This window comes from Flavobacterium plantiphilum, from assembly GCF_046000495.1.
GTDB classification, from domain to species: domain Bacteria; phylum Bacteroidota; class Bacteroidia; order Flavobacteriales; family Flavobacteriaceae; genus Flavobacterium; species Flavobacterium plantiphilum.
Genome location: NZ_JBELQA010000002.1, coordinates 403,699 through 461,369 on the forward strand (window position 1 = coordinate 403,699; position 57,671 = coordinate 461,369).

Annotated in this window: 44 protein-coding genes (2 of these 44 only partly in view); 30 read left to right on the forward strand and 14 right to left on the reverse strand. The window is 35.6% G+C overall.

What is annotated here, in order from left to right:
* The 6 genes from ABS764_RS04545 to ABS764_RS04570 all read left to right on the forward strand — a co-directional run.
* Nucleotides 1-1,012: the 3' portion of an MATE family efflux transporter gene (locus tag ABS764_RS04545; protein WP_408080421.1), read on the forward strand. Its footprint begins 344 nt before the window's first position; the window shows 1,012 of its 1,356 coding nt (coding positions 345-1,356); the start codon falls outside the window, past its left edge; the stop codon is at nt 1,010-1,012.
* Nucleotides 999-1,547 carry a CopD family protein gene (locus ABS764_RS04550; RefSeq protein WP_408080748.1) on the forward strand — a complete coding sequence of 183 codons (549 nt, stop codon included), beginning with the start codon at nt 999-1,001 and terminating at the stop codon, nt 1,545-1,547. Before ABS764_RS04545 ends, ABS764_RS04550 begins: the two co-directional genes overlap by 14 nt.
* A 123-nt stretch (nt 1,548-1,670) precedes the next feature.
* Nucleotides 1,671-3,086, forward strand: coding sequence for a sensor histidine kinase (locus tag ABS764_RS04555; RefSeq protein ID WP_408080750.1), 1,416 nt, complete (start codon nt 1,671-1,673; stop codon nt 3,084-3,086).
* 10 nt (nt 3,087-3,096) lie between these two features.
* A complete protein-coding gene (locus ABS764_RS04560) occupies nt 3,097-3,879 on the forward strand; it encodes an enoyl-CoA hydratase/isomerase family protein (protein ID WP_408080423.1) in 783 nt (260 codons plus the stop codon).
* 177 nt (nt 3,880-4,056) lie between these two features.
* Entirely contained in the window at nt 4,057-5,184 is a 1,128-nt protein-coding gene (locus ABS764_RS04565) for an ATP-binding protein (protein ID WP_408080425.1), read from the forward strand.
* Between the two features lie 49 nt (nt 5,185-5,233).
* Nucleotides 5,234-5,632 (forward strand): hypothetical protein, encoded by a 399-nt coding sequence (locus tag ABS764_RS04570; protein ID WP_408080427.1) that lies wholly within the window; start codon nt 5,234-5,236, stop codon nt 5,630-5,632.
* Nucleotides 5,633-5,726: 94 nt separating this feature from the next.
* On the opposite strand, the gene ABS764_RS04575 is transcribed toward ABS764_RS04570, so the two are convergent.
* The 7 genes from ABS764_RS04575 to ABS764_RS04605 form a co-directional block, all read right to left on the reverse strand.
* On the reverse strand, nt 5,727-7,178 hold the full coding sequence (locus tag ABS764_RS04575; protein WP_408080429.1) for a TolC family protein: 1,452 nt from the start codon (nt 7,176-7,178) through the stop codon (nt 5,727-5,729).
* The gene (locus ABS764_RS04580) at nt 7,171-10,419 is read right to left on the reverse strand and encodes an efflux RND transporter permease subunit (protein ID WP_408080431.1); all 3,249 of its coding nucleotides are present in this window, start codon (nt 10,417-10,419) and stop codon (nt 7,171-7,173) included. The genes ABS764_RS04575 and ABS764_RS04580 overlap by 8 nt, the downstream gene beginning before the upstream one ends.
* A 23-nt stretch (nt 10,420-10,442) precedes the next feature.
* Entirely contained in the window at nt 10,443-11,525 is a 1,083-nt protein-coding gene (locus tag ABS764_RS04585; protein ID WP_408080433.1) for an efflux RND transporter periplasmic adaptor subunit, read from the reverse strand.
* A 139-nt stretch (nt 11,526-11,664) separates the two neighbouring features.
* Nucleotides 11,665-12,090, reverse strand: a complete 426-nt coding sequence (locus tag ABS764_RS04590; RefSeq protein ID WP_408080435.1) for a hypothetical protein — start codon at nt 12,088-12,090, stop codon at nt 11,665-11,667.
* A 158-nt stretch (nt 12,091-12,248) separates the two neighbouring features.
* Nucleotides 12,249-12,902, reverse strand: coding sequence for an HD domain-containing protein (locus ABS764_RS04595; protein WP_408080437.1), 654 nt, complete (start codon nt 12,900-12,902; stop codon nt 12,249-12,251).
* Nucleotides 12,903-13,036: 134 nt separating this feature from the next.
* Nucleotides 13,037-14,023, reverse strand: coding sequence for an acyl-ACP desaturase (locus ABS764_RS04600; RefSeq protein ID WP_408080439.1), 987 nt, complete (start codon nt 14,021-14,023; stop codon nt 13,037-13,039).
* A gap of 3 nt (nt 14,024-14,026) precedes the next feature.
* The gene (locus ABS764_RS04605) at nt 14,027-14,770 is read right to left on the reverse strand and encodes a lysophospholipid acyltransferase family protein (RefSeq protein WP_408080441.1); all 744 of its coding nucleotides are present in this window, start codon (nt 14,768-14,770) and stop codon (nt 14,027-14,029) included.
* A 126-nt stretch (nt 14,771-14,896) separates the two neighbouring features.
* Here ABS764_RS04605 and rnpA point away from each other — a divergent pair, with 126 nt between their 5' ends.
* The 3 genes from rnpA to ABS764_RS04620 all read left to right on the forward strand — a co-directional run bounded on the left by rnpA (nt 14,897) and on the right by ABS764_RS04620 (nt 17,828).
* On the forward strand, nt 14,897-15,307 hold the full coding sequence (rnpA, locus tag ABS764_RS04610; protein WP_408080443.1) for a ribonuclease P protein component: 411 nt from the start codon (nt 14,897-14,899) through the stop codon (nt 15,305-15,307).
* A 77-nt stretch (nt 15,308-15,384) separates the two neighbouring features.
* Complete coding sequence (locus tag ABS764_RS04615; protein WP_408080445.1) at nt 15,385-17,022, forward strand: S41 family peptidase; 1,638 nt, start codon at nt 15,385-15,387, stop codon at nt 17,020-17,022.
* Complete coding sequence (locus tag ABS764_RS04620; protein ID WP_408080447.1) at nt 17,022-17,828, forward strand: OmpA family protein; 807 nt, start codon at nt 17,022-17,024, stop codon at nt 17,826-17,828. Before ABS764_RS04615 ends, ABS764_RS04620 begins: the two co-directional genes overlap by 1 nt.
* 3 nt (nt 17,829-17,831) lie before the next feature.
* Here ABS764_RS04620 and ABS764_RS04625 read toward each other — a convergent pair whose 3' ends face one another.
* The 4 genes from ABS764_RS04625 to ABS764_RS04640 all read right to left on the reverse strand — a co-directional run bounded on the left by ABS764_RS04625 (nt 17,832) and on the right by ABS764_RS04640 (nt 23,446).
* Nucleotides 17,832-18,848, reverse strand: a complete 1,017-nt coding sequence (locus ABS764_RS04625) for a DUF4837 family protein (RefSeq protein ID WP_408080449.1) — start codon at nt 18,846-18,848, stop codon at nt 17,832-17,834.
* 187 nt (nt 18,849-19,035) lie between these two features.
* Nucleotides 19,036-21,021 carry a LysM peptidoglycan-binding domain-containing protein gene (locus ABS764_RS04630; RefSeq protein WP_408080451.1) on the reverse strand — a complete coding sequence of 662 codons (1,986 nt, stop codon included), beginning with the start codon at nt 21,019-21,021 and terminating at the stop codon, nt 19,036-19,038.
* Between the two features lie 105 nt (nt 21,022-21,126).
* Nucleotides 21,127-22,314, reverse strand: a complete 1,188-nt coding sequence (locus ABS764_RS04635; RefSeq protein ID WP_408080453.1) for a phosphoglycerate kinase — start codon at nt 22,312-22,314, stop codon at nt 21,127-21,129.
* A gap of 247 nt (nt 22,315-22,561) precedes the next feature.
* Complete coding sequence (locus ABS764_RS04640; RefSeq protein ID WP_408080455.1) at nt 22,562-23,446, reverse strand: helix-turn-helix domain-containing protein; 885 nt, start codon at nt 23,444-23,446, stop codon at nt 22,562-22,564.
* 250 nt (nt 23,447-23,696) lie between these two features.
* Here ABS764_RS04640 and ABS764_RS04645 point away from each other — a divergent pair, with 250 nt between their 5' ends.
* From ABS764_RS04645 to ABS764_RS04675, 7 genes are all read left to right on the forward strand, one after another.
* Nucleotides 23,697-25,340, forward strand: a complete 1,644-nt coding sequence (locus tag ABS764_RS04645) for an alpha-L-fucosidase (RefSeq protein WP_408080457.1) — start codon at nt 23,697-23,699, stop codon at nt 25,338-25,340.
* A gap of 25 nt (nt 25,341-25,365) precedes the next feature.
* Nucleotides 25,366-25,710, forward strand: a complete 345-nt coding sequence (locus tag ABS764_RS04650) for an L-rhamnose mutarotase (protein ID WP_408080459.1) — start codon at nt 25,366-25,368, stop codon at nt 25,708-25,710.
* A gap of 110 nt (nt 25,711-25,820) precedes the next feature.
* Nucleotides 25,821-26,969, forward strand: coding sequence for a DNA polymerase III subunit (locus ABS764_RS04655; protein WP_408080461.1), 1,149 nt, complete (start codon nt 25,821-25,823; stop codon nt 26,967-26,969).
* A 5-nt stretch (nt 26,970-26,974) separates the two neighbouring features.
* A complete protein-coding gene (locus tag ABS764_RS04660; RefSeq protein ID WP_408080463.1) occupies nt 26,975-27,358 on the forward strand; it encodes a DoxX family protein in 384 nt (127 codons plus the stop codon).
* A gap of 121 nt (nt 27,359-27,479) precedes the next feature.
* Complete coding sequence (locus ABS764_RS04665) at nt 27,480-27,995, forward strand: acyl-CoA thioesterase (RefSeq protein WP_408080465.1); 516 nt, start codon at nt 27,480-27,482, stop codon at nt 27,993-27,995.
* 180 nt (nt 27,996-28,175) lie between these two features.
* The gene (recA, locus tag ABS764_RS04670) at nt 28,176-29,183 is read left to right on the forward strand and encodes a recombinase RecA (protein ID WP_408080752.1); all 1,008 of its coding nucleotides are present in this window, start codon (nt 28,176-28,178) and stop codon (nt 29,181-29,183) included.
* Nucleotides 29,184-29,363: 180 nt separating this feature from the next.
* Nucleotides 29,364-29,771, forward strand: a complete 408-nt coding sequence (locus tag ABS764_RS04675) for a hypothetical protein (RefSeq protein ID WP_408080467.1) — start codon at nt 29,364-29,366, stop codon at nt 29,769-29,771.
* Between the two features lie 43 nt (nt 29,772-29,814).
* Here ABS764_RS04675 and ABS764_RS04680 read toward each other — a convergent pair whose 3' ends face one another.
* Nucleotides 29,815-30,576 (reverse strand): lysophospholipid acyltransferase family protein, encoded by a 762-nt coding sequence (locus ABS764_RS04680; protein WP_408080469.1) that lies wholly within the window; start codon nt 30,574-30,576, stop codon nt 29,815-29,817.
* A gap of 291 nt (nt 30,577-30,867) precedes the next feature.
* On the opposite strand from ABS764_RS04680, the gene trpS reads away from it, so the two are divergent.
* Both trpS and ABS764_RS04690 read left to right on the forward strand, forming a co-directional pair.
* On the forward strand, nt 30,868-31,839 hold the full coding sequence (gene trpS, locus ABS764_RS04685) for a tryptophan--tRNA ligase (RefSeq protein WP_408080471.1): 972 nt from the start codon (nt 30,868-30,870) through the stop codon (nt 31,837-31,839).
* Nucleotides 31,840-31,965: 126 nt separating this feature from the next.
* Nucleotides 31,966-32,778 (forward strand): hypothetical protein, encoded by an 813-nt coding sequence (locus ABS764_RS04690; RefSeq protein WP_408080473.1) that lies wholly within the window; start codon nt 31,966-31,968, stop codon nt 32,776-32,778.
* A gap of 59 nt (nt 32,779-32,837) precedes the next feature.
* Here ABS764_RS04690 and dprA read toward each other — a convergent pair whose 3' ends face one another.
* A complete protein-coding gene (gene dprA / locus ABS764_RS04695) occupies nt 32,838-33,938 on the reverse strand; it encodes a DNA-processing protein DprA (protein WP_408080475.1) in 1,101 nt (366 codons plus the stop codon).
* A gap of 103 nt (nt 33,939-34,041) precedes the next feature.
* Between dprA and ABS764_RS04700 the strand changes: the two genes are divergently transcribed.
* Nucleotides 34,042-34,983 carry an HU domain-containing protein gene (locus tag ABS764_RS04700; RefSeq protein ID WP_408080477.1) on the forward strand — a complete coding sequence of 314 codons (942 nt, stop codon included), beginning with the start codon at nt 34,042-34,044 and terminating at the stop codon, nt 34,981-34,983.
* Nucleotides 34,984-35,015: 32 nt separating this feature from the next.
* Here the strand turns inward: ABS764_RS04700 and ABS764_RS04705 are convergent, their stop codons facing one another.
* Nucleotides 35,016-35,966, reverse strand: a complete 951-nt coding sequence (locus ABS764_RS04705) for a helix-turn-helix domain-containing protein (protein WP_408080479.1) — start codon at nt 35,964-35,966, stop codon at nt 35,016-35,018.
* Between the two features lie 278 nt (nt 35,967-36,244).
* Between ABS764_RS04705 and ABS764_RS04710 the strand changes: the two genes are divergently transcribed.
* The 11 genes from ABS764_RS04710 to ABS764_RS04760 all read left to right on the forward strand — a co-directional run.
* Complete coding sequence (locus tag ABS764_RS04710; protein WP_408080481.1) at nt 36,245-38,761, forward strand: L-rhamnose mutarotase; 2,517 nt, start codon at nt 36,245-36,247, stop codon at nt 38,759-38,761.
* Nucleotides 38,762-38,846: 85 nt separating this feature from the next.
* A complete protein-coding gene (locus tag ABS764_RS04715) occupies nt 38,847-39,917 on the forward strand; it encodes a Gfo/Idh/MocA family protein (protein ID WP_408080483.1) in 1,071 nt (356 codons plus the stop codon).
* Between the two features lie 12 nt (nt 39,918-39,929).
* The gene (locus ABS764_RS04720; protein ID WP_408080485.1) at nt 39,930-41,519 is read left to right on the forward strand and encodes a sodium:solute symporter family transporter; all 1,590 of its coding nucleotides are present in this window, start codon (nt 39,930-39,932) and stop codon (nt 41,517-41,519) included.
* Nucleotides 41,520-41,533: 14 nt separating this feature from the next.
* Nucleotides 41,534-42,235, forward strand: coding sequence for a hypothetical protein (locus tag ABS764_RS04725; RefSeq protein WP_408080487.1), 702 nt, complete (start codon nt 41,534-41,536; stop codon nt 42,233-42,235).
* A gap of 28 nt (nt 42,236-42,263) precedes the next feature.
* The gene (locus ABS764_RS04730) at nt 42,264-44,453 is read left to right on the forward strand and encodes an alpha-L-rhamnosidase-related protein (protein ID WP_408080489.1); all 2,190 of its coding nucleotides are present in this window, start codon (nt 42,264-42,266) and stop codon (nt 44,451-44,453) included.
* 109 nt (nt 44,454-44,562) lie between these two features.
* The gene (locus tag ABS764_RS04735) at nt 44,563-46,182 is read left to right on the forward strand and encodes a hypothetical protein (RefSeq protein WP_408080491.1); all 1,620 of its coding nucleotides are present in this window, start codon (nt 44,563-44,565) and stop codon (nt 46,180-46,182) included.
* Between the two features lie 58 nt (nt 46,183-46,240).
* A complete protein-coding gene (locus tag ABS764_RS04740; RefSeq protein WP_408080493.1) occupies nt 46,241-47,368 on the forward strand; it encodes a glycoside hydrolase family protein in 1,128 nt (375 codons plus the stop codon).
* 234 nt (nt 47,369-47,602) lie between these two features.
* The gene (locus tag ABS764_RS04745) at nt 47,603-50,881 is read left to right on the forward strand and encodes a glycoside hydrolase family 2 TIM barrel-domain containing protein (protein WP_408080495.1); all 3,279 of its coding nucleotides are present in this window, start codon (nt 47,603-47,605) and stop codon (nt 50,879-50,881) included.
* 101 nt (nt 50,882-50,982) lie between these two features.
* The gene (locus ABS764_RS04750; protein WP_408080497.1) at nt 50,983-54,396 is read left to right on the forward strand and encodes a glycosyl hydrolase; all 3,414 of its coding nucleotides are present in this window, start codon (nt 50,983-50,985) and stop codon (nt 54,394-54,396) included.
* A gap of 56 nt (nt 54,397-54,452) precedes the next feature.
* Nucleotides 54,453-55,886: a sialate O-acetylesterase gene (locus ABS764_RS04755; RefSeq protein ID WP_408080499.1), complete on the forward strand. Its 1,434-nt coding sequence runs from the start codon at nt 54,453-54,455 to the stop codon at nt 55,884-55,886.
* Between the two features lie 147 nt (nt 55,887-56,033).
* Nucleotides 56,034-57,671, forward strand: partial view of a DUF5703 domain-containing protein gene (locus tag ABS764_RS04760; RefSeq protein ID WP_408080501.1) — the 5' portion only. 681 nt of this gene lie beyond the right edge of the window; 1,638 of the gene's 2,319 nt are visible here — the first part of the coding sequence; it begins with the start codon at nt 56,034-56,036; its stop codon lies off the right edge, out of view.

Sequence of the window (57,671 nt, forward strand, 5' to 3'; positions counted from 1 at the left end):
TTTCAGTAGAGATATCTTATTTATTTTTGGTGCTAAAGGTTCCATCATGGAACTGGCAACGGCATTTTTTGCTCCGCTTATTTTTTCGGTTCCTTTTCTGGCTTTGTGCATGATGGGCAATAACATCATCAGAGCCGAAGGTAAGGCCAAGTTTGCGATGGTGGCTATGATTATTCCCGCATTTGTTAATATTGCTCTGGATATTCTTTTTATAAAAATATTAGGATTAGGAATGTTTGGTGCTGCAATGGCGACCACTATTTCTTATGTGATGTGTTTTCTGTTTGTGCTTTGGTTTTTTGTTTTTAAAAGCGAATTGACGTTGAAACCTCACCATTTTAAATGGAATCTCCCTATTGTAAAAGAAATTACTGGATTAAGTTTTGTTACTTTTGCCCGGCAGAGTGTTATTAGTATTCTTGCTATTATTGTCAATCATACTCTATATTCTTACGGAGGTGAAAGTGCTATTACGGTTTACGGAATTGTAAGCAGAATGCTGATGTTTGCTTTATTTCCCATTTTAGGTATCACTCAGGGATTTATTCCTATTGCCGGATATAATTATGGCGCTGATAATTTTAAAAGAGTTAATGAGAGTATTCGGGTTTCCATTCAATATGCGGCTTTATTAGCTACGGTTATATATCTTTTTATTTTGTTTTTTGCCTCTGAAATAGTAAGTGTTTTTACGCATGATATTCAGGTAAATGCGGATACTACGGTTGCCTTAAGATGGGTTTTTGCAGCTTCTCCGGTTATTGCCATTCAGTTGATTGGTGCGGCTTATTTTCAGGCGGCAGGAAAAGCCAGAAAAGCGTTGCTGCTAACCTTGAGCAAACAGGGTTTTTTCCTGATTCCATTAGTTATTATTCTACCAAATTTTTTCGGTATTTTTGGAGTCTGGGTTGCTTTTCCAATAGCAGATGTTTGTTCGACTTTATTGACAGCCTATTTTCTTAAAAAAGAAATGAATACCAAATTGATTCAGACTAATGATGGAATACTATAATTATTTAAAATCACTGCATTTAATTTTTGTAATTACCTGGTTTGCAGGATTGTTTTATATTGTGCGTTTGTTTGTATACCAGATTGAAGCTGCAGATAAACCTTCTCCGGAAAAAGAAATTTTGCAAAAACAATTTAAAATCATGAGTTACAGACTGTGGTATATTATCACCTGGCCATCGGCTGTTCTGGCCAGTTTTTTTGCTTTTTGGATGTTGTTTTTTACAGAACTTGGAAATTCCTGGTTGCAAATGTCGTGGATGCATGTTAAACTTGGCTTTGTTTTTGCATTGTATTTGTACCATTTAAAATGCCATCAGATATTTAAACAATTGCAAAATAACGAGGTAAAATACACGACTAACTTTATGCGTTTGTGGAATGAAGGAGCCACCATTATTCTTTTTGCGGTTGTTTTTTTAGTAGTTTTAAAAAATGCCGTTAACTGGATTTATGGGGTAATCGGAATTGTTTTGTTTTCGGTTTTAATTATGCTGGGGTTTAAATTTTATAAAAGAATAAGAGAAAAGCAGTAATTAGTAACTGGTGAGGAGTAATTAGCATTTACTAATCACTAATTACAATTCACGAATCACTAAATTATGCCAAAAAGCTTTAAATTATCCATGCTTTCGTTGCGAATCCGAATTTTTCTTTCGATGATCGTAGTGATAATTGTTGCTTCAATTTTATTGGCTTCTATTTCGATAATCCAATTTAAAAATGAGGCTAAAGAATACCATAAAGAACGTTTAGAGCGCAAGGAAAATGCCGTTCGGGAACATATTAATTATGTGCTTTCTACCACTACTTATCCGCTGACGACCGAAAACTTAGATTTAATTTTTAAGGACAGAATTCACGAAATTGCACATATTCACAATAGTGAAATTAATATTTATGACCTAAATGGAAAGTTATTAAAGTCCTCAAAGGAATCTTTTTCAGTAGATAAAGTCGCACCGCCTATTCCTAAATATATTTTAAAACTGGTGCGTTCTTCGATTGAAAAACGCTATGTAGATATAAAAACCATTAACGGAATTAAAAACCGCTCCTCTTTTACACAAATTAAGGATGATAAATTCAAACCGCTGGGAGTTTTAAATTTGCCTTATCAGGAAGACGATGGTTTTTATCAAAAAGAACTCAATAATTTTCTTATCCGTTTAGGGCAGGTTTATTCTTTTATGCTGATAGTGGCTTTTGCTTTGGCCTATTTTCTTTCTTCGTATATAACGAAATCTTTAAAAACCATTTCTGATAAGTTAAATGAAACCCGACTGAATCAGAAAAACGAAAAAATCCTTCTTTCGGCCAGCAGTAAAGAAATCAATTTACTAATTCGCGGTTACAATCAAATGGTTGATGAATTAGAAAAAAGTGCTATTAAACTGGCGCAAAGCGAAAGGGAAGAAGCCTGGCGCGAGATGGCCAAACAAGTGGCGCACGAGATTAAAAATCCATTAACGCCCATGCGATTAACGGTGCAAAGTTTTCAAAGAAGATTTAATCCGGATGATCCGGATATCAAACAGAAAATGCATGATTATTCAGAAACATTAATTCAGCAAATTGATACGATGAATTCAGTAGCTTCGGCATTTTCTAATTTTGCTTCCATGCCGGCACAGCAAAATGAAACTTTAAATGTGGTAGAAGTAGTCGAATTAGCCTTAGATATCTTTAATGAAAATCATATTGTTTTTGAAAGTGATGCTCCCGAAATAATTTCGAAGATAGACAGGACGCAATTGATACGAATTATTACTAACTTAGTAAAAAATGCCATTCAGTCCATTCCGGAGCAACAAGAACATAAAACGGTATCTGTTTCAGTAAAAAAAGAAGAAGAAAATGTCCTGATTATTGTTCAGGATAATGGAATAGGAATTAAAACTGAAGATGTCAATCGTATATTTGAACCTAAGTTTACCACTAAAAGCAGTGGAATGGGACTGGGATTAGGAATTATAAAGAATATTATCGAAAATTATAAAGGCAGCATCAGCTTTGATACTGAATACGGAAACGGAACCCGTTTTACCGTTTCACTTCCCATTATTAACTCTTAAAATCAATACAATGAGCTACAAAAATATTTTGATTACAAAAGAGCAGACTATTGCAACGGTTACTATTAATCGTCCGCAAAAATTAAATGCCTTAAATAAAAGTACCATTCAGGAACTGCATCAGGCTTTTTCTGCTTTGGAACAAAATCCTGATATAAAGGCTGTGATTTTAACAGGTAGTGGAGAAAAAGCCTTTGTTGCCGGAGCAGATATTGCTGAATTTGCTGATTTTTCAATCGAGGAAGGCATACAATTATCGGCTCAGGGTCAGGATATCTTATTCAATTTCGTTGAAAATTTACGAGTACCGGTAATTGCAGCTCTTAATGGTTTTGCCCTTGGCGGCGGATTAGAACTGGCGATGGCCTGCCATATTCGCGTAGCCGCTGATACTGCTAAAATGGGACTTCCGGAAGTTTCGTTAGGCGTAATTCCAGGTTATGGAGGAACACAGCGTTTGCCACAATTAATAGGCAAAGGACGCGCCATGGAAATGATTCTTACCGCAGCTATGATTTCAGCAGAGGAAGCTTACAGAATGGGTTTAGTGAATCATGTAGTTGCACAGCAGGAATTATTAGCATATTGTCATGAGATTGCTCAAAAGATTATTAAAAACTCCCCATCGGCAATTAGTATGGCGATGACTGCTATAAATGCCAGTTACAAAGAAGGAGAAAATGGTTTTGAAACCGAAATAAAATCCTTTGGACGGTGTTTTGGAACCGTCGATTTTAAAGAAGGTACTCAGGCCTTTATTGAAAAAAGAAAAGCCGTTTTTACGGGAGAATAAAAAAGTATTCAGCATTCAGTATTCAATCCCAAAGTTTCAGTCTTAGTCTGTAGTTGTCTGCCAACTTGAATTTTATTTGAATATTATATTATTATATTTTTTTGACATTCTAATATCAAAATATTATATTTTTTTGATATTCTAATATCAAAATATTATATTTGTATTCTAATATTAATGCGAAAGATGATAATCAGAAGCCCGCAAACTGAAATTGACAGTTATCTTTTTAAAGGAAAAGCGATATTGGTATTTGGCGCAAGACAAGTAGGTAAGACCTCTTTGATAAAAAAGACAATCAAAGGACAATCGTTTTTGTGGTTTAATGGAGACGAACCCGACGTCCAGATTTTGTTAGAAAATATTACTACCGACAGATTGAAAGCCTTAATTGGCGAAAAAAAAATCATAGTAATTGACGAAGCTCAGATGATTCACAATATTGGTTTACTTATCAAGCGAATGGTAGATAATTATCCTGAAATACAAGTCATTGCCTCTGGAAGCAGTGCTTTTGAATTGGCTGACAGAACTAAGGAATCGATGGTGGGAAGAAAAGAAGAATTGCAACTTTTTCCTTTGAGTTATGGCGAAATGGTTAAGCATTCTAATTTTGTTGAGGAAACACGCTTAGTTCCGCACCGTTTAGTCTTTGGTTATTATCCTGAAGTGGTTACCAGTGTTGGTAAAGAAGAAAAAATTCTGAATGATCTGGTTGAAGGTTTTCTTTATAAAGATATTCTGAACCTGGAGGGTATAAAAAAATCGGCAACTTTACAAAGATTAGTTCAGATGTTAGCCTATCGCATTGGTAGCGAAGTCAATTCGAATGCACTTTCTAATGATTTGGGGGTAAATCGATTAACTGTTGAGAAATACATTGATATTCTGGAGAAAAATTTTATAGTTTTTAGTTTAACTGCTTTTAGTAGAAATCAGGATAATGAACTTAAAAAAGGTAGAAAAGTATATTTTTGGGATAACGGTTTGCGTAATCGAATTATCAAAAATTTTAATCCTATAGAACTTCGTGATGATGTTGGTGCGTTATGGGAAAACTTTGTTATTAGCGAGAGGAAGAAAAAATTGGCTTATGAAAATCAATTTAAAGACACTTATTTCTGGAGAAATACACAACAGGCAGAAATCGATTATTTAGAAGTAAAAAATACTGAAATTGAAGCTTTTGAAATCAAATACAACCCCAATCAAAAAGTGCGATTTACAAAGTCATTTACAGAAAAGTACCATCCCAAAACTACTCAGGTAATTCACAAAGAAAATTTTTGGGATTATTTATTGTAAACTAAAAGCATATTTAACTTAGAACTTTATTTTAAACAAAAGATAAAACATGTCATACGAGCCTATATTTGCCCTTTTTTGGGAAAGAGTGAAACAAAGTATTCAGGATAAAACTTTTGCCAAATTAACCCTTGCAAAAACTATTGGAGATACCGAATTAAAAAACATCTATGTTCGTCCTGTTCTACTGGAGAATGATGTGTTTAGTCTTTCCGTTATTGCCCGATACAAAACCGAAGAAATAGAAAGTTTCCACAGTTTAGACGAAGCTTATCCAATATTGGTCTCTTACATGAATAAACCCTTTTTAACTGCTCTTTTGTTCACTACTGAAAATGATGTAAATTTTAAGTTGAATAAAAAAAGAGTAGGTACGATCACTGAGCAAGCCCCAACTTTTAAAAGTGCTTCGGATGTGATTCTGGAAATGAAAGAAAAAGGGATTTGAGTTTAATTATAAAATAGCAAAGCCACTCAGAAAATGAGAGGCTTTGCTGCTTATCATGGATGGTTAAAGACTATTAAACTTTAACCTAAAGGAATTAGTTCCACCCACCACCTAATGATTTGTACATATTAACCTTGGCGGTTAATTGCTCTTTTTTGGTTTCAACCAATTGTAATTTGGATTCTAAAGCATCTCTTTGCGTTAATAAAACTTCCATATAATCAGCTCTGGCCGCACTGAAAAGTTTATTGGTGATTTCGATAGAATTAGTCAAAGCTTCCACCTGATGCTCTTTTTGTTCGTAGCTTTTCTTTAAATTTTCAATTTTAGATAAACCATTTAGTACTTCGATATGTGCATTCAAAATGGTTTTTTCATAATCAAAAACGGCTTGTAATTGCTTGTCGTTAGCATTATAATAAGCTGCTTTGATAGCATTTCTGTTAATTAAAGGCGCTACCATATCTCCGGCTAAACCATACAATAAAGATTCAGGAGTTGTTGTAATATATTTTGTTTTGAAAGATTCTAAACCTACACCAGCTCTTAACGTAAAAGACGGATAAAAATTTGCTTTAGCAACCTGTGTATCCAGTTTGGCTGCTTGCAATTCATATTCTGCCTGTCTGATATCAGGACGATTAGTTAAGAGCTGTGAAGGTATACCTACGTACATGGTATCTATTTTTTGATCAATAAAAGTATCAGAATCACGGTTGATATGTTGGGGTGAACGCCCTGTTAAGAAATTCAATTTATTCTCCGTTTCAACAATATCTTGTTTTACATTGTACAATTCACTGGTGTTTTTATACACTTCAGCTTCCAGTCTTTGTACTCCAAGTGCTGTTGCTTTAGCTGCCTGCATTTGTAAACGAATGGTTTTTAAACCGTGATTTTGCAATTCTAAATTTTGGGAAAGAATGGTCAGTTTATTGTCTAATGCCTGTAATTCATAATACGAATCAGCAATTTCAGCAATTAAATTAGTGACCATGAAATTTTTGCCTTCTACAGTAGAAAGGTATTCCATTGCTGCCGCTTTTTTAGAATTGCGGAGTTTTTTCCACACATCCAGTTCCCAGGTGGCATAGGCACCTACCTTATAATTTTGTAAAGGTTCCGGAAACTCTTCTCCGGGTTTAATATCCGTATTAGCATCATTAGCACCCTGACTGGTATAACGTCCCACTTTTTCTACTTCTGCAGCTGCCTGAATCCCTAAAAAGGGTAAGTATTCTCCTTTTCTGGCCTGTATTTCGTTTTTAGCCATATCTACCTGTTGCAGCATAATATTCAACTCCTGATTGTTCACTAAAGCGGTATCAATCAATGCTGTTAAATTAGGGTCATTAAAGAACTCCTTCCATTTCATTTGAGCTGAATTGGTCGTATCATTTGAAACCGTGTTTTGAAATTGCTCCGGCAAATCCTTTTTTTCGTTACGAACAGTTTTTGTTGGCACACAGCTTTGAAAAACGAGGGTGGATAAGGTCAGTGTTAGTACTGACCTTATATTTATGTATTTGAAAATTTGTTTATTCATTTTCTTCATCTCTTTTCATTAGTTTTTTCAATTGTTTGTTCATTGCTTTAAGCTTCAATTTGAGACCGCTTTCGTTTTCACTGGCTCTCATGAGCTCTTCTGATACGGGTTCGAAAGTTTCGTCTTGTATCAGACTGCGACCGTCACTCATTTTAGCAAATGTGTAATACAATCCCGGAATAATAAATACGCCAAAGAGCGTTCCGATGATCATTCCTCCCATGGCAGAACCACCAATAGTGCGGTTACCAATAGCTCCGGCACCAGTAGCAATAACTAATGGAATTAGTCCCGCAATAAAGGCAAAGGATGTCATCAGAATAGGTCTGAAACGTAATTTAGCTCCTTCCATAGCGGCATCTACAACACTCATGCCTTGTGCCCGCTTCTGGACGGCAACTTCTACAATCAGTACGGCATTTTTACCCAGAAGTCCAATAAGCATGATGACACCAATTTGAGCATAAACATCATTAGATAATCCCATTAGCTGCAATAATGCAAAAGATCCAAAGAAACCAACAGGTAACGATAGTAATACGGCCAAAGGCAATACAAAACTTTCGTATTGAGCGGCTAAAACGAGGTAAACGAATATTAATACAATTCCGAATACGTACAAAGCATCATTTCCTCTGTTGGCCTCATCATAAGACAATCCTTCCCAGGCAATATCATAACCGCGTGGAAGCTTGTATTGTGCCACTTCTTTAATCGCATTAATCGCATCAGCACTGGTGTAACCTTTAGCAGGTAATCCACGAATTGCTGCCGAATTGTACAGGTTGTAGCGTGTTATTTCATTAGGGCCTAAGTGCTTTTCCACTTTCATAAAAGCAGAATAAGGAACCATTTCGCCCGCTTCATTTTTTACATATAATTTCTCTAAATCAGAAGGGATTTTTCGATATTCAGGAGAAGCTTGTGTATATACTTTAAAGAACTGACCAAATTTGATAAATCCTTGTTCGTAAGTACTTCCGATAAGGATATTCAGGTTGTCCATAGCTTTACCTATAGATACGCCTTTTTGCATCGCTGCTTTATTGTCAATATTTAATTTAAGCTGCGGATAATTGGCAGAATAAAAAGTAAATACTCCTGTTAGCTCTTTTCGTTTTTCTAATTCAGCCAGGAAATCGTTGTTTACTCTTTGGAATTCCTGATAATCGGTTCCGTTTGTTTTGTCCAGTAACCGCAAAGAGAAACCTCCTGAAGAACCAAATCCAGGTACTGCCGGTGGCTCAAAATATTCGATAACAGCTCCTAGATCTTTGGATTTTTCTTCTAATTCTTCCATGATTTCATGTACGGAATGTTCTCTTTCCTCCCAGGGTTTCAGGTTGATTAAACAGGTTCCGGCATTCGATCCACGACCTTCAGTCATAATTTCGTAACCTGCTAAAGAAGATACAGATGATACGCCATCAATTTTTTCACAAATGCCTTGCAGTTTTTTTGCAACATCATTAGTGCGTTCTAATGTTGTGCCTGGCGGTGTCTGAATGATAGCATATATCATTCCCTGATCTTCACTGGGAATAAAACCGGCAGGAAGTGCCTGATTAGTAAAATAGGTAGCAAAGCAAAATCCAATTAGAATCCCGAAAGTAATGACTCTTCGGTTAACAATATGTTTTAAAACACCCACATAATGTCCTGTCAATTTTTCAAATCCTTTGTTAAACCAGTCGATAAAACGATCGATAGGAGATTTTTTCTTAGCATGCCCATGATTGTGCTTAAGCAACATCGCACAAAGAACAGGAGTCAATGTCAGTGCAACTACAGCTGAAATAATAATCGAACCCGCCATAGTGATAGAAAACTGACGGTAGAATACTCCTACCGGTCCTGTCATAAAGGAGATAGGAATAAATACAGAAACCATTACTAACGTGATTGCAATAATAGCTCCTCCAATTTCACCTAATACTGCCTTCGAAGCTTTGAATGGTGTGAGATGTTCTTCCTCCATTTTTACATGGACTGCTTCTACCACTACAATCGCATCATCGACAACAATACCAATGGCCAGTACCAAGGCAAATAAAGTAATCAGGTTGATGGATAAACCAAATAGTTGCATCACAAAAAAAGCTCCGATTAAGGATACAGGTACTGCGATTACCGGAATAAGTGTGGAGCGCCAGTCACCTAAAAACAAAAAGACAACAATAGACACTAAAACAAAAGCATCCCTCAGTGTATCTATTACCTGTTCAATAGAAGCATCTAAGAAACTTGATACGTCATAACTGATTTTATAACCCACTCCGGGAGGAAGGTCTTTCTCTAATTCTTTTAATTTGCTTTTTACGTCTCTGATTACATCGCTACCATTGGTTCCAAGTGTTTGTTTTAATACAATCGAAGCCGATGGTTTACCATCCAGATTGTCGTAAATATCATAAAATTCGCTTCCTAATTCTACATTAGCAATATCACCTAGTTTTATTTCTTCACCATTCGCATTTGCCCGTATTATTACGTCTTTATATTCCTGAGGCTCACTAAATCGGTCTCTGTAAGTTAATACATATTCAAGCGATTGTGATTTTACTCCTGAACTTTGTCCTATTCTTCCTGGTCTTGCTAAGATGCTTTGTTCCTGCATTGCTTCCATTACTTCTTCTGCAGAGATATTATAAGCACGCATTCTGTCTGGCTTTAACCAAATACGCATTGCATATTTACGGCTGCCCAGAATTTGTGCACTCGCAATTCCGTTGATGCGTTGTATTTCACGAAGCATGTTTGTATAAGCATAATTGTATAGGAATTTTTCATCCACATCATGTCCTTTTTTACTATACAAATCAACATACATCAACATACTTGGTTGTACTGGGGTAATAATAACACCCTCACGTTGTACTAAATCAGGTAACAAAGGCATTACCTGATCGACTCTGGTTTTTACCCTGATTACCGCGACGTTGGGATCGGTTCCTGGTTCAAAAATTACACGAATGGTTCCTTCTCCGGCACTGGTTGCATCGGAAGCAATATAGCGCATTCCGGGTACACCATTAATGGCTGTTTCCAGTGGGATTAAAGTTGATTTTACCAATACATCTGAACTTGAGCCCGGATAAGCTATAAAAATATTAACGGTAGTTGGAGCAATTTCAGGAAACTGTGAAATGGGTAATTGTTTGATAGCAAGCAACCCCATAAATACAATAATAACCGAAATAACAATTGCTAAAACGGGTCTTTGAATAAATTTTTTAAACATTTTGTTGTTTTTTAAGGGGGTTTTTACTCGGCGTAAACATCAAGGTTTGCTAGTACCTTTTTAGGATTTTCAATGTTAAATTTGACTTTTTCATTATTTTTAACCAATCGTAAACCATCCAGTAAAATATGGTCATTTACATTAAGTCCTTTCTTCACTACAAACAAATTTTCTAAAGTGGCGCCAATAGTAATTTCTCTTTGTCGGACTACACCATTTTTATCAATTACAAAAACATAGCGTTTGTCTAATACTTCAAAAGTTGTTTTTTGCGGAATGATAAGTACCTTTTTTAAAGGAACAGTCATCAGTATCGTTCCTGTTTCTCCGTGTCTTAAAATACTTTGCGGATTAGGAAATGCAGCTCTGAAAGCAATATTACCCGTTTCATTATTGAATTCTCCTTCAATGGTTTCTACAATACCGGATTGATTGAATTGCATGTTATTAGCCATGCGTAAATTCACTTTTTCTTTCTTGTTTTTATCAGCACTTACAATATAATTCAGGTATTCTGCTTCAGGAACGTTAAAGTAAACCCACATTTTACTGTTGTCAGAAAGAGTAGTAAGCAATTCTCCTTCATCGAGCATACTTCCTTCTCTTACATGAAAATGATCAATGACTCCGTCAAAAGGAGCTTTAATGGTGGTAAATCCCAGATGCGTCTGAGCAAGAGCGATTTCAGCATTGGCTCTGTCAAATTTAGCTTTGGAAAGTGCTAATTCATTAGGAGACACCACTTTGCTGTCAGCCAGAAGTTTGGTGTTTTTATATTCAATTGAAGCAGCATTTCCTTCTGCTTTTGCTTTTTGCAGTTCGGCCTGATAAATGTTTGGCATGATTTGGAACATGAGTTGCCCTTTTCTAACTTTTTGTCCCTCATCAATATTTATTTTTTGAAGGTAACCTTTTTCCATAGCACGAAGTTCGATATGACGAATAGAATGTATCTGACAAACATATTCTTTAACAATCGAAGTGTCCATTGCCACCGGATTAGTTACTGTAAATGTCCTTTCTTCTTTCTTTTCTTCTTTATGTGAATTACAGCCAATAGTGCACAAAGCGGCCATTAGACCAATGAAAATTGCGTTTTTTTTCATGATGATTCTTTAACTTTTTAAAACAATAAGGTATGTTGATTTGTATAAGCTGTAAAATGAGCCACAGCATAGTTTCCCAGACTTACTAGCATAAGAAAAGGATGTGTTCGCACAGTAGTGTGCTTAAAAAGTTAAATTATCATATTCGAAAAACTTCGAATATAATGTAAAGAGGATTACGTAAAGGAAAGTAAAACAGATTTTTAGGAAAATCTGAAGCTTTTTTTAAATAGGATACAGTAGATTCTGCAATTTGTTGTCTGAAAAAAGAAGAACAGGAGACCGATTTGTTTAATAGTTTTTTATAACTAATAATTTCAGAATCTTCTTCTTCATTGTCTACAACAATTTCTTTCTTGCTGTAAAGGTCTTTTACCGGATTAGCCAGATTGAACTGATTTCCAAACAGATGTTCTGATGCTATTCTTGTGGGTTTATCTAAAGGAATTTTTTTAATTACAGAAGTCGCAAGAAGGGGAGCTGTCAGTGTTTGAGCAAACAAAGGACTGTTGCCGGATAACAGCAGTATACATAGAAGGATAATATGTCTTATTGCCTTTTTCATGAATGCTGCAAAGCTATATTTTGTAATGTATACTGGCAAGTAGTTGTTTATAAATATTTGTTAATTAAAGGTAAAAGCAATAAAAAAACCGATTAAATGCAATTTATTAGTGGATAAATGCAATGTTTTTCTCAAAAGAATGAGAAAAATAGTAAAGCTTATTTTTCTCCATCCCATTCTGCATAAAATTGAGCCAGAAAGCTTTCCATAAAGCGATGCCTTTCTTTTGCGATTTTTTTGCCTGTTGAGGTATTCATTTTATCTTTTAGCAGCAATAATTTTTCATAAAAATGATTGAGTGTTGGCGCCTGACTTTTTTTATATTCTTCAATAGTCATATTAGTATTGGGTACAATTTCAGGATTATAGAGTGCCCTGTTTTTAAAACCACCATAATTGAAGGCTCTGGCAATTCCAATGGCTCCAATCGCATCTAAACGATCTGCATCCTGAACGATATCCAATTCAATTGATTTGAATTTTTTTTCAAAATTCCCGCCTTTAAATGAAATATTGCTAATAATTTCTATTACATGAATAATGACATCTTCGGTAACATTTTGAGATTCTAAAAAAGTTCGGGCCACTTTAGGACCAACAGATTCATCGCCGCCGTGAAATTTACTGTCAGCAATATCATGAAGCAAAGCACTTAATTGTACTACTTGCAGGTTACAAACTTCTTCTTTAGCAATTAAAAGTGCATTTTTATAGACTCTTTCAATATGAAACCAGTCATGCCCGCCTTCGGCATTTTCTAATTGTTTTTTTACAAATGCAATTGTTTTGCTAATAATATCTGTGTTGTTCATGATTATTGTTTAAAAAAAATGTTGATTCTCAAAGCTTTTAAACTTCAAAAATCAACATTTTAAATTAACTAATTGTATTTTTTATTCAATTTCAATTTCTAAAAATCGGCATTCTAACATCTGAAATCTATCATCTATAATCTCGCCGGTTCTACCCATTTGAAAATATGTGATTCTTTAGGGATTACTATTCTTTCCGAAATTCGGGCCATTCTGGCAGGTAATTTCATCAGGTAATCACGGGCTTTTTCAGCTTCGTCTGTTAAGCCTGCAATTTTATCAATTTCCCATTTATCGATTAATTTTTGCATAATTTCAACATAATCATTAGCTGTATACACCCCAATACGTTGCGCTGAATCAGAAAATAATTCAAATGCAGAACTTATTTTTTGTCCTGATTCTCTAAGGAAATGGGCTGGCATCACAATTTTTGCCTTCATCATGTATTGAAAAGCAAGCATCATCTCGCTTGGATCTACTTTGAAAATTTCGCTTACAAAATGACTGTAGGCATGATGATGGCGCATTTCATCTCCGGCAATCATTTTACACATTTTAGACAATTTCTTGTCGCCATAGCTTTTTGCTAGTTGTGAAACTCTGTTGTGCGAAACATAGGTAGCTAACTCCTGAAAACTTGTGTAAACAAAGTTTTTATAAGGATCTCTTCCGGTACCAATATCAAATCCGTCATTGATAAGGTGCTGGGTTGTCATTTCGATTTCACGCATGTTTACACGACCTGATAAATACAGGTATTTGTTCAGTAAATCCCCATGACGATTTTCTTCACCTGTCCATTGGCGTACCCAGGCTGACCAGCCGTTTCTTTCTTCATTATCAACTCCTTCTACTTCCATCAGCCAATTCTCATAGGTAGGAAGTGCTTCTTCGGTAATCATATCACCTACCATAGCTACCCAGAAATCATAAGGTAAATCTTTAGAGATTTCGCGTAACTCTTTTACTTCTTCTAAGAAATTATCTCCTTCAGAATTAGGTAAAAAATCCGATGGCTGCCATATTTGCTCTACCGGAATCAGATACTGATCCATATAGCCAGTCACGTTTTTTTCCAAAAACTGCATAACTTCTAATCGAATGTTTTTTATAGACATTTTTTATATTTTATTAAATTTTATTCCTTTTACTACTGCACTTTCAGTCTTCTCCATCAATTCAGGAAAATTATATTCACTCACCTTTAAAGGTTTATGAACTACAAAGGTAAGATGATTTCCTAAACCTACAGGGAAAAAACCATATTTTACCATTTTCCATGAGTTATTAATACTTACGGGAACAATATAAGCGGAAGGTGCACTTTTACATAATATTTTTAAACCTGTTTGTGCAAATTCCTTTGGTTTTCCGGTTTTGCTTCGGGTTCCTTCCGGAAAAATTACCGCTGAACGTTTGTTTTTCTCAATGTACTCCGATAATTTTTTAATTTCCGGAATGGCCTGTTTTGGGTCTTTTCTATCTATTAAGGCTCCTCCGCCATGTCTTAAATTATAAGAAACACTGGGAATTCCTTTACCTAATTCTTTCTTACTTACAAATTTACAATGAAACCGTCGCAAGTACCAAATCATGGCTACAATATCATACATACTCTGATGATTAGCAACAAAAATCAATGGCACTCCTTGCGGAATAAGTTCCCTGTTTTCAAATTTATACGTCGTTCCTACTAAGTTAGTACATTTTAATAAAAAAAAGTTCAAATAGTCCACACTTTTTTTATGAGCCTGATAACCAAAAACGTTTAAACAAACCCACTGAATGGGATGAAAAATGACTAATGTAAGTCCAAAACACAAATAATAAATTACGGATATGGGATACGAAATAAGTTTTTGCATTCTTGAAAAAATTAGCTGCAAAAGTATGAAATAATTTTTTAGCGGTATTTAATTCTTAAACATTAATAGGTTTAGTGTTAAATTGTACCTTTGTCGTTTAAAAAAATGTATTTTCCCAGTAAAAAAATGAGTTTTAACTATCCAAAAAACGAAAAATTAAAAAGTAAAATCAGCATTGGATTGTTGTTCTCTGAAGGCAAATCAGTTTCTAAATATCCGTTGCGATTGGTTTATCATTCGGGTTCTTTAAGCGGGAATGAAAAAATAAAAATGGGCGTTTCGGTTTCTAAAAAATATTTTAAAAAAGCCGTTGACAGAAACCGTTTCAAGCGTATTCTTCGCGAAACCTATCGTCTTAACAAACATATTCTTCTGGATAATTTAGACAAACCTTATGTTTTTATGTTTTTTTACCAAACCAAAGAGCGTTTGTCTTACGACGAAATTAATAACAAGACCATTCAGTTGTTTGAAAAGTTTGTAGCTCAGGTTTTGAAAAAAGAATCTTCCGACATTGAAGATACTCTAAATAAATAATTAAGTTTTTCGTGTAAATCTCTCATTTTATTATTAGTGATTTATTGCTACTTTAGTAATCTGTAATTTAAAGTACTATGAACTTCTCTTTTAAGAAAAAATACATTATTCCCTTAGTCGCTTCGGCCTTTTTATTTATTGGTTCCAGTTTTAAAGATGATTTTTTTGAAATTGCCAAGCAATTAGAAATTTTCACGACACTTTTTAAAGAATTGAATACCAATTATGTGGATGAAACGAATCCTGGTGAACTGATGGATAGTGCTATCAAAGGCATGTTGGCGAGTTTAGATCCTTACACGGTATATTTTAACGAGCAGGATGTATTGAAATTTAAGATCAATAATACGGGTGAATACACAGGAATAGGTGCTTTAATCACCCAAAGATCAGGGAAATTAATATTGCGGGAAGTTTATAAAAATTTTCCGGCTGATAAAGCTGGATTTAAGCCCGGTGATGAAATTATCCAGATAGGTGATGTGGCTATTGCCGATTTTAAGGATGATGCTTCCCAATTGTTAAAAGGAGCAAAGAACACTAAAATTGATATAAAATACATTCGACAGGGAAAAACAAACACAACCCAGATTTTACTCGATGAGGTCGAAATTAAATCGGTTCCTTTTTACTCCAAAATTGATGATAAAACGGGTTATATTGTGTTGAGCCGTTTTAATAAAAAAGCTTCTAATGAAACAAAAGAAGCTTTATTGGAACTTAAAAAACAAGGTGCTACACAAATCGTTTTAGATTTAAGAAACAATCCCGGCGGGCTTTTAGGCGAAGCTATCAATATTTGTAACTTATTTGTTCCAAAAAACGAAATCATTGTAACCACAAAATCTATTAATGAAAAGCATAACAATATTTATAAAACAGCTGCTGATCCGGTAGATTTAGAAATTCCGTTAGTGATTATTGTAAATGATAAAAGTGCTTCGGCGTCCGAAATTGTTTCAGGAGCCTTGCAGGATTTAGATCGTGCTGTGATTATAGGAGGCAGAAGTTTTGGAAAAGGATTGGTTCAAAAACCGGTTGATTTAACCTATAATACTCAATTAAAAGTTACGATCTCCAGATATTTCACTCCTTCAGGAAGATGTATTCAGGCATTAGATTATGCTCATAAAGACAAAAACGGACTGGCAACCCGTACACAGGCGACTAATTATAATTTGTTCAAAACCAGAAAAGGAAGAACGGTTTATGATGGTGGCGGGATTTTACCTGATGTGCCCATGGATGAATCAAAAACCAGCGTGATTGCGAATGCTTTGCTTAAAAACGATGGGATTTTTAATTATGCTACTGCTTATTATTATAAAAATCCAAATTTAGGAAATCAAATTCCAAATTTCACCAATACTGATTTTCAGGATTTCAAACAGTTTTTAAAAAATCAGAAAATTTCATTTGATACGGAAACTGAAGAAGCATTAAAAAATACTTTGGCAATAGCCAAAAAAGAAGCTATTGATGGTGCAATTATAAATGAGTACAATCAATTATTAGCTGCAGTACAAAAAATTGAAGCAAATCAGCTGGACAATAATCAGGAAGAAATTAAGAATTTGATTCTGGAAGAAATCATCAAGCGCTATCAATATCAGGAGGGTTTTTATCAGTATTACATGAAATCGAATTCTGTAATTAAAAAAGCAGTTACTATTTTAGACAATCCCGTGACTTATAAAACAATTTTAAAAAGCTGATGTTAAAATCAATTCTGATATTTTCTTTTTTTACTTGGAGTACAATATGTGCTCAGGAGAAAAAAATAGGAACTGTTTATTTTGAATTTGATAAGTATGCTGTTGACGCCGTTCAGGAACAGAATGTAGTAGCCTTTGTTCATGATTTAGATACCACTGAGGTAGAATCGATTCAGATTTATGGGTATTGTGATGATCGGGGCAATAATGATTATAATTTGAAATTATCTGAAAACAGAGTCAATGCTGTAAAAAGTGTTTTGGTTGCCAATGGTTTTAATAAGAACAAAATTGTTATTGTTGAAGGTAAAGGCCGTATCCTTATTGATGATTTTTCAGGCGGAAGTTTAGCGGATATTCGTTCTAAAAACAGAAGAGTTGATTTGTTAATTGTTAAGAAAAACAGTTTTGGAAAAGGAATCTATACTTCTTTTCAGGACAGGCATGAAATAGGAGACCGTATTTATCTGGAAAATATCTTTTTTGAGCTAGGGAGCAGTACCCTTACATTAGCTTCCAGAAAAGAACTTGACAGAATAGCTGTGATTCTGCAGGAAAGAAAGAGTATAGAATTTGAAATTCGGGGTCATGTGTGTTGTACTCCTGATTATTATAAAGATGCAATAGACAGGGCAACAAAGGAAAGAAAACTCTCCTTGAACCGTGCCAAAAGTGTTTTTAAATATTTGATTTCTAAAAATGTGAGCAGTTTAAGGATGGTTTACAAAGGTTTGGGAAATCAGTTTCCTTTAGGAAAAGGAGATGAATTTGACCGTAGGGTCGAGTTTTATATTACGAAGATTTAGTTTTTACTTAGAAAACATAGCCATGATTTTGGATGCTTCAGAAACCGGTTTTTTATTGATTTCTACAGATTTTATTATAGCTTCTAGTTCCAGCATCAAATCTCTTTTTTCTTTTGAAGGAGAGTAACAAAAACCTTCTAAAACCAGTATGCGATTATTCTCTTTATCTACAATGGCATAATTAATAAAGGGGCCTGACATGAAATCGTTTTTTAATTCCCAGGTTCCTTTAGTTTCATAAGCTTTAGTATGGTTGAGTACAATATTTGAAAAATAAGGAGCATAAGCTTCTTCTGTAATCATATTCGTGTTTTGTTCTCTGCCATGAATGTACAATTTTCCAATAGAATCCCGCATTGTGATAATTTGGGAAACCTTATCTCTTTTGGTTTCAATACTGCTTATAGGAACCTGATAAAGTAAAATGCTGGTGTTGCCACTGATAATTTCTTTTTTAAACCACATGAAATTCTTTTTTTTCAGCATCAATTGATAGCTGGATGGCATTTCAAAGTGAATATTGAAACTGTCTTTGAAAAATTTTGGGCTTAATAATGATTTTCGGTTGATACGCTGACACTCTTCAATCTCTGTCTGGTGGATGATTTTAATGATTTCAGGGGTGTTTTTTTGAATCAGACACAGGATATCATCTGCTACTTTCCCTGAGATATAAAATATGTTCTGAGGTGTGGCAATTTTGTTTTTTTCTGCTTTAAAATATTCTTTAGCATCTTTTTTAATAACAATAATATTGCGGCTGTCCGTCATAAATCCTTCCATTAATTTTACAGGATACTGATTGATGGTAAAAAGAGGTTCTTCCTGAGGTAAACCAATAACGGGAGATGCAAATTTATTTCTGATGCTGTCGCCAATTTCAGCATTCCACAACAAATCGTCTATAATCACAGAAATGCTGTTGATTTTTCCATTAGTTTCTTTAGTACTTTCATTTTGCTGATTGCAGGAAATGAAAAAAACGGAAACAAAAAACACTATACAATGGATTTTATTCATTTTGTTTACTATAATGGAATTCAGATTTATAATTGGATCGTTTTTAATACTATACTTTACTCCGCTAATATCGTTCCATTTTTTCAAAATAGAAATAAAACCATATAATTTTATAGTCTATAGTGTAAAAAAAGGGCTTTATTTGAATGTCAAATAAAGCCCTTTGTTATGTCTTTTTGAGTTGTTTTTATTCAACTATTCTTAAACGCATTCCCGGTTTGATGTCTTCATTGTGAATACCATTCCATTTTTTAATGTCTGAGACAGTAACTCCTGCATATTTTTTGGCAATACTAAATAAAGAATCTCCTTTTTTTACAAGATAGTCATGTTGTAATTCGCTGTTGTTCTTTTTAAATGATGCTGCGGTAGCTTTATCAGTATTGATAGCAATTTCGTTTTTAGCCACGATTAAGGTCTTACCTAATGTGATATTATTGTCAGATAAGTGATTCCATTCCTTTAAATCAGCAATTGCGGTGCCAAATTTTTTAGAAATGTTACCCAGATTGTCTCCTTTCTGAACTGTATATTCGATATTTTTTAGTTCCGGAGTCACTGCGGCAATGGCTGTTTCTTTAGCTTCAGCTTCTTTTTCAGCAATTTGTAAAGTTGTTCCGGCTTTGATTGTATTACCTGCAAGTTTGTTCCATTCTTTAAGCTGAGTTACAGTTACGTTATTTTGTTCAGCAATATCACTTAGATTATCTCCTTTTTGAACAATATAATTAGTCTTGTTTCCTGCAATTAAAGTATCAGCTTTAACTTCTTTTTTTGTTTTTTCAGTTTTACTGATTTTAGTATTAGCAGAAGCAATTGCAGTATTATTTTTGGTAGTTATAATAGTAAGTACTTTTCCGTAAGAAATAGCATTACTGCTTAATTTATTCCATTTTTTTAAATCAGTAATGCTTACATCATATTCATCGGCAATGGTGCTTAGATTGTCACCCTGTTTTATTTTGTAATATTGTGTTGTACTTCCAATAGGGTAAGTAGGCATTTCTGTACTGGCGACTGCAGTGGCAGAGTTTTTTTTGTAAGGATTGTTGTTTTTCTGATCGGCTTCGTGTTCAATATAGGCATAAATCTTATCCTCATTAGACACAAAAACACCGATTTTGTCTTTTGGTAATCTCAAATAATGATTCTGATCATTGTAATAAGGGATTACATTGAGTTTGTACGAAGGATTCAGCAATTGTAATTGTGGTACGGATACGTCCAGTAAATCGGCTATTTGCTGGAAAGACATCTGTTTTTTAATCATTACAGTGTCTGTTTCAAAATGTTGAATTAAAGCTTTGTTAGGTTTGATTCCATGTTCATTATGGTATTCATACAAATACATGGTCGCTAAAAATGCAGGTACATATCCCTGAGTTTCTTTTGGAAGATGATTTTTAATGCTCCAGAAATTTTGTTGTCCGCCTGATCTTCTGATGGCTTTAGCTACATTTCCCGGACCTGAATTGTAAGAAGCTAAAACCAGTTCCCAGTCACCAAAAATCGCAAACATGTTAGACATGTATTGTGCAGCTGCCTGAGTGGCTTTTAATGGGTCACTGCGTTCATCAATATAAGAATCTATTTTTAAATTATATTGTTTACCGGTGTGATACATAAATTGCCAGAGTCCTGTAGCTCCCATTCTGGATACTGCTTTCGGATTTAATGCTGATTCTACTATGGCTAAATATTTAATTTCCAGCGGAACGTTTTCCTTTGCAAAGGTTTCTTCAAACATTGGAAAATAATAGTCTGAAATAGCCATGAGACGTTCAAAAGATTTTTTTCTGTTCTTTAAGAACGATTTAATGATGTTTTCTAATCCCTGATTGTATTGAATGTTAAACGGGGATTTAGCATTCATTGCGGCCAATCGTGATTTTAGTAATTCGGTAGGTAGTTCATAATCAACTTTTTCGTCCGTATTTATACTTTCGATGTCTTTGTTCAGATCCTTGTAGATATCTAAGTCAGTTAATTCTTTAGTCCATAAACTGTCAACGCAACTGGCCATGTCGTCATTAACAAAACTAAGTTTTATAGAATCCAGATAAGAAAGCTTCGTTTCTATAACAGCAATTCCCTTGCTTTCGGCAGTTTCCTGTGAAAACAAGGGAATTGATAGTAATAGAAAAAATGATAAGGTGATTTTTTTTATATTCATGCTTTTGTTGTCAACGTGCTTAATTTTAAACGATTACAAAATCGTAATGCAAACTTAATAGGTTAGAACTAAAAAAATCAATAAATATTGTTAAAATTGTTATATTTAATCTAGAATAGCTGCTATTCCAGGTAAAGTTCTTCCTTCAAGCATTTCTAACATAGCACCTCCACCTGTAGAAACATAGCTCATTTTGTCTTCAAAACCGAATTGTTTTACTGCTGCAACTGAATCTCCGCCACCTACAAGTGAGAAAGTTCCATTAGCTGTAGCTGCTGCAATATAGTTTCCTAAAGCAATAGTTCCTTTGGCAAAAGTTTCCATTTCAAAAACACCTAATGGACCATTCCATAGAATTGTTTTTGAATTCATAATTACTTTTTCGAAAGCTTCTAATGATTTTGGACCGGCATCCATACCTTCCCAACCATCAGGAATATTAGTTACATCAACCACTTGTGTATTTGCATTGTTAGAAAAATCATCTCCCGCAACAACATCAACAGGAATGTGAATCTGAACTCCTTTTTCTTTTGCTAATCTTAAAATTTCAAGTGCTAATTCTTGTTTGTCATCTTCACAAATAGAATTTCCAATTTTTCCTCCCTGAGCCTTAATGAATGTAAAAGTCATTCCACCACCAATAATCATGTGGTCTACTTTGTCCAGGATATTTTCGATAACTGTAATTTTAGAAGATACTTTAGAACCACCAAGAATAGCAGTTACCGGTTTTTCACTGTCTTTTAATACTTTATTGATGCTTTCAATTTCTTTAGCTAATAATGCTCCGAAGCATTTTGCTGTCGGGAAAAATTGTGCGATAATTGTAGTGGAAGCGTGAGCTCTGTGTGCAGTTCCAAAAGCGTCGTTTACATAAATGTCCCCTAATGAGGCTAATTCTTTTGCAAAAGCAACATCTCCGGCTTCTTCTTCAGCATGAAAACGTAAATTTTCTAACAATAAAACTTCACCGGCTTTTAAATCATCCGAAGCCTGTTTTGCAGCTTCGCCTACACAGTCTGTTGCAAATTTTACAGGAACTCCAAGAATGTCAGTTGCTGTTTTTAAGATATGTTTTAATGAATATTTATCTTCAACTCCTTTTGGACGACCTAAATGAGACATTAAAATAACACTTCCTCCATCGGCAAGGATTTTAGAAATGGTAGGCTTTGCAGCTTCGATACGGGTCGTATCTGTAACATTAAAATTTTCGTCAAGTGGTACGTTGAAATCAACGCGTATTATTGCTTTTTTATTAGCGAAATTAAAATCGTTTAAAGTCTTCATCAGTATTTTTTTAGTTTAATTTTTTTGAAATTGAAACAAATATAGAAATTTTCCGGTAGGAATAAATTTCAATAATTTAAAAAAATCAATTTTTTGCAACGAAAACGATGTAAACTCACAAAATTTTTTATTTATATCTCTAAATTTAAAAAATAAGCTCTAAAAGTTAAAATTAACTTGACTGTGAAAACTACATGTTGTTTATGATATCAAATAGATAATTCAGGGATAAAGTTTCAAATTCATTCTAACTATTAAGATAAAAATCATTTCTATTTCTGTATTCTCCAGGTGTAAGACTCACAATTTGTTTGAATATTTTTGAAAAGTGAGGCAAATTGGAAAAACCGGTATCTATAGCAATTTCTAAGAAAGTCTTATTAGTTGTAGCAATAAGATATTGTGCCCGTTCAATTTTTTTCTCATGAATGTAATTTAAGGGTCTTTGACCGGTGTGAAGTAAAAATTGCTTGGAGAAATAATCTTGATTCTGATTGACTCTTTGAGCCAATTTGTTTACGGTGAGGTTTTTGTTTAAATGAAGCTGGATGTAACTCATAGTATCCAGAATTTTAGAAGGAGTACTTTGAGGGGTGTTTTGTTTGAAATCTCTAGTATTCAGAAATCTGGAAATTAACAGTAATAATATCCCTTGATTTTCGAATTTGAGATGCGTTTTCATAGTATCATTGTGCGAGCGGTATTCTTTATAATAATTTTCTTTTTCATATATCTTTGGATTGTCAGAGCGGTTAATACCTCTGCCGGGATTGTGATTTAACATTTGTTTGATAAGCGTTACGTCGGTTTCAGTAGCGGCTAATTTCATCACATTTCTGTTCTGGTCAAATAATGAAATTCCATCGGGTGATTCTTCAAAAAACTGAATGAAATACTGGCTTAGGTAATCTTCGCAATTCAGATTACAAATAGTAAAGCTTGGAATCAGATATAAATATCCTGATTCTAAAATCAACCGACCGGAATTGTCAGAAATAGTTCCATAGCCTTCATCTATATAGTACAATCGATAATAAGGACTTATTACATTATTATAATTCCACTTGTAATTCAGTTTTACATAATCTATGTGTAATAATGAAAAGTAATGTTTGAAAATTTTCTTGGACATAAGAATTTAAAATCAAGATTAAAGTCGTTTTTGAGTAATAAAAAATCGGTTTTGTATAAATAAGATGTATTCTGTCTTAATTACATTTGTTTTTGGTTATTCAAAAATAAAGGATTAAAAATATTAATAATCAAATTTATATGTAAAATTTAAAGATTATGAGACTTTGTTTTTAAAATAGATTTATGATGTTAAAACAAATGGTAAAAATCGGAAATAAATAATATTATACTATTCAAATTATATATAGATGAACAGAAGAAACGCTTTAAAATTAGGTGTGTCAGCAATGGCCGGACTTTATTTGTCTCCTTTATTGGGACAATCCAATATACTTAATACTCCTGCTTTCAAAGGACCATTTGAGCCAAGCTGGGATTCGCTGGAAAAATATCAGGTACCGGATTGGTTTCGTGATGCCAAATTTGGAATGTGGGCACACTGGGGCCCTCAGTGTGAACCCGAAGCCGGTGATTGGTACGGGAGAGGAATGTATGAAGAAGGTTCGAGACAATATAAATTTCATGTGGAGAAATATGGGCATCCATCTCAATTTGGTTTTAAGGATGTAATCAATGTGTGGAAAGCCGATAAATGGAATCCGGAAGAATTAGTGAATTTATACAAAGATTCCGGAGCCAAATATTTTATGGCAATGGCTAATCATCATGATAATCTGGATTTGTATGACAGTAAATATCAGCCTGACTGGAATTCGACTAAAATAGGGCCTAAAAAAGATATTATAGCCGGATGGGAAAAAGCAGCCCGAAAAGCGGGACTCCCTTTTGCGGTAAGCGTTCATGCAGCGCATGCCTGGAATTGGTATGATACTTCTCAGGGAGCGGATAAAAATGGTCCTTTGGCAGGAGTGTCTTATGATGGGAAATTGACTAAGGAAGATGGAAAAGGAACCTGGTGGGAAGGTTTAGATCCTCAGGATTTATATGTTCAAAATCATGAATTAAGCGCAAAACCCTCTGGCGATTCATCTGTTCACAGCCAGTGGGACTGGGGAGATGGAGCTTCCATACCAACTCCGGAATATTGTGAAAAATTTCATGACAGAACCATTGATCTGATTGATAAATACAATCCGGATATGATTTATTTTGACGATACTGCTTTATCGCTTTGGCCTGTTAGCGATGCCGGTTTGCGTATTGCGGCATATATGTACAACAAAAGCCTTCAAAAAAATAACAGTGTTCAGGCAGTGATTACCGGTAAAATTCTGGATGAGCAGCAGCGTAAAGCCATGGTTTGGGATATTGAAAAGGGACAAAGTAATACTATTGAACCGCTGCCGTGGCAAACGGATACCTGTATTGGAAACTGGCATTATGATAGAAGGCTCTATAATGACAAACGCTATAAATCGGCTAAAACGGTTATTCATACGCTGGTGGATGTAGTGAGTAAAAACGGAAATCTGATGTTAAATATTCCGGTGCGTGGAGATGGAAGTATCGATGAATTGGAACTTGAAATCGTTAAAGAAATAGGTGCTTGGATGAAACTGAACAGCAAAAGTATTTACGGTACGCGTCCCTGGAAAATTTTTGGCGAAGGTCCGCAACAAGCAAGTGCCGGAGCATTAACCGCTCAGGGTTTTAACGAAGGAAAGGGAAAACCGTATACGTCTGAGGATATTCGTTTTGCTCAAAAAGACAAAACACTTTATGCAACCGTAATGGCGTGGCCGGAGAATGGTGTGGCTGTTATAAAAAGTTTAGCGAAATCAAGTTCGTATCATACTGAAAAAATCAGGCAAGTTAAATTAGTAAGTACAGGTCAAAAATTGAAGTTTATACAAACAGAAAGAGGACTTGAGGTTTATTTTCCAAATCAAAAACCGGAAGCTTCTTATGCCAATGCGTTAGAGATTGTGTGATACTCTTTGAATGAAATCTAAAATTATGACCTCAAGAAAATTTTGTTACGCCTGTGATTTAATCGATAATCCAAAGTTGATAGAAGAATATAAATACTATCATTCAAAGGAAAATGTCTGGCCTGAAATTACAAAAAGCATAAAAGATGCCGGCATTATTGATATGGAAATTTATATCTTGGCGAACCGTTTGTTTATGATTATGGAAGTAGATGAAAACTATACTCCGGAACGCAAACAAATGATGGATGCTGCCAACCCAAAAGTTCAGGAATGGGAAAAATTAATGTGGCAATTTCAACAAGCGCCTCCGGGTGCTAAAGAAGGAGAAAAATGGATAGAAATGGAGCAGATTTATAAACTGCCTTAGGTTTAATCTGTTCTAATTGATTTTTTTTCAACCTCCAACCAAGCCGTATATGTGTAGAAACTTTATAATCTAAAATTTTAGACTTATCCATTTTCTGCTATCTTTGCCTTATGCAGTTTTCAGAAATTTTAGGGCAGGAACACATTAAGAATCATCTCACCAGAAGTGCTGATTTGGGAAGAATTCCGCACGCACAATTGTTTGTTGGTCCGGAAGGAAGCGGAACTTTAGCCATGGCAATTGCTTATGCACAATACATTTTGTGTGGCAATCAAAACGGAGAAAATAATGGAGAAAATCAGGCCTGCAATATTAAATTTCAAAAATTATCCCACCCCGATTTGCATTTTGCTTACCCAACTGTTACCACCGATGAGGTAAAGAAAAATCCAAAAAGTATTGACTTTATTGCCGATTGGAGAGAATTTGTAACACAAAATCCTTACGGTGGATTGTTTGACTGGTATGCTGTTTTGGGTGTTCAAAACAAACAAGGTGAAATCAGAGTAGATGATGCTCAGGAAATTTTGAAATCACTTTCGTTAAAAGCGTATGAAGGTGGTTATAAAATTATGATTGTCTGGATGGCGGATAAATTGAATATTGCCGCTTCCAATAAATTATTAAAACTACTCGAAGAACCACCGGAGAAAACAATATTCATTCTGATTTCAGAAAACGAAGAAGACATTATCCAAACCATTCGTTCACGTTGCCAAATTTTACATTTCAACGGATTGAGTGAAGCGGTTATAACAGATGCTTTGGTTGCTCGTGAAGCAATTGATTCTAAATTTGCAGCAAAATTAGCGCATCAGGCACAGGGCAATTACAATGCTGCTTTGCATTTACTTAGAGACAAAGACGAGGAACATCCGTTTGAACAATGGTTTGTTACCTGGGTTCGTGCCGCTTTTAAGGCTAAAAAAGATGCGGCTGCCATTCAGGATTTGATACTTTGGAGCGAAAAAATAGCGGCTTTGGGAAGAGAAGCTCAAAAGAAGTTTTTGCAGTTTTGTATAGAAATGTTTCGTCAGGCGTTGTTGATTAATTATGAAACCCAGGGATTAGTTTATTTTGAACCAAAAGTAGATAAATTCAAATTAGAAAATTTTGCACCATTTGTAAATGGTAATAATATTCAGGATATCTTTAAAGAACTTTCGGAGGCCATGTATCACATTGAGCGCAACGGAAATGCGAAATTAATTTTAACTGATTTATCAATCAAACTTACCCGTTTAATCCATAAAAAATAACGATTATGAATAATCCGGCTTCACTTTTAATTCTGGTGTTTTTTGGTATTACCTATCTGCAATCCAGTTATGAGAAACTGTTTTACTGGAATGATAATCTAACCTGGTTGAGGGAACATTTTTCAAAAACGAGACTTAAAAATCATGTGAAATTAGCATTGATTAATCTCATTATAATGGAATTGATTTCTACTGTTTTGTGTTTTGTAGGCTGTATTGAATTGCTGGTTAATAACGGAAGGCTGTTTGGTTTTTACGGCGCGGTATTTTCGGCAATTACTTTATTGATGATGCTTTTTGGACAACGATTAGCTAAAGATTATGATGGGGCCAGGACTATTGTGATTTATTTTATTCCGGCTGTAATGGCAGTGTACTGGTTAAATTAGAAATCAATTGCAAGGCAATGAAAAAATCAGGGTCAGGTAAATTTCAATTCAAAAATTCTAATCCTAGAATATAATTTTGCCTGAATTAAGAAGGAATCTGAAATCAAAAAATAAAAAAAATATGCCATTAACCCCTAAACATCCATCCGAATCTTTAACGGTATTAACTGATTTGGTTTTGCCAAGTGAAACGAATCACATCAATAATCTTTTTGGAGGTGAATTATTGGCTCGAATGGATCGTGCAGCCAGTATTTCGGCACAAAGACATTCCAGAAACATCTCGGTTACGGCATCGGTGAATCATGTGGCTTTTACTAAGGCTATATTGCTGGGAAGTGTGGTGACTATTGAAGCCAAAGTTTCACGTGCTTTCAAGAGTTCGATGGAAGTCTATATTGATGTTTGGGTTGAAGACAGAATCTCTGGAGTGAAAACAAAGGCTAATGAAGCAATTTATACCTTTGTTGCGGTTGATGGAACAGGAAAGCCAGTCGAGGTAGCTCAGATTATTCCGGAAACCGAATTAGAAAAAGAACGTTATGAAGGTGCCTTAAGGCGCAAACAATTAAGTTTGGTGTTAGCCGGAAAAATGAAACCTGGCGAAGCAACAGAGTTGAAAGCATTGTTTGTATAAGATTTTATTTTTTTGATTCGAAATCTCTTTAAACGGAAAATTTGCATCAAAAAAAGAAGTATTTTTACGAACACAAAATAAAGATATCTAACAGAAGTTAAAAGAAGTAAACCACTTTTTTAGGTTTCTGATCGCTATAAAAGCAATATTAATTTAATGAAAGAAAAGCTAAAAGAAAAGATGAGTACAGAGAAAGAAGCCAAGTTAAAAGCTTTACAGCTTACCCTTGATAAATTAGATAAAACTTACGGAAAAGGGACTGTTATGAAAATGGGGGATAAGGCCATTGAAGAAGTTGATGTAATTTCTTCAGGTTCTTTAGGTGTGGATTTAGCACTTGGAGTTGGCGGATATCCAAAAGGAAGAATTATTGAAATCTACGGACCGGAATCTTCCGGTAAAACTACTTTAACGCTTCACGCTATTGCCGAAGCGCAAAAAGCAGGTGGAATTGCTGCTTTTATTGATGCGGAACATGCATTTGACAGAAATTATGCTGAGAAATTAGGTGTTGATATTGAAAATTTAATTATTTCGCAACCAGACAACGGGGAGCAAGCTTTAGAAATTGCTGAAAACTTAATCCGTTCCGGAGCAATTGATATTGTAGTTATCGACTCGGTTGCAGCTTTGACTCCAAAAAGTGAGATTGAAGGCGAAATGGGAGATTCTAAAATGGGTCTTCACGCGCGTTTGATGTCGCAAGCATTGAGAAAGTTAACAGGAACAATTAGTAAAACCAATTGTACTGTTTTCTTTATTAACCAGTTGAGAGAGAAAATTGGTGTAATGTTTGGTAATCCTGAAACTACTACAGGAGGTAATGCTTTAAAGTTTTATGCGTCGGTACGTTTAGATATTCGTCGTTCTACACAAATTAAAGATGGTGAAAATGTTATTGGTAACAGAACCAAGGTTAAAATTGTGAAAAACAAAGTGGCACCACCTTTCAAAGTGGCGGAATTTGATATTATGTACGGTGAAGGTGTTTCTAAAACAGGAGAAATTCTGGATTTAGCTGTAGAATTCGAAATCGTAAAAAAATCAGGTTCATGGTTTAGTTATGGAGAAACTAAGTTAGGTCAGGGACGTGACGCTGTAAAATCATTGATTAAAGATAATCCGGAATTAGCGGAAGAATTAGAAGAAAAAATCAAAGCAAGAATTAAAGAATTAGCCGAAAACTAATGGATTTAATGGCGTAAATTTTTAAAATGCCCGACAATTTTGTCGGGCATTTTTTTATTAAAAACAGAAAATTTGACCATTTTTTTCAGAAAAAAATATTTTTAAAGCAACCTTTTTTATTTATCACAGTCTTTATAAAAACAATAAACAAGAATAGTTAATTTATAAATTCAAAAAAAAATGAAAAAAATAGCTTTGTTTTTGGTCTTAATGACCACGTTGTTAAGTTGTAGTCTGGACGAGCCGGATTCCTATACTTATTATGTATTACCAATTGAGAGTTATACTTTGCCAGAGACTTTCGTTAAGGGAGAATCTCATGAAATTAAGCTTAAGTACCAAAAACCTACCGCTTGTTATATCTATGGCGGAATTTATTATTATTCAGAAAACAGTACAAGAACTATCGGAATTAATGCTTCTGTAAAAAACGGCGAAAATTGTTCTGATACCTTACCTCCTGAAACAGAAGTTTCTTTTAATTTTACACCTACGACAGCAGGAGTGTATACTTTTAAATTTTACAAAGGAGAAGATGATGCCGGAGAAGACGAATTTGAAGAAGTTGAGATTACGGTAACAGAATAATTATTTAAAAAGTAAAAAATCACCTTTAACGAGGTGATTTTTTTTAAGCTGTTTTGAGCGTTTTTTTAGCTTCAAAAACCAATAACTGGCTGTAAATGATGTTTCTTATCTGTTCACGAATTTCTTTTCTGTCAGCATTCGTTTTACCCAGTGTATTTACTTGTTTGTGTATTTTTACACGCATAATTCCGGGACTTCCAGCAAAAAAAGTATAAGGAAAACGCTCTTTATTATCGCCAAAACTTATTGGAAGGATAGGGATTTGGTGTTCAACGGCTAACCTAAAAGCGCCTTCTTTAAAACTGTCTAAAAGTATAGATTCATCATCAGGAACACCACCTTCAGGAAAAATACAAACACTAAGACCGCTCTCTATTCTTTTTTGAGCTTTTGCAAAAACCGCCATTCGGCTTTGTGAATCGCTTCGGTCTACTAAAATACAGGTTCTTTTATAAAAAAAACCAAAAACCGGAATACGCGCCAGTTCTTGTTTTCCCACAAATACAAATGGATTTTTAATAACCGCCAGCATCAGCATAATATCTGCCATCGAAGTATGATTGGCCACAATCATATAACTTTTGTTCTCATCAACAACTTGCTCACTTTCTACTTTATAATGAAATCCCATGCCAAAAAGAATGAATTTAGCCCATATACGCGCCATGAAGAAAAAGTAAGGATATCCTTTTTCAGAAAGGATAGAAAGTACTAAAAAGGGAAACATGATTAAGATGGGTACGGCCATAAGGATGTAAAACCAAATGCGCCACAGGGTCCGGAGAATTATTTTTATACCTTTCATGGGGTCAAAAATAAGGAATCAATTGTTATCATTTGTATAAAAAAATAATGTTTTAAAACATAAATCCTTTAAGATAGTTGTTGCTGTATTAAAGCTTATATGTGTTCTAAGTTCATTAAAGTTACTTCTCTTTTTTTAATTCATTTTGAGTAAATGATCATAAGAAAACTTACAGGACTGATGTGTTAAATAAAATAGGCGATAGGATTTATTTCAGGTAATTTTTAAATTTTGTGAATTTGCAGTAAAAAATAAAAAACTTTGCGAACTTTGCGTTTAAGAAAAAAAAGCATGGCAAAAATACTTACCGGAGTTCAAAGTACAGGAACTCCACATTTAGGAAACTTACTAGGAGCAATTATTCCGGCAATACAATTATCTAATAATTCTGAAAACGAATCTTTTCTTTTTATTGCCGATTTGCATTCGGTTACCCAGATCAAAAACGGAGAAACGTTAAGAAATAATACTTACAGCGTGGCAGCAGCCTGGCTTGCCTTTGGACTAGATGTAAATAAAGTGGTTTTCTACAGGCAATCAGATGTGCCGCAAACAGCTGAATTATCCTGGTATTTAAGTTGTTTTTTTCCTTTCCAGCGTTTAACTCTGGCACATTCTTTCAAGGACAAAGCAGATAGATTAGATGATGTAAATGCAGGACTATTTTCATATCCCATGTTGATGGCGGCCGATATTTTATTGTATGATGCCGAGTTTGTTCCGGTAGGTAAGGACCAGTTACAACATCTTGAAATCACACGTGATGTGGCTTCCCGTTTCAATCATCAGTTGGGAGAAACGTTTGTGCTTCCGGAGGCTAAAATTCAGGACGACAGTATGCTGATTCCGGGAACTAACGGCGGGAAAATGAGTAAATCAGCAAATAATATCATTAATATTTTCTTAGAAGATAAGGCTTTGCGTAAGCAGGTGATGAGCATTGAGACCGACAGTACACCGCTGGAAGCTCCTAAAAATCCGGATACATGTAATGCTTTTGCTATTTATTCTTTGTTGGCCAATGAAGAACAAACAGCGCAAATGAGAGCCAATTATCTGGGCGGAAATTACGGTTATGGTCATGCTAAGCAAGCTTTGTTTGAATTGATTTGTGAAAAATTCAAAACTGAAAGAGAGAAATACCATTATTACATTAATAACTTAGAAGAAGTAGATGCTTTATTGAAAATAGGAGCAAAAAAAGCTTCAGTTGTAGCGGATGAAGTTCTAAAAAGAGTACGTACCAAACTCGGTTTTTTGTAAAATAATTAGTCGGTACAAGTTTTAAAAATGTATTTGTTAAAGTTTTTTTAAGAAAATTTTAATAAGCACATTTGTTTTGGGCAGAATCTATTGTATATTTTTATACAAAATATAAAATTTTTATTTATGAAAAAGATACACCTATCCTCTTTAGGGCTATTGACTTTGGCTTTAGCTACAATGACCTCCTGTAAAGATAAAACGGAGAAAACATCAGAAGATTCGGCTATAGAAACCCCTGTAAAATCAGAAATTTCGGTTACGCCAATTGAAGATTCAAAAATGTTTCCGGGTGCAAAACTAACTGTTGCTTCAGAAACTGCAACTGCAGCTGATGCCGATTCAGTAACATTCAAAATCAATTACAAAGTTGCTAATTTTGAGTTGACTCAACATACTGAAGGTCATCATGGTGAACACATGGCAAACTCTGGTCAGGGGCAACACATTCATTTTATTCTGGATAATAAACCTTATTCGGCTTTGTACAAACCGGAGCATGAAGTGAAATTAGAAAAAGGAAGTGAGCATTACCTGTTGTCTTTCTTATCGCGTTCTTACCATGAATCCTTAAAAGATAAAGACGCATTTGTAGTGGAGCATTTCAAAATTAATGATAAAGGAGCTTACGAAAAATTAGCAGAACCTAAAGAGCCGATGTTGTTTTACAGCCGTCCAAAAGGAGAATACAAAGGGGATGATACTAAAACAATCTTATTAGATTTTTTTGTGGTAAATACTACTTTGGCTAAAGATGGTTATAAAGTACAGGCAAATATAAATGGTGAGGAATTTACACTTGATGAGTGGAGACCTTATCAGATTACAGGACTTCCAATGGGTGAGAATATTATAAAACTGACTCTTATCGATGCTGAAGGAAAAGCTGTTTCTGGTGAAAATACTTCGGTTGAGCGAAAAATTACTTTAATGGAGTAAGTTTCATTTTATTTCAAATAAAGAAAGCGGTACTATTTTTTAGTATCGCTTTCTGTTTTTTAAATTGCCTCGAATAACTTCCCCGGCAATGGACGAATGACACCTTTAAGTTCCATGTTTAATAATAAAGCCGAGATTCGGTAAATAGGAAATTCACATTCCAGAGCAATAATATCCATTAACTCTTTTCCTGTTTTTAACAGGTAATCGTATATTTTTTGTTCGTCAGTATCCAGAGAAACAAATAATTGTTTCTGCACTGCTTTCGTTTCTTCTTTGATGTCCCAATTCAGTATATAAATCAAATCGGCAGCACTGGTCAAGACATTTGCTTTTTGGGTTTTGATAAGGTTGTTGCAGCCTGCACTGTATTTGTCGCTTACGCGACCGGGAACAGCAAATACATCACGGTTGTAATCATTTGCCATATTAGCAGTAATTAAAGATCCCCCTCTATCGGCAGATTCAATGACAATGGTAGCTTCGGAAATTCCGGCAACAATACGGTTTCTTTTTACAAAATTTTCTTTGTCGGGATTAGCTGAACTCCAAAACTCGGTCATAAAACCGCCATTTTGTTCCATTTTGGACATGTATTTCTTGTGGTTTTTGGGATAAATCTGATTTAGCCCATGAGCCAGAACTCCTATGGTTTGTAAATTGTTTTCCATTGCCAGCTGATGGGCGACAATGTCTACTCCGTAAGCAAAACCACTTACAATTACCGGATTTAGCGGAACTAAATCTTCAATGAGTCTTTTGCAAAATTCCGTTCCGTAAGAAGTTATTTGGCGTGTGCCTACGATGCTGATTATTTTTCTGCTCTTCAAATCAATATTTCCGGCTGTAAACAATACTAATGGAGCATCAACACAATGTTTGAGTTTGTCAGGATAATTTTCATCCTGAAAATAAGAAACTTTTATATTGTTGTTCTGAATAAATTCTAATTCTTTATTGGCTTTGTCAAAAACACTTTGGTCCTTTAAGTTTTTCAGTAATGTAGTTCCAATTCCGTCAATAGCTGCCAGTTGATGGGTTTTTGTTTTAAACACCGCCTCGGCCGAACCGCAGTGACTGATTAATTTTTTGGCCATGATATCGCCCACGCCTTCTACTCTTTGCAAGGCCAATATGTAAAATAAATCAGTTGCTGTCATGTTAAATATTTGAAACTGAAAAGTATAAATTTTTTAGTTAGATTGTTAATAAAAATTGTGAATAAAATTTTGATAACTATTATGGTTGTATAACTTTGTAAGTATGAATATAGAACACTACATAAGCCAACTATTATATCGTTATCAATGTGTTACCGTTCCGGGTTTTGGTGCTTTTTTAACCGAAATTCAATCGGCTCAATGGGTTGAAAGTGCTAATTCTTTCTTTCCGCCTAAAAAATTGATTTCTTTTAATACCAACATTAAAAATAATGATGGATTATTAGCCAATCATATTGCCAGAACAGAGAAAACTTCCTATGAATATGCTATCAGCTCGATTCAGTATCAGGTTTTGAACTGGAAAAAAGAATTGGAAAAAAATAAAAGTCTTACGGTTAAAAATGTAGGTAGCTTTACCCTGAATGCTGCAGATAATTTAATCTTTACCCCTGCAGATCAAAAAAATTACCTGACCAGTTCTTTTGGTTTAGGTTCTTTTATAGCTCCCGTTGTAAAACGTGAAGCTGTTGAAGAAGAAACTATTGTTGAGGAAAGAGAAGTGATTTCTTTGGTTACCGAAGAAAGAAGCGGTCGTTCTTATTTAAAATATGCTGCTATTTTTGTTCTTGGATTAGGTTTAACAGCGAGTGTGGGGTATTCCGTTTATCAGAATCAAATGGTTTCCCAAAGAGTTCTTGTTGAAAAAGCCGTTCAGAAACAAGTACAAAACAAAATCCAGGAAGCTACTTTTTTTATTAAAAACCCGATGGCTCCCGTAACGCTATCTGTAAAAGCCGATAAGGAAGCTAAATTACCTTACCATGTTGTGGCTGGTGCTTTTAGAGATGAAAATAATGCGGAGGAAGTTTTTAGAAAATTATCTAAAATGGGTTATAAAGCCAGAAAATTGGAGGTTAATAAACATGGTTTGTATCCGGTACTTTATGGAAGCTTCGCTACTTATGCCGAAGCTCAAAAAGTTAAAAATAAAGTTAGAGAATCAGAGAACCCTGAAGCCTGGTTGCTGGTTGAATCCTTATAAATTATAAACCTTTCTTAGCGGAAAGGTTTTTTTTATTTCTTTTTTTTCTGTTGTTGCAACTGATATTTTCTTGGGCTGATTCCGTTACGCTGAGAGAATGTAGAGGTAAAGTGTTGTAAGGATGAAAATCCGCATATAAAAGCTATTTCTGCCATGGTAATAGTGGCATTATTTTTTATTAACTCAATGGCTTTTTCTAATTTAAGACTTATAATAAAACTGTTTGGGGGGAAACCGGTTAGTTTTTTTACCTCATAAGTAAACTTGGTTTTGCCCATATTAAATTCGGATGCTAAATCTTCAATATGCCATTTCTTCGTTAAATCGGATTGAAGTAAATGGGTAAGTTTTTCGATAAAATAATCGCTTTCCTGATTTTTATGAATTTTATTCGAAAGCTGACGGTGTAAATCGATAAAAAGATTCTCGAGAATATTCTGTACTTTTATCTCGAAACCTTCCTCCTGATAGGCTAATTCATTTCGTAATTCATCAAAATATTTTTTGAAACTTTTTGCTTTTTCAAGTACAGCATTATTGGCATCACCAATCATTTCGCCCAGATTTTGCTGAAAATTTTTAGACAGTTTACTCCAGTTTCCTAATTCTAATACTTTGTTTACTGAAAATTCAGAAGGTTTTATAATAATCCAGTTAATTTGACCAATATCCATAATTCCTGACGTGCTTCCGTTTTCGTGCCAGGGTGCAGTTACCGATAAATTTTCGGGTAATAATTCGATTTCTTTTCCTTCAATAACCCAATCGTATTTTCCGCTGTTGACATAATGAATTTCAATTCCGTCATTTAAGTGAGGTCGCATGCTGTCATCAATACGCACTTTAGAAAATTTCATACTCCCAAACTGACTGATAAAAGGCAGCTTTTTTAAAGGTCCGGGATTGTTTTCGTGCCACCAAACGCCGTAATTACCATGCTCGTCTTTTGCTCTTAAGTCTTTTGGTAACAAAAAGGAATTCATAATTTATATTGTATTAAATTGGTATAAAGATAATTATTAAATTTATTTATTGAAACAACAGTAGTTTTTATAAAATCGACCGTTGTTTAAAAGTATGATTTTTTTTGAGTAAAAAATACTATCTTGCCCAGCCCAATTTATTTATTTCAAGGATATTAGAGTCGACAGACTTTTTTTTATTATTTAAAATGATAACGTTTACATTTTTTATTTTTTTAAACGAAAGCATTTTTGAAATAAGGGTAGTTAAGAATCCAAATTTATAATTACAATATATTATGTTTCTAAAAAAACGACATCCTTTATTGACGATATTATTTCTTCTTTTTACTGTATTCTCCATGCAGGCAGCCGATATCTGGGTAGCTGTAAACGGAAAAGATACCAATGAAGGAACAAAAGAAAGTCCGCTCGCTACTGTTCATATGGCCTTAAGAAAAGCCAGAGAATTACGCCGTTTGAAAGATGCTTCAATTAAGGGAGGGATTCATATTATCATAAAAGACGGCATTTATCATCTGGATGAACCATTGTTTGTAAGACCTGAAGATTCAGGAACTGCCGATAGTCCAACTACCATTGAGGCGGATGTCAATGCAAAACCTGTTTTTAACGGCGGAATTGCAATCAATAATTGGAAAAAATCAACTACCGTTATTAACGGACAGAAAGCTGGTACGGTTTGGGTAGCTGATGCACCGCAAATTGCCGGAGAAGTGATTAATTACCGTCAGCTTTGGGTAAATGGTGTCAAAGCCGTGCGTGCTAAAAGTACCGCAGGAAATAAAATGGAAAGAATTTTGTCCTGGGATAAGGAAACTGAAACCTGTTGGATTCCATTTAAAGATAAATCAGTGAAATATGAGCCAGGCATGGAAATGTTTATCGTGCAATGGTGGGCCATCGCTAATTTACGAATCAAAAATATCGAAGTAGTTAAGGACAGCGCCCGACTTTCATTTGAAAAACCGGAAAGTCGTATTCAAAGTGAACATCCCTGGCCAGCGCCCTGGATTTCTAAAAACAATGGAAATTCAGCTTTCTTTTTAAACAATGGAATGTCCATGCTAAATGAAGCGGGTGAATGGTATCTGGACAGAAGAAATGCGAAGATTTACTATATTCCAAGAGCAGGCGAGAATATGGCTTCTGCCAAAGTAATAGCTCCTGTTTTAGAAAATTTAGTAGAAATTAAAGGAACGATTGATTCTCCCGTACATGATGTAAAATTCAAAGGAATCTCGTTTCAATATAGCAACTGGCTTCGTCCATCGCAACAGGGACACGTTCCTTTGCAGGCCGGAATGTATTTGCTGGACGCCTACAAATTAAAAATTCCTGGAACGCCCAATCAGGCTTCTTTAGAAAATCAGGCTTGGGTAGGACGACCAAGAGCTGCTGTGGAAGTAAATTATGCGAACAACACCGTATTTGAATCTTGTAGTTTTGAACATTTATCTTCTACAGGATTGGATTTAAACAAAGGAACGAATCACAATATTGTACAAGGAAATCTTTTTAAAGATATTGGAGGTAACGGAATTACGCTGGGAGTTTTCTCTGAAGAAGCTTTCGAAGCGCATTTGCCATTGCAAGTAAAAGATGATAGAGAAGTGTGTTCGAATGAATTAATTACAGACAATTTAATTACTAATGTTGCCAATGAAGATTGGGGATGCTTGGGTATCGCTGCTGGTTTTGTAAGGAATCTGACTATTGAGTATAACGAAATTTCGGATGTGGCTTATAGCGGTATTTCAATGGGCTGGGGTTGGACACATACTGAAAATGTGATGCGTAACAACAAAATTTTAGCCAATAAAATCCATCATTATGCCAAACATTTGCATGATGTAGCCGGAATTTATACGCTTTCTTCTCAGCCAGACAGCCGAATAGAGGAAAATTATATTGACAAGGTATATTACAGCCCGTATGCTCACGATCCGTTTTTGTGGTTGTATTTGTATACCGATGAAGGTTCTCAACATTTTACTATAAAAAACAACTGGATCCCAATTCAGAAAATTTTAAAGAATAACAATGGTCCGAAAGGAAATATTTGGCAGGATAACAATCAGTTTGTAAGTACTGCTGTAAAAGAAAACGCCGGAATTCGTCCGCCTTTTACCCACTTGAAAAAAGAAGTCGTTGTTGATGAAGCTTGGGGTATGCAGGAAATGCCAAAATCAGTTGCGATTGAGGTAATAGGGAAAAATCTGGATATTGATAAAATCAAATCGACTATCAAAGGTTTCCGAATTGTAGGGGAAGAATTGTACCAATGGGAAAATCATCTGGTGATTTATGGTTTGATGAATCAGCCTGAAAGAACGAAAAGAAAATTGGCTTTGGCTTTTCCGGAATTACAAATAAAAATTTATGAAAATCCGGTTTATGATTTTCAAAATTTTGAAAGATGTCCTGATGTTAAACCCGCTTCTGAATGGGAAAATATTGTTTTAACAGCTAATTTGGTTGAGGATCCAAAAATGCAACAGGAATATTTGGATTACCATAAAACCCAGTTTGAAAAATGGCCGGAAATAGCCAAAGGTTTCTGTAATGCAGATTTTCAACAATTGCAGGTTTTCAAAAACGGAAGACAATTGATGTTAGTAATTAGTATTCCAAAAGGAAAAGATTTAGACAAACTCAATCCAAAAACAACTAAAAATAATCCAAGAGTGGACGAATGGAATGCTTTAATGAAAAAATACCAAACTGGAATTGATGATGCAAAAGCGGGAGAAACCTGGATTTTTTTGAAAAAGGTAGAGGAGAAAAAAGAATAAAGAAAAAGAATAAAGAGCCATAGGCTCGGTGATATTGTAGGGATGGATTTTAATCCGTCCATTTAATAAGTAATAATAAAAATCAATGTTAAAAATAGCCATTTTAGGTCTTGGAGAAGGACGTAGTACCATGTCAGCCGCTATAGAAAGCAGCAAAGTAGAGTTGGTGAAAGTATGTGACAGAAATGAAGAATTGTGCAAACAACGCGCTAAGGAATTTGATTTTCCTCACTATACAACTAATTACGATGATTTATTAAAAGACGAAGCTATTGATATCATTGCCATTTATACTCCGGATCATTTACATGCGGAACATGTAAAACAAGCGTTATTGCACGGGAAACACGTAGTTTGTACTAAGCCTTTTATTGATGATTTGGCTGCAGCCAAAGAATTAATTGCTATTAGTGAACAAACAGGGAAAAGAGTTTTTGTGGGACAAAGTTCGAGATTCTTTGAACCGGCTAAAAGACAACGAAAAGATTTTGAAGCAGGAGTTATTGGTGATTTGATTACCATCGAATCGCATTATCACGCAGACCACCGCTGGTTTTTAAAGAAAGAATGGTCGTTGTTACAATCTTTCAAATGGTTGTACGGTGGATTGAGTCATCCTGTGGATTTCATTCGTTGGTATTTACCCAATATCGAAGAAGTAATGGGCTACGGAATGATCAGCAGCAACGGAAAAACAGCAGGTTTGAAAAACGAAGATACGATGCATTTTATTTTCAAAGCAACGGATGGTAGAATTGCCCGTGTGAGTGGGGTGTATACTTCGCCAACACAGCCAACCAAACGAGATAGTGGAATGAGTGTTATCTTGAGAGGAACTGAAGGAGCCAGTCAGGCGGATTATCATGAATTACGTTATTCAGTTACCGATAAAGAAGGCGAAGAAAAAATCATTCATTGGGGTGATGCTACTATAAAATACTATTTCCGTTTTGAGGGACAAAGTCATCATGGGGGTGAATACCAAAATTATTTAGAATATTTCGCAGATAGTATCGAGCAGGGATTTACCGCTTATCCGGATATGAAAGAAGGAATTGGAACCGTGGCTTTGTTACAGGCAATGGACAGAACATTACAAACTGGAATGCCGGTAAAAATTGCTGATGTATTAGCAGCATATGATATTCAATTATAAAACCCAATTTGTATGAGTAAAATCAGTAGTTTTTTAGAACCCATAGATTATGCCGTAGTTATTGGATATCTTCTGGTGTTGATTGCTTTTGGTTATTATATTTCTTTTGTAAAGAATAAAAAATCAGAGGACGAGAGCATTTTCCTGGCAGGAAACACCTTAGGTTGGGGAAGTATCGGTTTAAATATGTGGGGAACCAATGTTGGCCCTTCGATGCTGATTGCTTCGGCCAGTGTGGGTTTTACCACTGGTATTGTTGCAGGTAATTTTGCTTGGTATGCCTTTATTTTTATTCTGCTTTTAGCGGTGGTTTTTTCACCAAGATACTTGGGAGCTAAAGTACTGACATTACCAGAATTTATGGGAAAACGCTTTGGCGACTCTACCCGAAACATTTTGGCTTGGTACACCTTGATTACGATTCTGATTTCGTGGTTGTCTTTAACCTTATTTGCCGGCGGAGTTCTGGTCAAGCAATTGCTGGATTTACCAATGTATCTTTCTGTGATTATGATGGTGATTCTCTCGGGATTTTTTGCGGCAGCAGGAGGATTAAAAGCCATTGCTTATACAAATGTTTTTCAAATGTTATTGTTGATTGCCGTTTCGCTTTTATTGGTAGTAATGGGGATTAATAAAGCAGGAGGATTAGAACATATTTATCACAGTACTCCAGGTTCGTATTGGAATTTATTATTACCGGCAGACGATAAAAACTATCCTTGGGTCGCCATTTTATTAGGCTATCCTATTATGGGAGTCTGGTTTTGGTGTACCGATCAATCGATGGTGCAATCCATTTTAGGGGCAAAAAATTTAAAACAGGGACAGTTAGGAGCAAACTTCATCGGTTGGTTGAAAATTCTGGATGTGCCTTTGTTTATTTTACCTGGAATTGTGTGTTTTGTTTTGTTTCCAAATTTAAAAAATCCGGACGAAGCGTATATGACGATGGTTACCCAATTGTTTCCGGCGGGCTTACGCGGTTTGATTATTGTCGTGTTGATTGCAGCATTAATTAGTACCATTGGTTCGGCATTGAATTCTTTGAGTACCGTTTTCACGATGGATGTTTATGTGAAAAATCACAAACCAAATGCGACTAACAAAGAGATTGTAAAAACAGGAAGATTGGTGACCTTATTTGGTTCATTATTGGCAATCCTGATTACACTGGCTATTGATAGCATCAAAGGATTGAACCTTTTTGATATTTTCCAATCGGTTTTAGGATTTATTGCTCCGCCAATGTCGGTGGTGTTTTTGTTTGGAGTGCTTTGGAATAAAACTACCACAAGAGCAGCCAATTTAGTATTGACTTTAGGGACAATTATCAGTTTAGGAACAGGAGTTTTATACTTATGGGTTTTCCCAAATCAAGTGTATGAGTGGCCTCATTTCTTATTATTGTCATTTTACATTTTTGTAGGACTTTCTGTGTTGGCTTATATTATTACCATTACCGATAAAGCAGGGCAAAAAGACCATCAAACCTTATTACGAATCAATCCTGCGGCTAAACCCGACAAACAGGTTAAGATATTATGGGTGCTGTTAACTTTGGTTATGGTAGCGCTTTATGTTATTTTTAATGGACATTAAATGCCAGCCAAATTATGTTTGATGATTTTATAAAAGTTAATATAGAGGAGCTTTCGGATAACATTTCTGAAATACGCGATTGTATAAAAAAGTATTATCCAATTGGGTTACCCAAAGAAGATGAAAAATACTATTTGTATTCAGGAATAAAAGAGTTAAACGACATAATAGAGAAAAACATAGTTGACAATGAATATTATAAAAAGGAATGGCAAGTTGGATTTATAGAAAAATTAAAGACAAAATTAGATTTTCAAGATATACGTTGTACAACAGCTGGATTTGTTCCTAATTTTTCAGGTATTGTAATGTTAAAAAATACAATTGAAAGTAGAACTGAATTACATTTTTATAAAAGTTTAATAGGTGATTATTTTACTATTGAAATTCTGGAAAATATTCATCGTAAAGAAATTTCACATCCAATTTACGGTAAAAGAGAAATTTCGATACCAGAAAGAATAATTGTATCGCCAGTAGGTGAGTATGCAGATAATTTTCTTAAAGTTTATCAATCAATAATTGAAAAATATAGCGAAGTAAAATTCCTTCCTTATTGCTTTGATTTATATAAAGTGAATAATTTAGAAGTTCCGTATAAATCCGATGGAGAAGAAGTGACTATTGCAGGAGCATTTTTTCAAAAATATTCTTTGTATAATAATTGGATTACTGTTGTAGGAGATATCAATTATCAAATAGACAAATTAAAATAAGGCTCAAATTGAATTTAAATAATTTATTATGAATAACAAAATAGCAGTTTTTATAACAACAATTTTTGTTGGAATATTTTTATTTTTTTCTATTCCGTCATTTGCACAGCAAAAAACGGAAGAAGCAACCTGGATTTGGTATCCGGGCGATTTTGAAGTTTGGTTGAGTAATAAAATGCAGGTGCGACGTACGGAACGCGAAGCAGTATTTCCGCCGCTTTGGCAATACTACAGTCCGTATGCTTTGGTAACTTTTCAAACAGAAGTAGACATACCTGAAGCCGATGAGGTAAAAATCTTCACGGAAGGACCTTTTCAGTTACTTTTGGATGGTGTTCAAATTTACGGACAACCAAAATCATTAAAAATTCCTGCGGGCAAACACAAAATTTCTTTTAAAGTTTACAATCAGGAAGTCTTGCCTGCTATTTATATTGCTGGTAAATATGTGAAATCAGATGCTTCCTGGAAGGTAACCAATGAAGACAAATTGTGGATCGATGAAAATGGAAAAGCCCAGCAATCCGGTACGCCATGGGTACCTGTGGGTTCCTGGAATTTTGATTCTCCGGAGCATAAACCTTCAGAGTTTAAATTAACAACGACGCCTTGGAATGCCAAGAAAACAGAAAAAATAGGAACCGGTGAGCTGGTCGATTTTGGTAAAGAAACTTTTGGTTATATTAAAATTCACGGATTAAAAGGAAAAGGCAAACTAGCCTTGTATTATGGTGAATCTCGCGAGGAAGCGCTGGATACGGCCAAATGCGAAACCTTAGACCATTTATCTTTTGATGGAAAACAGTCTGCAACCTACACTCATGACGGGTCCAAAGCTTTCCGATATGTTCGGGTACAAGCAGATCCAACAGTAAAATACGATTCGATTTCGATGCTTTATGAATATTTGCCATTAGACTATCGTGGCGCATTCAAATCATCGGATGAACAATTGAATAAAATTTGGGATGTGTCGGCTTATACGATGCATTTAACTTCCCGTGAATTTTTTATAGACGGAATCAAGCGTGACCGCTGGGTTTGGTCCGGCGATGCGTATCAGAGTTATTTGATGAATTATTATTTATTCTTTGATTCGGCTTCGGTAGAACGAACGCTTTTGGCGCTTCGAGGTAAAGAACCGGTAACAGCACATATCAATATCATCATGGATTATTCGCTGTATTGGTTTGTGGGGGTTTACGATTACTATTTGCACACGGGCGATACTAAATTTATCAAAACGTTTTATCCGCGAATGAAATCATTGATGGATTTCTGTCTGGAAAGAAGAAACAAAAACGGATTCCTGGAACCATTAGAAGGGGATTGGGTTTTTATTGACTGGGCTGACGGATTACCAAAAACGGGTGAAGTTAGTTTTGAGCAAATGCTTCTAGCCAGAAGTTTAGAAGCCATGGCAGTTAGTGCTGAAATTGCAGATAAAAAAGATGACCAAAAAGAGTATAAAAAATTAGCAGATGATTTAAAAACTAAATTGTTTGAGGTGTTTTGGGACAAAAAAGAAAATGTCATGAAGCACCAACGTATTGATGGTAAAATGCAGGATATTGTGACCAGATACGCTAATATGTTTGGGATTTTCTTTAATTATTTTAATGAAGAACAAAAACAAAGTATCAAAAATAAGGTCTTGCTTAATGATGAAGTGCTACAAATCACCACACCCTACATGCGTTTTTACGAATTGGAAGCCTTGTGTGCTATGGGCGAACAGGATTATGTGCTGAAAGAAATGAAAGACTATTGGGGTGGTATGCTAAAAGAAGGCGCTACTTCATTTTGGGAAGAATACAACCCAAACAAAAAAGGAACCGAGCATTTAGCGATGTACGGGCGTCCTTATGGAAAAAGTCTTTGCCATGCCTGGGGTTCCAGCCCGATTTATTTGTTAGGAAAATATTATTTGGGTGTAAAACCAACCGCTCCGGGTTATGCAGAATATGAAATCAAACCGAATTTAGGCGGATTGCAATGGATGGAAGGAAAAGTACCAACACCTAAAGGCGAAGTTTCATTATACATCAGCAAATCTGAAATCAAATTGAAAGCCGCTGAAGGCGAAGGGAAGTTAATTATTGAAAGTAAAAGCAAGCCAAAAACCAATTCAGGAACGGTTGTTGCGTTAGGAAAAAACAAATATCAATTAACGGTAAAACCTAATGTGAATTATCAAATTAGTTATAAAGCAATTTAGTCATTGCGAGGAACGAAGTAATCACACTAATAATTACACAAAGTCTTTAAAAATCTATGAATCTATGTGGTTAAAAAAAATAAAATATACTTTTTTAATAGTGTCTATAATGTGCTTTACTTTGGTAAACGCTCAAAACATTGCATGGCAATCCGCTTCTTTTGATGTGGTGAAGTCTAATTACAAGACATTCAAAACAACTCAATATGCCCATGTTTTTTCGAACAGTAAAAACAATATTGTGCGATTAGCACCTGAATTAGAAGGATTAACAGGTGTTGAAATTCCATTAGAATTATACAAAAACGGAACAAAGTCGCCTTTGCGTCTTAAGTTAAAAGAAAAATCGGTGGTGTTGGTAGGGATTTTTCAGGAAAAAAATGAGCAATTTTTGCAGTTAGATAATTCCCCTTACAAAGCGACTTTATTGTTACAAAATGGCGTAACTATCACAGGATTGCCAGCTGTTAATGTTTATGCGCTTTCATATGAAAAAGGAATTCACACTATTTTACCCAACGCCAAAGGACTTTTTGCAGTTTTAGGTGTGGTCAAAATGAAGCAGGCTTTAGTAGCACGAAATGCCGAATTCCCTGACGGGAAATTGTGGAATCCAACATTTATCGTAGAAGGATTTTCAGATGAGAAACCATTATTTGAAATTATCGGTGGCGAAAATAAACCTGTTATTGATGAAGGTTTTCCGGGTACAGAAGGTATTCAGGGAGGTTTTGAAGGCGGTCGTGTGGTAAAAGTGGGCGACACCTATCATATGTTTCCAACGGAAAGAGCCGGAGAAAAAGGAGTGGAAATGTACTATGATCGTGTAAAGACCAAGATTGGGCACTGGACGAGTAAAGATGCCATTCACTGGAAACGCGAATCGACTATTTTACAAGCCAGCGGAACTTATGCTGTTACCGAAGATGATAATCCAATGAACGATCGTCGTGCGGCAATTTGGTCGTATATGCCGGTTTTTAGTAAAAAAGAAAATAAATGGTACGGCTATTATTTGGCTTACACCGTTCATAAAGAAATAGAACCAAATCACTCTTTTGGTCGTATTTGGCGTTGTGAGTCAACGGTAGCAGGCATTGACGGAATTGCAGGTCCTTACAAAGATATCGGAATTATTATGGAGCCAGGATTAGATTCACAACCTTGGGAAGGACGTCAGGGAGTAGCTTCTTTTTTCCCTTATCCAGTGGGCGATAAATACTTTGGATTTTACAGCGGTGCTTATCCATTTGCTTCTTGGGCTGATTATCCAAAAAAATCAGGAAAAGGCTGGTTTGTAGCTTTAGCAGAATCCAATAGTTTAGAAGGTCCTTGGACACGATTAAACAAAGGTTTGGAACCTATAAAAACCATTCATCCCTTGTTTGTCGAGAATCCGATTGTGAGTCAGTTGCCAAATGGTTTATACATCGCCATTTTTGATGGCGGACCTGACGGTTGGGGACATCATTTGCCTAATATGATGGGGTATTCGTTGTCTAAAGACGGAGTGAATTGGTCGGAAGCGCATTATTGGCCAATAGAAACTAAGGTTGATAAATGGTGGGATATCATGCGCACTCCTTTGTGTTTAATTCCTGAAGGAAATGATGTGTATACCATCGTGTACAATGCTATCGATTTGAAAAAACGTTTCCATCCTACCGGAATGGTAAAACTGAAATTGAATCGTGAGGTGATGGAGCAGCGATTGAAGGAATTGAAATAAGAATATAGAGAAAAGAATAAAGATAAGAGACAAAAGAATTGTCCATAAAGAGCAGGAAATGAAGAACTCAATACAATATTTGTTTGTTGCAATGGCAACGATTATGTTAGCCAGTTGTGCCACACATTACAAGAAGCGTGAAATCACTGATACCGTTATGAATGAGATTTATAACGAAATCAAAACGCCTTATAAATACGGTTTGGTGATGGTGCCCACAGACAATTCCTATAAGATGGATTGTCCTTCGGTTTTTCGTAAAGAAGACAAATGGTTCATGACCTATTTGATTTATGACGGAAGAGGTTACGAAACCTGGCTTGCCGAAAGTGACGATTTGCTAAATTGGAAACATCTTGGAAAAGTAATGTCTTTTTCTAAAGATGAAACACATTGGGATGTGAATCAAAAAGCAGGATATATTGCTTTGCAGGATTATACTTGGGGCGGTTCGTATGAATGGAATAAATACGATGACAAATACTGGATGAGTTATTTTGGCGGAAATACTAAAGGTTACGAAGCAGGAGTTTTGTCAATCGGAATGGCCTATACTAAAGAATCTCCAACAAAACCCCACGAATTTGAACGTTTGCCCGATCCGGTGCTCACTCCAAAAGACAAAGATGTGCGTTGGTGGGACAACAGTACGATGTATAAAAATAGTGTGATTCGTGATAAAGATAAAATGACAGGACACAATTTTATTATGTATTACAATGCCCGTGGCGATAGTTTGAATCCTGCTAAAGGAGCTGAGCGTATTGCAATGGCAGTGTCTAACGATATGAAGCATTGGGAACGATACGGTGATAAACCTTTAATCAATCATCATAGAGGAATCTCCGGGGATGCTTATATTCAGCGTATTAATGACACCTGGGTGATGTTCTATTTTGGCGCTTTTTGGACTGGTTGGGATCAGGGAGCATTTAACCGCTTTGCGGTTTCGAACGATTTAATCCATTGGAAAGATTGGGAAGGTGACAATTTAGTGGAGTCCTCAGAACCTTATGATAATCTATTTGCACACAAATCTTTTGTGGTAAAACACGATGGTGTGGTTTATCATTTTTATTGTGCCGTGAACAAAGCAGAACAACGAGGGATAGCCGTAGCAACGTCTAAGGATTTAGGGAAAAGCGAATTGAATTTTGTTGCTCCGCCAGAGAAAAAGAAGAAATAAGCATAAATAGCAAGTTTTGTAGCAGAATGATTGGGGATTTATCAGAAACAACAGTCCCGCTATTCGTTTCAATCTTTTCTTTTTTATAAAAAAAGAAAAGGATTTCCACTGCTATCGGGGCTAGAGATGAAGTTTTTGATTGCTTTTTGGCATTTAAAAATTAATTAATTTAAAAGAATAGAATCTGCAAAATCTGCAGAATCTGCGTGAAATAAACCAATAGAGTATTCTAAGATGAATAAATTTAAAATACTAGTTTTTACTTTATTAACTTCATGCCTAATACAGGCACAACTGGTTACGGGTGAACCTGCCGGAATTCCAAGAATTCCGCAGAAATATTCCTTTAATCCCTGGGAAAACCCAATGATTACCAGCATCAACAGAGAACCGGCAAGAGCAACTTCATACTCTTATGCCACGGTTGCTGATGCTTTAGAAGGAAATCGAGCTAAAAGCAGAATCAAAATGCTGAATGGTGAATGGGATTTTAAATTTGCCAAAAACTTACAAGAAGCACCTCAGGATTTTTATAAAAAAGAAGTAAAAGGCTGGGACAAAATTGAAGTTCCATCGAACTGGGAAATGAAAGGTTACGGAATGGCGATTTATAAAAGTGCCGTGTATTCTTTCCGACCGGTAAATCCACCTTTCGTGCCTCAGGACGATAATCCTGTAGGTTCGTACCAACGTAAATTTACGGTTCCTGAAAATTGGAACGGAATGACCGTTAGTCTTCATTTTTGTGGCGTAAGTTCGGCATTTCAGGTTTGGGTAAACGGCGATTTTGTAGGTTATGGACAGGATAGTTTTAATTCTTCTGAATTCAATATTACACCTTATCTTAAAAAAGGAGAAAATCTTTTATCAGTTCGTGTCCTGCGTTACAGCGATGGTTCCTATCTGGAAGATCAGGATCATTGGCGTTTAAGCGGAATTCAACGTGAAGTGTATTTGATGGCAGAACCTAAATTACGTATTGCCGATTTCTTTTACCAAACCAAATTAGACAAAAACTATGAAGATGCCGTTTTCCAATTGCGTCCTCGTTTGGATAATTTTACAGGAGATACCATCAAAAATCAAACTTTTGAAGTACAATTGTATGATGCTCAAAATAAACCTTTGTTTGAAAAAGCTTTAGTGAGAAAAGCTTCTGAAATCATTGAAGAAGTATCGCCACGATTGGACAAAGTACGTTTTGGTTTTTTCCAGGAAACTATTAAAAATCCTTTAAAATGGAGCGCCGAAAAACCGAATCTGTACACCTTGGTAATTACCTTAAAAAATCCTGATGGAAGTATTAGCGAGGTGAAAAGTTGCAAATTAGGTTTTCGATCAATAGAATTTTCGAAAGAAAATGGCAAAATGCTCATTAACGGAAAAGAAACGTATGTATATGGCGTCAATCATCACGGGCATCATCCTGAAAGAGGAGAGGCGGTCAATCATCAGGATTTAGAAGAGGACGTAAAACTGATGAAGAAATTCAATTTCAATTTTGTGCGAACTGCTCACTTTCCCGATGATCCTTATTTTTATGAATTATGCGATAAATACGGTCTGATGGTGATGGACGAAGCCAATCTGGAAACGCATGGTTTAGGAGGTCATTTGAGCAATGATCAGCTTTGGACAAGTGCTTATTTGGAGCGTATGACCCGAATGGTACATCGTGACAAAAACCATCCAAGTATTGTGATGTGGAGTTTGGGTAATGAAGCAGGTAAAGGTCCTAATCATGCAGCTATGGCAGCTTGGACACATGACTATGATATTACCAGACCTGTGCATTACGAACCAGCACAAGGAAATCCACGTTTGGATGGGTATATCGACCCATTGGATCCCCGTTATCCTAAAACCGTTGATCACTCACATCGTTTTGAAAATCCGCAAGATGAACCTTATGTAGATATGGTAAGCCGTTTTTATCCGGGTGTATTTACACCTAAGTTTTTGGTAGATCAAAAGAAAGACACCCGTCCGATTTTGTTTGTTGAATATGCGCACTCGATGGGGAATTCTACAGGGAATTTAAAAGAATTATGGGATGAATTCCGTTCGACTCCAAGAGTTATTGGTGGTTGTATTTGGGATTTAAAAGACCAGGGCTTGCTTCGTAAAGACACAAAAACCGGAAAAGAATATTTTGGTTACGGAGGTGATTTTGGAGAGAAAAAACACGATGGAAATTTCAACATCAACGGAATGGTGGCTGCTGATGGTAGACCAAAAGCAGCTATGTTTGAAAACAAATGGATTTATCAACCGGCAACTTCTAGTTTAAATGCTGATAAACTGACCATTCACAATCGACAAACGGTCCAAAATTTAAGTGATTTTATTCCGGTTTTGAAAGTTTTAGAGAATGGAAATGTGATTAAGGAAGTTGTTCTGAAACCGCTTGATATTCCTGCCGGAACTGATTTTATTTTGGATGTGAAAAAATACCTTCCTAAAATGAAATCGGATTCAGAATACTTTTTGAATATCGAATTCCAACTTTCTAAAGATGAATTTTGGGCATCTAAAGGCTATGCGGTTGCTACAGACCAATTTTTGTTGCAAAAGAAAGCCGAAGTTACTTTGGCGGAAGCCAAACAAAAAAGCAATTTACAAGAAACGAAAGAGGCGTACACCATCAACGGAACTGATTTTAGCATTAGCATTAATAGAGCAAATGGAGCTTTGAGTTCGTATGTGTACAAAGGCAAAGAGCAGTTAAAATCCGCATTAATGCCAAATTTCACGCGTGCCTTAACGGATAATGACCGCAAAGGCTGGAAACCTCATAAAATTTTAAAACAATGGTTTTTGGCTAAGCCAATGTTGAAAAATATAAAAATGGAGCAATCAGCTGCTGAAATAAAAATTAGCAGTGATTACGAAATCATTAAAGACAGTGCTGCGGTAAAAGTAGTGTACAGTATAAATCCAAACGGAATTATAAAAGTGGATTACCAACTCAAAGCGACTTCTAAATTGCCGAACATTCCTAGAATTGGAATGCAAATGGGTATCAATCAGGATTTCGACCAAATTTCATGGTACGGGAAAGGGGAATTAGAAAATTACAGCGATCGTAGTTTTGGTTTCACTATTGGGAAATATGCATTGCCAATAGATAAATTCGTTGAGCCTTATGTAATGCCGCAGGAAAATGGCAATCGTACCGAAGTGCGTTGGATGGCTTTTACCACGCCAATAAAGAATTCTGGCGTGCTTGTTGTGAAAGAAAAGCAAAACTTAAGTATGAGCGCCTGGCCTTACACACAACAGAATTTGGATGAAGCCAAACACACTTTTGACCTCATGAATCCTGGTTTCCTAACGGTAAATATTGATTTAAAACAAATGGGCGTGGGCGGAAATGACAGTTGGTCACCAGTAGCAGCACCTATGGAAAAATATCAAATTCCTTCCGGGGATTATAATTACAGCTTTTATTTGGTTCCTTTCACAGGTTCCAAAAACGAATTGGAAAGTAGTTTAAAGAAATTTAAGTATTAATGAGGTCATTGCGAGAAAGAAAGCAATCACATAGAGAGAGTAACTAAGTGAGATTGCTTTCTTTCTCGCAATGACAATTCAAACGGATAATAACAACAGCAATGTTTCAAAAAAAAATCATCTTTTTACTCTTACTCTTTGCGGGAATGCTTTCTGCACAGGAGCTTCATAAAAAAGAAAATGCACTTTTTCAGCCAACCATCGAATCGTCCAGACCTTGGGTGTATTGGTATTGGATGAAATCGGCCTATTCTAAAGTGGGTATAACTGCCGATTTAGAAGCCATGAAACAAGCAGGAATCGAAGGTGCTTATTTAATGACCATCAAAGGACCTGCTGAGCCGCCTTTAATTTCGCCTCCGGTTTTGCAATTGAGTCCAGAATTTTGGGATATGGTGAAATGGGCTTTTATTGAAGCTGATCGATTGGGCGTAAAACTAGCTTTTCATGCCGCAGATGGTTTTGCAGTTGCCGGTGGACCTTGGATTACGCCAGAAATGTCGATGCAAAAGGTGGTTTGGTCCACGACTGAATTCACGGGAGGTAAAAAAGTTGCTGTAAAATTGCCTGTTCCGGAACATTACAAAGATTTTTATAAGGACATTGCTACTTATGCAATTCCGGTAAAAGAATGGGAACAAAATTCGAAAGATATCCTTCCTAAGGTGAGCACTTCCAATGGAGAAGAAGCCGCTTTTTTAGCAGATCCATCAAAAGACGGAAATTTGAAAATCAGCAACAAAGGTTGGATTTTATACGAATTTGCCAGTCCGTTTTTATGCCGAAATATCAATATTCAAACCAAAGGATTGGACTTTCAAGCACAACGTTTGATTGTTGAAACCAGTAATGATGGGGTGAATTTTAGTTTTCATCAACGATTACAACCACCGCGTCAGGGTTGGCAAAATACGGATTACGGAACCACAAGCGCTATAAAAGCGGTTAAGGCTAAATATTTTCGATTTGTTTTTGACCCGGCTGGAACAGAACCAGGAGCAGAAGATTTGGATTTTGCCAAATGGAATCAGGCGAATTTAAAAGTGAGCAAAATCACCCTTTCCAATCAATTTGTAATTGATAATTACGAAGGAAAATCGGGAGCAGTATGGCGATTAGCGCCAGCGACTACAGAAGCATTGATTCCAAATTCCGATGCGTTTCCTAAATCAGACCTTATCAACGTTTCCCAATTTGTGGATGCCAATGGTAATTTAAATTGGAAAGCACCAAAAGGGAAATGGAAAATCATTCGCATGGGACATACGTCAACAGGGCATGAAAATGCAACTGGTGGAGCAGGAAAAGGTTTGGAAGTGGATAAATTCAATCCGAAATTGATTCGTTTTCAACTCGACCATTGGTTTGGAGAAGCCATTCGTACTGCCGGACCGGAATTGACTTCGAAAGTATTGGAAATTTTACATTTGGATAGTTGGGAATGTGGAAGCCAGAATTGGTCTTCAGTTTTTCAAGGGGAATTCAAAAAAAGAAGAGGTTATGATATTGTAGATTATTTACCGGTTATCGCTGGAATTCCTATCGAAAGTGCTGCTACTACCGAAAAAGTATTGTATGATGTTCGAAAAACCATAGCCGAATTAGTCGGAGATAATTTTTTTGGTACTCTGGCAACAATAGCTAAAGAAAATAGGGTAAAATTCAGCTCTGAAAATGTAGCGCCAACAATGATGAGTGATGGTTTGTTGCATTTTAAATATGTAGATTATCCAAGTGGTGAGTTTTGGCTAAAAAGCCCTACGCATGATAAACCTTTTGATATGTTAGATGCCATTTCAGGCGGACATATTTATGGAAAAGACATCATTCAGGCAGAAGCTTTTACAGCTTTAAGAATGGATTGGGACGAGCATCCGGGGAATTTAAAAGTAATTGCCGATCGAAATTATGCATTGGGAATCAACCGTTTTTTCTATCATGTTTTTGTGCATAATCCTTGGTTAGACCGAAAACCGGGAATGACTTTGGACGATATTGGTTCGTTTTTCCAAAGAGACCAAACCTGGTGGAAACCAGGAAAAGCATTTTTTGATTATTGTCAAAGGGTACAATTCCAATTGCAAAAAGGAAAACCCGTAGTGGATTTGGCTGTTTTTATTGGTGAAGATTTGCCTTCCCGTTCCTTAGTTCCTGATCGATTGTTTCCTTTTGTTCCCAATGTTTTTGGACAGGAAAGAGCGGCAAGTGAAAAAATCCGATTGGAGAATGAAGGTCAGCCGACAACCAAAATGCCTAAGGAAGTTACTTTTTCTAAAAATAATACCGATTTATCCCAATGGATAAATCCAATGAATGGTTACCAATATGATTCTTTTAATGCTGATGTTTTATTGAACAGAGCCAAAGTTGAAAATGGAAAAGTGAGTTTTGGTGGCGGAATTGAATATGGTGCTTTATTATTTCCGGGAAGCAGAAGAATGGCTCCCAATAATATTATTTCATTGGCGGTAGCTGAAAAAATGCTGCAATTAGTCAAAGATGGTGCCACTTTGTTTATTGACGAAAAACCTATTGACGCACCAAGTTTTCAAACTGCCGACGAAGCTAAAAAATGGGAGAATGTTTTAGATGAATTATGGTCGAATGATAAAAATACAACTTCCGGCTCAAGACAATTAGGAAAAGGAACAGTAATCCAACTTCCATTTTTAGGTACTGATTTTTCTAAAATTGGAATTAATGCCGATTTGTTATTTGAGGATGCAACAACTAATGACCGAGGCTCTATAGCCTGGACACACAGAAGAGCAGCCGATGAAGAAATTTATTTTATTTCTAATCAGTTGGAAGAAAAACGATCTGTTGTTTTTTCTTTTCGCGAAAGCGGTAAAATTCCATCGGTTTACAATCCGGTGACGGATGAAACCACTGTTGTCAAACAATGGGAAGTTAAGAATGGCAGAACAATTATTCCATTGGAATTGGATAAAAACGAATCTTGTTTTATTATTTTTAAAGAAAAAACCACAGTTTCGAAATCTGAAAATGGTTCGAATATATTTCATTATGAAACGGTTAAGACTTTGGATGAAAACTGGAATTTACAATTTGATTCCAATTTTAAAGGGCCGGAAAAAACCTTGAAAATCAATTTGCTTTTTGATTGGAGCACATCGGAAAATGAAAGTATTAAATATTATTCGGGAACGGCGGTGTATACGAAGGAGTTTGTTTGGAATCAAAATACAAAAGAAGCTGTTTATTTAAATTTAGGTTCGATAGCTAATCTTGCCGAAGTGAACGTAAACGGAATAGATTGCGGAACGATTTGGACCTTTCCATACCGAACCAATATTTCAAAAGCGTTGAAAAAAGGAAAAAACACCCTTGTTATTAAGGTGACGAATACCTGGGCAAACCGATTAATTGGTGATCAGAAATTACCGGAAAAAGACCGATTGACCTGGACACTTGCTCGCTACCGATTGGTAGAAAGTGAAAATTTGTTAAAAGCAGGATTGCTTGGACCAGTGACATTAGAAAGTGAAAAATAAAGGACAAATAAATTTTGCCACAAATTCACAAATTTGTGGCGATTAAATGAGAATAAATGAGAAATTTTAGTAAATCAATTATTGCGTTTGTATGTTTAATTGGAAGCTTCCAAATAAATGCAGCTATTAAATTACCGGCTTTGTTTTCGGATAATATGATGTTGCAACAAAAAAGCAAGGCTCCTATTTGGGGTTGGGCAGATAAAAATCAAAGCTTAAAAATCCAAACTTCCTGGGATGCTAAAACTTACGAGGTCAAAGCCGATAAGGAAGGAAAATGGAAAATTGCCTTGCAAACACCAGCTGCTGGTGGGCCTTATGAAATTTCAGTTTCAGATGGTAAGGCTTCTCAAAAGATTCAAAACATTTTGATAGGTGAGGTGTGGTTGTGTTCCGGACAATCCAACATGGAAATGCCTTTGAAAGGATTTCCGGGTCAGCCTGTTTATAAAGGAAACGAGGCCATTGTGCATTCGAAAAATAATCAAATTCGTTTTATCACCATTCCACGTGCTACTGTTTTGACACCAAATGAAGATTTTGTTGGGAAATGGAACGCAGCAGGGCCACAAACTACAGGAGATTTTAGTGCCACTGCCTGGTATTTTGGTTCGTTGTTGCATGAAGTATTAGATGTACCGGTGGGATTAATTCACGTTTCTTACGGTGGTTCAAGCATGGAAGCCTGGATGAATCAGGAAATGCTGAAAGATTTTAACAGTGCCAAAATTCCAACCAAAAAAGAAGATTTGGCCAAAGACCCAAATCGTGTGGCAACGACTTTGTTTAACGGAATGTTGTCCCCGGTTATTGGTTACGGTATCAAGGGATGTATCTGGTATCAGGGTGAATCCAATTATGAAAGAGCTGCGGAATATTCAGCTTTAATGCAAAAGATGGTGAGCAGCTGGAGAGAACTTTGGGGACAAGGAGAATTTCCGTTTTATTATTGTCAGATTGCACCTTTTAATTATGCACAATTTCATCCGAATGATTATTTGGAAAAATACAATTCGGCTTTTTTGCGTGAAGCACAATTAAAAGCTTCAAAAGAAATTCCGAATTCAGGAATGGCAGTTTTGATGGATATTGGCGAAGAAAATAACATTCATCCTATTCATAAAGAAGCAGGAGGAAGCAGATTGGGGTATTTGGCTTTGACTAAAACTTATGGTCTAAGTGGTTTTGAATTTGAAAGTCCTGAATATAAAGCAATGGAAATCAAAGAAGGTTCGGTAATAGTTGCTTTTGATAACGCTCCTAACGGAATTACAGCAAATGGGAAAGAAGTTACTGGTTGTGAAATAGCTGGTGAAGATAAAGTGTTTTATCCGGCAAAAGCAGAAGTACGAAGAAAGTCGGTGGTGTTAAAATCGGATAAAGTGACCAATCCGGTTGCGGTGCGTTATTTATTTAAAGATGTTGCCGAGGCACAAATTTTTAGCACGGGTGGATTACCTGTTTCGTCGTTTAGAACTGATAATTGGTAATTGATATAAAAATACACACAATTTTGTCATTCCGACGAAGGAGGAATCTCCGCAACGGAAATAACTAACGAAGATTGCTTCGCCAGTTCGCTAATGCTCGTGTCCTCCTTCGTCTGAATGACAAGTAAGACTTAAAAAATGTCAAGTTTGAAAAATTTAATTTCCATATTTCTACTATTTCTAACGCTTTGTGTCAAAGCGCAACTTCCTGTGCTTGATACTTACAATCAGGTATGGAATACGCAAAGCAATAATTCATCAGAATCCATGCCGTTGGGTGGTGGCGATATTGGTGCAAATGTTTGGGTGGAAAAAGGGGATTTGTATTTCTATTTTTCCCGTTCCGGAACATTTGATGAGCACAACACTTTACTGAAATTAGGAAGAGTAAAAGTGAGTTTAAGTCCGAATCCTTTTCAGGGCAAGGATGGTTTTAAGCAGGAATTATTTCTAAAAGAGGGGAATATCAAAATTTCTCAAAACGGAACTACGGTGAAACTTTGGGTAGATGTATTCAATCCAGTAATTCATGTTGAAGTTGGGAGTAAAACACCAACCGAAATGAAAGTAGCGTATGAAAGTTGGCGTTACAAAAACAGAGAATCTAAAGGCAAAGCCAATAATGCCAATTCCTATAAATGGGCTCCACAAGGCGAAATTGTAACTTATAAAGATTCTATTTCATTGGAAGGGAATGGGGTGCAATTTTATCACAGAAACAGAGCTCATACGGTTTTTGATGTTGCGGTGAAGCAACAAAAAATGGAATCGGTTAAGGAACAAATGATGAATCCATTGGCGAATCTTACTTTTGGTGGGAAGCTTTTTGGTAAAAATTTAAAAGCTAACAGAACCTATCACGGAATATATCAGGATACTGATTTTGAAGGGTTTCAACTCAAAAGTATCAAAGCTTCTAAAAAGCAAGCGTTCCAAATCCAGTTGCATACCAATCAATCGGAAGATGCTGCATTGTGGAAAAAGGAATTACAAAAACAAATTGCGAATTATAAAAAAGAGGAGAAAAAAACCGTTGACTGGTGGAATGCATTCTGGAATCGTTCTTTTATTTATACACAAAAATCTAAAAGTGAAAATGATTCCGTATATCAAATCGGACAGAATTATCAATTGTTTCGTTATATGTTGGGTTGTAATGCGTATGGAAAATACCCAACTAAATTCAATGGTGGCTTGTTTACCGTAGATCCGGTTTTTACTAACAAAGATTTAAATTTTACTCCTGATTTCAGGAATTGGGGCGGAGGAACTATGACACAGCAAAACCAACGATTGGTTTATTTTCCAATGTTGAAAAGTGGTGATTTTGATATGATGAAATCCCAATTGGATTATTACTTGAGTTTACAAAAAAATGCCGAACTGCGTTCTCAGGTATATTGGAATCATGGCGGCGCTTCTTTTACGGAACAATTGGAAAATTTTGGGTTACCAAATCCTGCTGAATACGAATGGAAACGTCCGGCAGATTATGATCCCGGTATGGAATACAATGCGTGGTTAGAATACGAATGGGATACCGTTTTGGAATTTTGCCAAATGATGTTGCAACAAAAAGAATATGCTGGCGAGGATATTCAAAAATACCATTCGTTTATTATGAGTTGTCTGCGATTTTTTGACGAACATTACCAATATTTGGCAAAACAAAGAGGGAGAAAAGCCTTGGACAATGATGGTCACTTGATACTTTATCCGGGTTCTGGTGCAGAAACCTATAAAATGGCCTATAATGCTAATAGCACTATTTCAGCTTTAAAAGTA

Coding starts and splice junctions, on each gene's coding strand:
- ABS764_RS04645 (WP_408080457.1), top strand. CDS start 23,697: ATGAACAGAAGAAACGCTTTAAAATTAGGTGTGTCAGCAATGGCCGGA.
- ABS764_RS04575 (WP_408080429.1), bottom strand. CDS start 7,178: ATGAATAAACAAATTTTCAAATACATAAATATAAGGTCAGTACTAACA.
- ABS764_RS04590 (WP_408080435.1), bottom strand. CDS start 12,090: ATGAAAAAGGCAATAAGACATATTATCCTTCTATGTATACTGCTGTTA.
- ABS764_RS04565 (WP_408080425.1), top strand. CDS start 4,057: ATGCGAAAGATGATAATCAGAAGCCCGCAAACTGAAATTGACAGTTAT.
- rnpA (WP_408080443.1), top strand. CDS start 14,897: ATGAGTTTTAACTATCCAAAAAACGAAAAATTAAAAAGTAAAATCAGC.
- ABS764_RS04625 (WP_408080449.1), bottom strand. CDS start 18,848: ATGAATAAAATCCATTGTATAGTGTTTTTTGTTTCCGTTTTTTTCATT.
- ABS764_RS04740 (WP_408080493.1), top strand. CDS start 46,241: ATGAAGAACTCAATACAATATTTGTTTGTTGCAATGGCAACGATTATG.
- ABS764_RS04650 (WP_408080459.1), top strand. CDS start 25,366: ATGACCTCAAGAAAATTTTGTTACGCCTGTGATTTAATCGATAATCCA.
- ABS764_RS04560 (WP_408080423.1), top strand. CDS start 3,097: ATGAGCTACAAAAATATTTTGATTACAAAAGAGCAGACTATTGCAACG.
- ABS764_RS04705 (WP_408080479.1), bottom strand. CDS start 35,966: ATGAATTCCTTTTTGTTACCAAAAGACTTAAGAGCAAAAGACGAGCAT.
- ABS764_RS04640 (WP_408080455.1), bottom strand. CDS start 23,446: ATGTCCAAGAAAATTTTCAAACATTACTTTTCATTATTACACATAGAT.
- ABS764_RS04690 (WP_408080473.1), top strand. CDS start 31,966: ATGAAAAAGATACACCTATCCTCTTTAGGGCTATTGACTTTGGCTTTA.
- ABS764_RS04595 (WP_408080437.1), bottom strand. CDS start 12,902: ATGAACAACACAGATATTATTAGCAAAACAATTGCATTTGTAAAAAAA.
- ABS764_RS04615 (WP_408080445.1), top strand. CDS start 15,385: ATGAACTTCTCTTTTAAGAAAAAATACATTATTCCCTTAGTCGCTTCG.
- ABS764_RS04730 (WP_408080489.1), top strand. CDS start 42,264: ATGAATAACAAAATAGCAGTTTTTATAACAACAATTTTTGTTGGAATA.
- ABS764_RS04700 (WP_408080477.1), top strand. CDS start 34,042: ATGAATATAGAACACTACATAAGCCAACTATTATATCGTTATCAATGT.
- ABS764_RS04755 (WP_408080499.1), top strand. CDS start 54,453: ATGAGAAATTTTAGTAAATCAATTATTGCGTTTGTATGTTTAATTGGA.
- ABS764_RS04635 (WP_408080453.1), bottom strand. CDS start 22,314: ATGAAGACTTTAAACGATTTTAATTTCGCTAATAAAAAAGCAATAATA.
- ABS764_RS04680 (WP_408080469.1), bottom strand. CDS start 30,576: ATGAAAGGTATAAAAATAATTCTCCGGACCCTGTGGCGCATTTGGTTT.
- ABS764_RS04570 (WP_408080427.1), top strand. CDS start 5,234: ATGTCATACGAGCCTATATTTGCCCTTTTTTGGGAAAGAGTGAAACAA.
- ABS764_RS04735 (WP_408080491.1), top strand. CDS start 44,563: ATGTGCTTTACTTTGGTAAACGCTCAAAACATTGCATGGCAATCCGCT.
- ABS764_RS04660 (WP_408080463.1), top strand. CDS start 26,975: ATGAATAATCCGGCTTCACTTTTAATTCTGGTGTTTTTTGGTATTACC.
- ABS764_RS04630 (WP_408080451.1), bottom strand. CDS start 21,021: ATGAATATAAAAAAAATCACCTTATCATTTTTTCTATTACTATCAATT.
- ABS764_RS04710 (WP_408080481.1), top strand. CDS start 36,245: ATGTTTCTAAAAAAACGACATCCTTTATTGACGATATTATTTCTTCTT.
- ABS764_RS04605 (WP_408080441.1), bottom strand. CDS start 14,770: ATGCAAAAACTTATTTCGTATCCCATATCCGTAATTTATTATTTGTGT.
- ABS764_RS04720 (WP_408080485.1), top strand. CDS start 39,930: ATGAGTAAAATCAGTAGTTTTTTAGAACCCATAGATTATGCCGTAGTT.
- ABS764_RS04715 (WP_408080483.1), top strand. CDS start 38,847: ATGTTAAAAATAGCCATTTTAGGTCTTGGAGAAGGACGTAGTACCATG.
- ABS764_RS04655 (WP_408080461.1), top strand. CDS start 25,821: ATGCAGTTTTCAGAAATTTTAGGGCAGGAACACATTAAGAATCATCTC.
- ABS764_RS04550 (WP_408080748.1), top strand. CDS start 999: ATGGAATACTATAATTATTTAAAATCACTGCATTTAATTTTTGTAATT.
- ABS764_RS04555 (WP_408080750.1), top strand. CDS start 1,671: ATGATCGTAGTGATAATTGTTGCTTCAATTTTATTGGCTTCTATTTCG.
- ABS764_RS04665 (WP_408080465.1), top strand. CDS start 27,480: ATGCCATTAACCCCTAAACATCCATCCGAATCTTTAACGGTATTAACT.
- trpS (WP_408080471.1), top strand. CDS start 30,868: ATGGCAAAAATACTTACCGGAGTTCAAAGTACAGGAACTCCACATTTA.
- ABS764_RS04600 (WP_408080439.1), bottom strand. CDS start 14,023: ATGTCTATAAAAAACATTCGATTAGAAGTTATGCAGTTTTTGGAAAAA.
- ABS764_RS04750 (WP_408080497.1), top strand. CDS start 50,983: ATGTTTCAAAAAAAAATCATCTTTTTACTCTTACTCTTTGCGGGAATG.
- ABS764_RS04580 (WP_408080431.1), bottom strand. CDS start 10,419: ATGTTTAAAAAATTTATTCAAAGACCCGTTTTAGCAATTGTTATTTCG.
- ABS764_RS04745 (WP_408080495.1), top strand. CDS start 47,603: ATGAATAAATTTAAAATACTAGTTTTTACTTTATTAACTTCATGCCTA.
- dprA (WP_408080475.1), bottom strand. CDS start 33,938: ATGACAGCAACTGATTTATTTTACATATTGGCCTTGCAAAGAGTAGAA.
- ABS764_RS04585 (WP_408080433.1), bottom strand. CDS start 11,525: ATGAAAAAAAACGCAATTTTCATTGGTCTAATGGCCGCTTTGTGCACT.
- recA (WP_408080752.1), top strand. CDS start 28,176: ATGAGTACAGAGAAAGAAGCCAAGTTAAAAGCTTTACAGCTTACCCTT.
- ABS764_RS04675 (WP_408080467.1), top strand. CDS start 29,364: ATGAAAAAAATAGCTTTGTTTTTGGTCTTAATGACCACGTTGTTAAGT.
- ABS764_RS04620 (WP_408080447.1), top strand. CDS start 17,022: ATGTTAAAATCAATTCTGATATTTTCTTTTTTTACTTGGAGTACAATA.
- ABS764_RS04725 (WP_408080487.1), top strand. CDS start 41,534: ATGTTTGATGATTTTATAAAAGTTAATATAGAGGAGCTTTCGGATAAC.